The organism is Sporosarcina sp. P12(2017) (assembly GCF_002743035.1).
Classification (GTDB): Bacteria; Bacillota; Bacilli; order Bacillales_A; family Planococcaceae; genus Sporosarcina; species Sporosarcina ureae.
The window spans coordinates 1-57,671 of sequence record NZ_PDYL01000018.1; the positions used below are offsets into that span (position 1 = coordinate 1).

Below are 57,671 nucleotides of genomic sequence, written 5' to 3' on the forward strand. Positions count from 1 at the left end.
CCTTAATTTCTGCAAAGTACACAGAAATACGGCAAAGCGAACCCTTCGTTGTTCGCTTGGCTCAAGCCACGCCCCTCGGAAAGCGTGCCTTTCGGAGTGCAGGGAAACGAGGTGAGATAGTTATGTCCCAGCCTCCTTTTTTGTTGGATTTACTTGTAACAACCTACAGATTATATAGATGAAAATACCGGTAGAAGAATGTTTTTACTAAAATATTGATTATAATAATTTTAAAATATTAGAAAATATAGTAAAGTGGAAGCGTTTACTATACAATTGTAATAGAACAGAATGAGGAGGTATGCAGATGAATGTTCCATTAGTTTTGACGCAATTTCTAGATCGTGCTGTTACGTTGTATGGGGGGAAGGAAGCGATTTTTGGAGAAGAAGGTCGTTCTTTTACATACGAGCAGTTAAACGGTCGAGTGAATCAGTTGTCACGCGGGTTATGTGACTTGGGTATTGAAATGGGAAATCATGTAGCGTATTTATGTGGAAACTCTATTGAAATGCTTGAAGGATTTTATGGACTCTATCAAGTAGGCGGCGTCATGGTGCCGTTAAATACACGATTGAAGCCTGAGGATTATGTATTCATTTTAAATCATAGCGAGTCGAAGTTATTATTTGTTGATCAGGATTTATATCATCTCATCAAACCGATTGAGCACTCGCTCGATACGGTAGAGAAAATTATTGTTCATCATAAGCAGGATGACGAGGAAACAGTAGATTATGACGTGTGGCTTGAATCATTCTCTACGGAATCGTTTGACCGGGCAGATGTGCTAGAGGATGATGTGTGCAGTTTACTTTATACGAGTGGCACAACAGGTAATCCGAAAGGGGTTATGCTAACGCACCGGAACAACTATTTGCATGCTATGAGTGCCATGCATCATTTGCGTGTGACCGATGACGATGTGCTGCTGCATGTGCTACCGATGTTCCATGTGAACGGATGGGGATCACCATTTTATTATACGGCGAACGGAGCTTCTCAAGTTTGCTTACGCAAAACGTCACCGCAGACTATTATCGAAGCGATTCAAAAGTATAAAGTCACGATCTTGCATATGGCACCGGCTGTATTGAATTTGATTTTTCAGTATTGCGAAGAGCATAAGCCGACGTTCAATCATAAGATTCGAGTAATTGTTGCGGGCTCCGCACCGCCGCCGTCATTCATTTCACGGGTCGAAAAAGAACTTGGTTGGGAGTTTATTCAAGTATACGGTATGACGGAAACGTCACCATTAAGTTTGTTCTCTACGATTCGCTCAACTGTCCAACATTTAACAGATGAAGAGCAGCTTCAGTTAAAAGCCAAAGCAGGCTATTCGATGATTGGTGTAGATGTCCGTTTAGTTGACGACTATGGAGAAGAAGTAGCCAAGAATGGTCAGCAGACAGGTGAAATCACAGTCCGTAGTCATGGTGTCATGAAAGGCTACTGGAAGAATAAAGAGGCGACTGATGAAGTGTTGCGTGATGGTTATATGATGACGGGGGATATGGGGACGATTGATGAGCACGGCTACGTCAATATCGTCGACCGCAAGAAAGACATCGTCATCAGTGGCGGTGAAAACATTTCTTCTATTGAAATCGAAGGTGTGCTTTATGATCATCCTGCTGTTCTAGACGCTGCAGTCATTGCCGTGCCGCATGAGAAGTGGGGAGAAACACCGCATGCATATATCGTATTGCGGAGCGGTGCAGTAGCGACTAAGCAAGATATTATGGACTTCACGAGGTCGAATTTAGCGCATTTTAAAGCGGTGACAGGCGTGACGTTTGTGGAAGAACTTCCAAAAACAGCGTCAGGAAAGATCTTGAAAGTACAAATTCGCGACGATTACTGGGATAAGGTAGGGAAAACGGGTCGTAAAGTGAATTAATCAAGTGGTTAGCATTCTTTCGTTCTTCTACGAGCGAAGGAGTGCTTTTTATTGTAAAAAAGTAAAGGAATTCAAGAAAAGTTAATCGGGTTCTGACTAAGAACGATCATCTCCAAAAAACTTTTAAAAAACTTTTGAAACTTTTTCTGGAATCCTCCGTCTGTAGGGTGCGCAAATGACAATAGGGGGATTCACATGAAGAAAATATATAGCTGTGTGCTAGTACTTGCAAGCTTACTGTTATTTATAATGGGAAATGAAGCAAAGTGGAATTTAAATGAAGTACCATTGTTCCATGAGCAATCAGCTACAGCTTTTGCAGAAACTATACAAAGTAAACCGTTCATTACAGAGAAAGAATTTGAACAGGTATTGACGCTAACAAACGACCAACCCATTTATATGAAGCAAGAGAATCTCATCCGAATTGGTGAACTACAAGCCAATCAAGCGGTTGCGCTCATAGGAGAAGATGAGGAATATTACGAAATTCGAGTAGGCAAGATGCCAGCTTTCATTCGTAAAGGTCAGGCAAAGGTAGAAAAGAACGTGTTGAAAGTTCCTGTACATAGCGAACGACTGGGCGCTGTGAAAACTGCCCAACAAACACCTGTGTATACAGAAGCAAACCTTAAAAGTGATGTCTTGATCCAATTAAGAAAAGGCTATCGCTACCCCGTTATACAGGAAGAAAAGGACTGGTATCTCATCAAAGTGGGTGAGCGGGCAGGGTATATCCATAAGTCGACTGTAAAGATGGATGAAGGGGTACCGGTACTGCTCTATCATCAAGTATTACCGCGTAAACAAATGAAGACGGAGATGAGCACGATTTCACTCGAAAGCTTTAAAAAACAAATGGCGTATTTGGCAGATGAGCAATTTACGACATTGACCTCACAACAGTTGTATGATTACTTGGAGGGCCGACTCATTGTGCCGGAGAAAGCGTTGGTTATTACATTTGATGATGGATTATTGTCATCCAAAGAATATGCCTATCCCGTCTTGAAACAATATGGATTTACTTCGCCACAACATATTATTTCTGCCCGTATCGATAGAGAAAAAGACGGTCCGGCATTTGATGGTGGAGGACTATTAAAGTATTTGAATGTGGAAGACCTAAACGAAATGAAAGATGTATTTCAGTTCGAAGCCCACACATGTGCACTGCATGAACTAGGTACAGAAAGCGGAGCAGGATTAGTTTTCGAACATACGGAAGAAGAAATCATCGAAGACTTGCATACAAATTTGCAACACGTACCTTCAGCCGTTTCTATCGCCTACCCGTATGGACAATATAATGAAGAGTTCATTGCGGCGGCTAAAGAAGTAGGATTACTGATTGGCTATACAACAGTCGAAGGTTATGCCAATATGGGATTGTCTAATTATGAAGTGAACCGCTTTGGCATGACAGACAAAAGGTCATTTAAGGATTTTGCAACGTATGTTGACGGAGACATGATATGGCCATAGAAGAGAGTGATTAGCCCAAATGAATGAAATGGATCAAATCATGAATGAGCATTCGCGTTATTTAGTACGAATCGCTTATTTATACGTGAAAAACTGGTCAACCGCGGAAGACGTCGTGCAAGAAGTCTTCGTTACGTATTTCCAGAAAAGTGATCAGTTTCGTAATGAAGCTTCTATTAAAACGTATTTAACCAAAATGACGGCTAATCGTGCAAAAGATTATTTGCGCTCATGGAAGCATAAAAAAGACGTAGTGTTCGAAACGATTTTTGTATCGACCAAAAGCTCTGAAGAACAATTGCTCGAACAGGAACAACTAGCATCACTTGAAAAGCACTTATTCCAATTGCCGCTGAAATATCGCGAGCCATTACTTTTATATTATTATGATGAACAACCCATCGCAGATATCGCAGAATTTTTAGGGCTCAATGAAAACACCGTCAAGACTCGATTACGCAGAGCGAAGTTGCAATTGAAGGGATTTTTTGAAGATGAGGAGGTAGACGACTTTGAATGACTTTAAACGAAAGCTCGACCAAATGATGGGCGATACAACAGAACAAGAACGCCGAATCAAACAGCGTGTGCACGATAACCTTCAACCTTCGCGAAGGCGACAGTTTTCTTGGCAAGCGTTGCTAGTCACGGCTGCACTGCCGGTAGTCGCCTTGTTGCTAGTGTTTAATCTAGTTTCAGACAATCAGCTATCTTCTGATCAAGGTCCGGGTACGCCTTATGACCCACTTGACGATATGGCTTTAATTTCTGCCTTACAAAAGAAAGATCAGTTATCGAATATTGATTACGAAGAATTTTCTTCATTACCTGTAGTGAAGAAAGTGGACGGTCTATTGTACGTAGATGATGAATCCTTTTCACTCCAGTGGAGCCCAGATACGTATCACCCAGTTATAGAACGTAAGGCGGATCTGTACGATGCCTCCGTTTATAAACCAGGCGACATCGTACGGACATTTACGAATACGAATAGTCACTTACCGACGTATACAGGTGTCTATTATGAAGTTGTTGCAGTCCCTGGAGATCGTGTGGTATTAAAAGATGGCAAGTTGAATATCAACGGCAACCAGTTATCATCCGAATTGATGGATCAGTATAAGGAACAAAACGTCACAATTGCTGGAGGATATGATCAACTGTTGAACGCCCGGGAATATTTATTATTGAACCATTTCCCGGCAAAAGATACTGTACAAGGGGCGACTGTTACGCCTGTACACAAGATTTACGGCAAACTGATTGGCGTGGCAACCGAAGAAAAAACCGAATCGATCTATATAGATTATCTGACAGATCAACTCAAGAGCGACTATACACCTGAACAGTATTTTGACCTATATTTATATGATCAGCTTACGGGATTGGAGAAACTACCTGAGTCCTCAGTATTCGCACAATCGAGCCGAATTGGAGAGCTATTCCTTGAAGCAGCCTATCGTAAGGCTATTCCGATTGCCGATGACAAAGTGGAAATACGTTATCAATATGGACGTGAAGGTGTCGTGGAGCAAGTGTTCACTATGGGAAGGGATACAAGCTCTGGACAATGGATAGTGGAAAAATGATGGAGTATATGCTGTAAAGGAGGTGATGCCAAAACTATCACGCAAACCAGGATGGCACCTGTTCAGCACAAGCCGTCAACCAACCGCTCGCTTATAGAGCCAGCCTGGTTTGATTACGTAAGAACAATGGGAAGCATGATCGAAGTAAGAAATAGAAAGATACCAGACCGGCAGCTGTTTTGCATAAGCCGTCAACCAACCGCTCGCTATATAGGGTCGGTCTGGTGTTTATACATAGCCGTTTATGTAGAGTCTAACTGAAAGATAAAAAGACCGTTCTACTCTACGTCGCGCAGGAACTATATTTTGAATCCGAAGTCTGTTGTAGGGGTAGTGAGTGAAAACAGTTCATCTTCAAGAAGTAAGAGAAATTCTTCATACGCTCTTGCTTGCATTGGGAGTTACATGATGAAATACTAAATATGTATACTCATACAAGGAGATGATACGATGGCACTCAGCAGAAAAGAGTACTTACAGAAAATCATTGGATTACACGAACGCTTGATCATAGCGTCAGAAGAGTATGAAGGCATTTCCGAAGAATTCATTTCAAAACAAGAGCTGGATATACCAGCAATGAAAGAACAATGGTTGCAGAAAGTAGAAGAGTTCAAGCAGATTCTGGCCGATATGAATGCATTGGAAGTTCCGAATGCGTTTGAAACGGAAGGCAATGAACTCAAAGAAGCCTATACAGTATTCGTCAACTGTGTAGAAGAGAAGACGGAGAAGTTTAGCGTGGAAGCGATGGAGAGCGGTGAGCTGGATGCCCTTCAGTCGAAAGAACTGCATGCTGCAGAGGATATGGAAGATCTGATTGAGAGTATGTTTGAAAAATAAAGTGTAAAGTAATAAAAAAATAAAGAAAAATTTAAACAGTAGACAAATTTTTAATGCAATTTGTCTACTGTTTTTATTGATAAAATTATTAACTAGCAAAATAGGGTGTGTGACTGTTCATATTGGAACGACGAGTGGGTAAAAATAGTCGCCTCAATGGAGGGTTTTGTTCTACTCTATGGGATAGTTTTGTTACTAGCAATAACCTAAGAACTTAAACAAACTACAAAAAAATGAATACGTGTGGAAAAAATATTTCCACACCCTGTATTCTTTTTTCTTTTTGACTCTATATAGTGTGCAAAGGGGGAGACGTCTACGACACATGAGATAAGCTACAGTCTTGGTGGGGGTAATACTATAGGTAGAGAGGATATTGGTTAACGATCAAAACATCATGAGTTTAGGCACTGTACTTAACGCTGGAAATAGAAATGAATTTTCCCATGAGAAAAGTGTGTGGCAACGGAAATACACCTCTAATTAGCAAATAGACGTTGTACATGTATAATAGACACCATAAGAATAATCTGGAGGCATTGAAAATGAGTACTACAAAAATTATGAATGAAATGAAGAAATTGATAGAGCAAGATCCGTCACTCGCAATCAGTGAATGGCAGGGGACTTGCCAGTATGTAGTAGGGGAAATGATGTTTCTCGAAACGAAAGATCTGCAGGAGATTAATCTGGAAGGTATTGCAAAGCCAGGAGAAAAACAAGTCATGCCGATTGAATTATTAATCGCTGCGGCCACTACTAGTTTCGGGGTTACATTCCATTTAGAAGCGTATAATCAGGGAGTAACTGTAGACAGAGCGGAAATTGTATTTACTGGAGTATGCGATAAAGCGCCATTTTTAGGGATTAAAAGCGGCAATAGCGGTATTATGAAGCCGATGATCGTGTTATCTGCTGAGTCGACTACGAATAAAGGACAACTGGCAGAGATCGCGGCTATTGCAATTGAACGTTCACCAATTCTTTCTAGTTTAAAGGAAGACGTTACATTGCATATTAAGTGAAATAATTGAGCAAAGATTTATTCAGACATAAAGATATGCCATCGCCTTGTCCATTCAGATAAGGTGATGGCATATTTATTTATCCAAAATTAAGCGTTCTTTTCAAGTGGTGTAACCGCCACATTGCCGCCTTCTTTTAAGAACTTAATCATTCCTTCAGCTGCACGATATGCGAATGCGCCAATCGTAACGGTTGGGTTGTAGTTACCTGTATGAGGGAATGAAGATCCGCCTACAACGAATAGGTTTTCCATGTCCCACATTTGAGAGTAGGTGTTAACTGCGGAGTTTTCAGGAGAAGCTCCCATGATCGCACCACCGAAGAAGTGATCCGTATAGAATTTATGGTCGAATACAGTATCGTCTTTTACTACATCGACGTTCATTTTGTCTGCGCCCATTTCTTTCATAATCTCTTCACAACGTGCGACTCCTGCTTTCGCACGTTCGATGTCTTGTTTTGCATATTCCACCGTGACACGAAGAAGTGGATTGCCTAGTGCGTCTTTATATGTTGGATCCAAATCCATATACGAATTCTTGTTTGGCAAGAAGCCAGACTGTGCAGTGATAAATAGGTTGCGGTTATAATATTTTATCGAATTCTTTTTAAATTCTTTACCCCAACCAGGTGTATCATATGGCACTGCGTTATTGGCGATAGGTCGTGAGCCAAGCTGACTGTAGTGTACTTCATAGCCATGCAAGTAGTTGAGGTTTGTATGATCTTCATTGTCTCCACTGAAGTCGCCAATTGAAGAACCCATTCCGCCAGCACCCATGAAGTTGTTGAATTTTTTATCTTCAAAGAATCCACGTGCACCGATATACGTTGACAAGTTGTTGAAGTGACCTGTGAAGTTCTTGCCGATCATACCTTGTCCTGTTTTCGGGTCGTAAGGCTGTCCGATTTTAGAATGTAACAACAGCTTTGTGTTCGTAAAGACGAAACCTGCAAGTACTACGATATCTGCTGGTTGTTCGAATTCTTCACCAGTCGTTGTATCGGTATAGACTAACCCGTTCGCTTTCTTTCCGTTGTGGCTTACTCGATTAACGAACGCATCATTGCGAATCTCCATCTTTCCCGTTTTATGTGCCGTCTTGAGCACCGTACCGATCGGATCCGCTTTCGCTCCAAAGTCACAACCATATTCTTCACAAAAGGCACAGTATACGCAACCGTTGATCGTTTCACCGTCTGGATTGGTGTACGTTTGTGAAGCGTTAGCAGAAGGGATACGATATGGATGGTAACCGAGTGCTTTTGCTGCCTTGGTGAACAGACGGATATTCGGCGTTTCCTTCATTGGTGGATTCGGATACTTATCGGACCGTGGAGCACCAAGTGGGTTTTCTTCACCTGAGATGGCTGCTGTTTTTTCATATTGATCAAAATACGGCTCGAGCTCATCGTATGTAATGCCCCAATCTTGCATCGTCGATTCTTTCGGGATTTTATCTTTACCATAACGCTCTACAGTCTTACTATAAATTTCAAAATCATACGGCATCCAACGGAAAGACATTCCATTCCAGTGAACACCTGCTCCACCAGTATGGTTTCCGAGACGTGCGTTCATATTATTCCGAACCGGTATGGCTTCTTTGTTTATGGAGTTACGTGAAGTAATCGTGTCTTTATTCAATTCTTGCATGAGTTCATAGCGTTTAGAATAGCGTAATTCGTCTTTCGTACCGATAAAGTCTTCATGCTTTTTATTTTTACCTCGTTCTAATATGACCACATTATATCCTGCTTTTGTTAGTTCAGCCGCTGCAATTCCACCGACCCACCCTGACCCCACGATGACTGCATCTACTTTTTTAAGTTTTTTTACCATTGCATATCCTCCTCACCGTTTCTATTTTAGTGCCCTTGGTAATCTCTTAGACTGACGGGATCCAGTTTGGCAAATTCGTCTGATTCAATATAATTAGCGTAGGAAGCCACTGCGCCCGGAAACTCTTTCATTTTCCAGCCTTCCATATTGATATTGCCTCCGTACAATGGATCACAATAAGCGCCTTCTAATGTCGCTTGTTTTAATAAAATGAAAAACTCAGAAGCTTTTACACCTCTCATCTTCACGTTGTTTGCCTCGACGTCCGTCATGATTTCGATTTGTTGCTCTTCGGTTGCTTGGTCAAAAGTGACATCAAAACGCTTTTGACTTTCTTCGTCTATTTTACGTAGTCCTAGCAAGAAGATCATGCCGCGATCCAAAATCGATTGTTCACCGCCTGGTCCTGCCGTTTGATCGACTTCCTTCAAATCAATAGCGTATGGAGCGTGTCGATAATCGTATGCATTGACGCCCCAGCGTCCAGCTAGTTGTTTGTCAATATAATAGGGTACTCCTAACTTAATGGCACCAGGACCGAGATCGTCCTCGGGGAAGACTAGTTCTGTCGCTGCATTTAATACTTTGAAATCTTGATGACGCGTGAAGAATTGACGAGCTTGTGTTACTTCGATACCTTTAGTGCTATCATTTTGAGGTGTATTCTCATTTTTCTTATCCAAACCGCCAGAAATTAAACCTCCGAAAAGAGACCCACCGACGAGTCCACCCGCTACAAGTCCAGTGTTTTTCAGAAAATTTCTTCGACCCATATCTTGCTCGTGTTGCGACTTCCCATTTACGTCTTTGGGTGGTTGTTGATCTGCCACTCTAACCCCTCCTTATAAGTAAAAGCTTTTTTACTGAACATTGTGAGTTTCACATAAAGCGTCCTATTTATTCTTACCTATATTTATCATATTTAGACAACAACATATTCAATCGTCATTTTTTATTGAGTTTTTTGAAATAGTAAGTGAAGAAGTAGTAGACTGTTGTACAGTGTCGGTATGTAGTTGATTCGACTAAACAGGTCAAGTACGATAAGTTGGAATAAAAATGATACAATCATTTAAGACATGAGATCAATTAATGAAAAAATGAGCAATAATAGACAGAAGTTAGTTGTAGAACATCACTTTATTTATTGCGACATACTAAAAAAGGGAGGATCTTAATGAAAGTGAAAATTGCGGTTATTTTATTTACGACAATTCTTATTCTAAGCGGCTGCAATAAGAAGATTGAAACGAATATGTCTGAAACAATCCCAGACTTTGAATTCACTACACAGGATAATGAACCGCTTGGCTTGAAGGATTTAAAGGGCGATTGGTGGATTGCCTACTTCTCCTATACAAACTGCATTACAGTATGCCCAAGAACGACCGCTAATATGGTCGATGTTCAAGAAAGATTAAAAGAAGAAGGTTTGGAACCCCGTATTGTCTCGTTCGGTATAGATCCTGAAAATGATACACCAGATGTATTAAGGAATTATGCTGCAGATTTTGGAGCGGATCTTAGTACGATGAGTTTTTTGACAGGCTATGATTTTGAAACCATTCAAGAAATATCTAGAAACACATTCCTTTCTATATTGGAAAGTGGAGCTTTAGATCAACGTGCGCATAGCTATTATTTTTATTTAGTTAATCCTGATGGTGAAATTGTGAAAAGATACGATGGTCTAACAGCGACCGAAAATGAATTGTTGATAGAAGATGTTAAGACAGTGTTAGGTAAATAATAAGATGTTTTTCAATAAAAACATAACGCCTTTCTAATCAAGTGATTAGAAAGGCGTTATTTTGCTTTATCTAGTTACCATTTCGGTACACCGACATGGTTTTCTACCCATTCTTCATTGTAATAAATGGTTGAATTGGCTTCATGAAGAGGGACGACTTTAAATCGTTTCTCTTGATCTTTAATGACGCCAGTCGGTAAGAAGCGTGGATCTTCGATAGTTACAGTCTTTTGATTACCTGTTTGTTCTTTCGTTACAGATAGTCTTGCTATTCCGCCGAAGTTCGTATAGTCGAACGGTTGGGCAGAATAGAAATTACCAAGTGAGAAGAACACTTTGGTATTACCCACTTCTCCGTAGCGTTGTAAGACATGTGGGTGATGCCCGAACAGTACATCAGCACCCGCATCCGAAACGAATTGCGCAAGTTCTGCTTGATCATCCGACGTATCCAATTGATACTCAGGACCCCAGTGCAGAGATACGATTGTAACGTCTACCATAGGTTTCATTTGCTGAATTTCATTTTCCATCCGTTCACGATCGATGTAGTTGACTAAGTATTCTTTATCACGCAAGTCTAGTTCTACATTTGTGCCGTACGTATAGGCGAGCACTCCGATTTTGATACCGTTGACTTCGACAATCCGTTGAGTCTTGCGGTCTTTAAATGATTCATACGCGCCTACATACTGCATGCCGTATTCTTGCGCATGTTCAATCGCCTTGCGTACGCCTATTTCACCTTTATCAAATGTATGATTGTTGGCGTATGTAACCATGTCGACTCCAACATTTTGTAAAGCGGGTAGTATGTGTTTTGGACTGTTGAACTTTGGATAGGTAGATAATCCAAGTTCGGCACCGCCAGGCATAGATTCCTGGTTTGCCAAGAGAAAATCAATACTTGCCATTTTCTCTTTTACTGCTTCGAATGCAAAATCAAAGTTAGGATACGTGTAAATTGGATTATGCAATAATACATCGCCAACCATACCGATTGTCGCCGTATTGATAATCGTTTCTTCTAGTTTTTGATCTGGTTCGACTTCAGTCACTTTTTTAGACGGATCCTGTGCAGTAACTTTCGGAGCTTTTCTATCCGCATTGGCTGATAATGCACGTTCTCTATCATTCCAGTCGTTCCATAAAATTACGCCACCTATAATCCAAACAAAGGCCAAAGATACAACGAGCCATTTCTTCTTCACGCTAATCTCTCCATATCTACAATTACTATTCTTTGTAAATCTCCAAAACTAACGATAGCACACTAAAAGAATAGTAAACAATTAAATTTGCAAATAATAATAAGAAAATAATTTAATCTACTTTTTTATATATAAAACGCCAAACTTCGACAACGATATCGAGGCCTGACGTTTTCTTCTTATTATAAATTTGCTTTTGCTTGAATCAGGACTTTCTGTTCTTCGACATTCGTAGTCGGCTTCTTCGACCAGATCGTCGCAAGTATTGGACCAGAGATATTATGCCAGATCGCACCCCATACGCTTGGCAGTGCGGCAAGTGGACCGAAGTGAGCAGTAGCGAGTGCTACACCAAGACCTGAGTTTTGCATGCCGACTTCGAGTGAAATGGCCCGTCTGTCGTTTTCGTTCAATCCAAGTCCAAGTGCAATCAAATAACCGAGAAGTAATCCGATACCGTTATGCAAGAACACAGCGATAAATACGATGAAACCTGAGCTCACGACGTTGCCTGCATTTGCAGAAGTGACCGCAGCAACAATAATAAGGATCGCGACAACCGAAATGATCGGGACGATGGATACACTTTTGGCAACCGCCCTAGGGAAGAATCGTTGAATGAGTAAACCTAGTGCAATCGGAATAATGATGACTTGTACAATCGATTTGAACATCGATAACGCATCGACTGGCAACCATTGGCCAGCTAACCATAGTAATAATAGTGGCGTGACAAGTGGTGCCAATAAAGTAGAAAGGGATGTCATCGCCACTGATAATGCGAGATTCCCTTTTGCTAGATAGACCATAACGTTTGAAGCAGTACCCCCCGGAACGGATCCAAGCAATACCAGACCGGCTGCTAGTTCAGGTGGCAGCTTCAATAAATAGGCAAGACCGAATGCAACCAACGGCATAACGACAAACTGTGCCGCTACACCAATGATCACGGGTAGCGGATTTGTCAAAATGATTTTGAAGTCCACTGCTCGTAACGTCAATCCCATTCCAAACATAACAACGCCGAGTAAAATCGTGATGTATGCACCCAATCCGAGAAAAGGAGTAGGGAACATGAACGCGATCACGGCGACTAGGATGACCCAAAAGGCAAAGTACTTTCCTGCGATAGAGCCGATTGCTTCAAGTGCTTTCATAGTTCGTTCACCTCGGATTCAACGTGAAAAATTTTATTTGGATTGAGCAAGTTATCAGGATCAAGAGCCTGTTTAATTTTCTGCATAACGAGAAGTGCGGGACCATGTTCTTGCTGCTGGTATTTCTGTTTGCCAATTCCGACGCCGTGCTCTCCTGTGCAAGTCCCGCCACGTTCAAGTGCGTAGTGAACGATCTTTTCATTTAATTCGTCGGCTTTCGCTAGTTCTGCTGGATCATTCATATCCATCATCAGCAAGACGTGGAAGTTGCCATCGCCTACATGGCCGACAATTCCTCCAGGCATTTCAAGCGACTCGACTACCTCGCGCGCATGATTGACAGCTTCAGCTAGTTCTGAAATCGGCAGACAGACGTCTGTAACCATTAATTTTTTACCAGGATTCCCGTGGATATAAGCGTATGCCAGATTGTGGCGTGCTTCCCACAGTCGATTTCGTTCCGCATTGTCTGTTTCGAATTCGATATGTTCACAGTGGTGATCCGCCACGATTTCTTTCGTAAATTCGACGTCTTGTTGAAGTCCCGCTTCATTGCCATGAAATTCAAGGAATAGTGTCGGCTGTTCTTGATAATTCGTTTCGCTGAAGATATTTACTTGACGCATCGAGGATTCATCGACTAATTCAACACGCGCGATTGGAACGCCTGCTTGTAAGATCGAAACAACTGCTTCTACTGCATCCTTGACAGTCGGGAAAGAAGCACGAGCTGCAGTTGTAAATTCAGGAATACCATAGACGCGTAATGTCAGCTCGGTGAAGCACCCGAGAGTACCTTCCGAACCAACGAATAATCCGTTCAAATGAAGGCCAGATGCAGACTTAGCCGCTTTATTTCCTGTATGTATGACTGTTCCGTCTGCTGTTACTACTTCAAGGTCACGTACTTGATCACGCATCACGCCGTATTTGACGGATGTCGTGCCACTAGCATTCGTTGCTGCCATGCCCCCAAGTGTCGCGTCTGCCCCTGGATCAACAGAGAAGAACAAACCATGTTTCTTCAATTCTTTATTTAATTGAGTACGCGTGACACCTGGCTGTACAGTCACGAGGAAATCTTCCGCACGTACGTCTAGAATGGCGTTCATGTTTGAAAAGTCTATGGTGATTCCACCATTATCTGGAATGACACTACCTTCTAGGCTCGAGCCCAGTCCGAATGGAATGACAGCTACATTTAGCTCCTTGGATACGCGCATAATCTTGCTTACATCTTCAGTACAAGAAGGGAATACGACGATATCAGGTAATTTCATTGTATGGTAGGACTCATCTTTGCCGTGAAGTTCGCGCACGGTTTCATTAATGGTCACTTGTTCTTTGGCTAAAACTTCTTGTAAAGACTGGACGATTTTTTCAGTAGTCGCTGTCATAGTTGATCTCCCCTTAATGGTGAATTAGTTTTGTTGAAAGTAGTTCTACTGATTAGAATTTTTAAACTATTATACAGGACATTATACTATTATACTTACTAATCTGAACAATTCAATGATCATTTGCTTAATTTACTTTTTTTATTCAAAGTTTAACAGGCATAAAAACTATACTTACGCATGTTCGAGGCCTATCTGACTAGCTGTAACCTTTCATATGAATAGAAGAACGCCAGATTAAGTGACTGTTTTGTTTGTATTTTCATTAACCTATACAAATGATCAACAGGCTTTAGCTAAGGAGAGTGTGAAATGGATACTATTTTGTTTGTGGAAACCACGAAGAGTGGTTCGAGCAGGGAGGCCATAAAGGCTGCAGAAAGGATAGGCTATGCCACGGTGTTGTTAACCCAGAATAAGAAGTATCTCGAACAAAGAAAGGAATTTCCGGAAGTTACACAAATGATTCACGTTGACGGCATAACAGAAGAGATAATTCGACAACAGATTCATGAATTACAAAAGTCGGGAATGAAGTTGAGAGGAATTTTCAGTTTCGTAGATCCATTTGTATCGATGGCTGCCCATCTTGCGAATGAATTTTGTTATTCAAAAATTTCCGTTGATGCTTATCTGAAAATGGAGGATAAAGTGTTAACTAGAACCGCATTAGCTAAAAACGAAGCGACACCAAAATTCAGCATTTTTGAACCGTCGACAGATTTGAAACAATTCATCAGCGAGCAAGAGATATTCCCTCTCATTATCAAGTCGCCACTTTCAAAGGCATCAAGAGATGTGTATCTAGTTGATAATCAAGAGGAAATGACGCGTGTTATGAAGAGTATGTTGAAAGTCCATCCTGCCCAGCAAATTGTGATCGAAGAGTATTTGGATGGCCCGCAGTATTTAGTAGAATTAGTAGTGGTGAACGGGAAGCTTCATTTAATTGCGGTGATAAAACAGGATATTCAAAAAGATCTGAAGTTCATCATTACAGGTTATGATATTCAACTATCATTAGAGAAAAGCTTATATGCCAAGCTTTTTAAAACAGTGGAATCCATTTGCAAGGATCTTGGAGCGAAAAATGTAGCTTGTCACCTTGAACTACGATATGTCAGGGATACCTGGAAGTTGATTGAGTTGAATCCGAGAATATCGGGTGGTGCCATGAATCGCATGATAGAAGAGGCGTATGGAATTAATTTGATGGAAGAGACATTGAAGCTATTTATAGGTGAAGAAGTAAATTTAAAAAGAAGGCACGAAAATCATATTTATACGCACTATATTACCGTGAATGCTTATGGCACGTTATTGAAAGTAACAGGAAAAAATAATGCAATGAAGAATGAAGGAGTGCGGGAAGTCTACGTGAAGCCGCGAAAAGGCACATTCATGACACCACCTATTTCGATGGGAAATCGATATGGCTATGTCATAGCTTCCGGTGATTCAGCATCAAAAGCGAAACGAAACGCCTTGCAAGCAGCGAAGAATATTAAGTTTTATATAGAAACTGATGAGGAGTGAGCGCAGATGATTACAGTGGGGATGTTGCATTCAAAGAAACACCCGAGCAAAGTAAAGAAAGCTTTCGCTTGGGCAGCTGTTGCTAAAATGGAAGGAGTAAATTTTTACTATTTTTCACCACGTAACGTGAATTTTAAGAAAAAAGTAATTTCAGGTTATGTATATGAACAGGGCGAGTGGATTCAAAAAGACTTATTGTTTCCAGACGTCATTTACAATGCATGTGCGATGAAAACCGATGAGGAAATCGACGTATACACAAAATTAAGTGATATGATCCCTTTTACTTCACACTCTGTCGGCAATAAAATGAGTGTTTATAGAAGGATTAGTAAAATGCCAGAATTTGAGGATTATTTAATTCCATCCGTACGGGTCGAACAACCTGACGTTGTGTTAAAAGCATTGACGAAATATAAAAAAGTGATGATTAAACCAGTATCCGGCAGTCAGGGAAGGGGGATTTGGTTTATCGAGCAAGATGGCGAGCAGTTTCATAAGATAGTTGATACAGAGAAGACAACCACAAATCGAAAACAACTTATTTCCGATCTTCAAGACGTAATCAGTGAGCAAGCCTATTTAGTCCAGCCATATATATCCTGTCGAACAAAAGATGGAAATCCGTATGATTTTAGACTACATGTTCAAAAGGACGCGGAGGGTAAATGGTTGATTTCGCTTATTTATCCTCGTATCGGCACAATGGATCGAGTGACTAGTAATATTTCGCGTGGTGGTAGTATGGGGGTATTGAGGTCATTTCTAGAAAGAGAATTCGGCGATGAACGAAGGAATATGAGACAGACTTTAGAAAAGTTTGCTGACCGATTCACTAATGAATTTGAGAGTACATTCGATGTGGAATTTGATGAGCTCGGGATTGATATTGGTGTCGATGAAAATAATAAGCTCTGGATATTCGAAGTGAATTGGAGACCGGGAAATGACGAAATTGTTTTTGATGTAGCAAAGAACCTACTTCCTTATGCAGTGTATGTTGCGAAACAGAATAAAACTACCTGATGTGTATTCCAACAATTACTAATTTATGCTTGACCGCACCTAACCCATCTTTCAGCGTTGTCATATATATAGTAGATAGGTATATAGGAAGGGAAGGGTATAAATGAATAAACCAAGTGTGATGTGTGTGGAGATGAAAAAATTGCTGGAAGAGCAAGAACTGATGGGGAAATTTTGTCATGGATTTCAATATGTCTGTTCGTTTCCTCTCTACGATACGATCCCCTTTACACTTCATGATTGTGAATTACACAAACCATTCAGCGCCCATTATCATTGTATAAAGACCCCATATTTTAGATTGGAAAAGCTCGATATAGATACATGCTGTGCAACTTTAACCTTACTAGAGCCAGTCGATTTGGAAGGAAATCCAGTGGACTCCTGCGAAGAATTGTACTCCCTCAAGAAGACCAAAAGCTGTATCATAGTTAATGTCAATTGTTTTTGCACAATCACACCATTTTCCCCTAAGCTAGTTGATAAAAAACTACCTACTATTGAGCCGAAAAAATAAATATAAATTTAAAGGTGATACGATATGCACAAGATCATTAGAAAACAACTAGTTGAACGAATGGATTCCGACTATCAGAAGTTTTCATCAGCACTCATTCCGAATGTCAATCATATACTTGGAGTGCGTATGCCAGAGCTCCGTAAACTCGCAAAAGAGATCGCGAAAGATGATTGGCGGTTGTATCTACAGACGGCGAATGATGAGTATTTTGAAGAAGTGATGTTACAAGGCTTGGTCATAGGTTACGTGAAAGCGGACTTGGAAGAGCTTTTGATGTACGTAGCGAAATTTGTCCAGAAAATAGATAATTGGTCCGTTTGCGATAGTTTTTGTTCGGGGTTAAAAGTGACCAAGCACAATAAAGAACGTGTTTGGTCATTCCTCCAACCATATATGGATTCTGAGAAAGAGTATGAACTGCGCTTCGGAATTGTCATGTTGCTTATTTATTATAGTGAGCCCGACTATATCGATAGAGTACTCGGTTTGCTAGATCGTGTGGAACATGAAGGATACTACGTCAAAATGGCGGTTGCTTGGGCGTTGTCTATTTGTTTTGTAAAGCTGCCTGACAAAACAATGGATTATTTGGCAGAGGAGAATTCATTGGATTTGTTTACGTATAATAAAGCGTTACAGAAAATCACAGAGTCGACACGTGTGGAGCAAGATATGAAAAAAGTGATTCGGAGTATGAAAAGGCGTTAACAAAAGCCTAGTCTTATGACTAGGCTTTTTGGTTATGTGTATAACGTTTTACCATATAGTAAACTTGCTTGTTTTTACTATATTTTCAAAGTGCCATTGTGCAGATAGTGAAGTAGTAAAAACAAGAGAAACCTGACAAAAGATCAGGTTTCTCTTAGAATGTCTTCATCTATCCTATCTCACTTCACGTACATCTGAATGAATCGATTTTCTGTAAGTCCAATCCATAATACTCCCAGCGGTAATGACGTGGATCCCATCGATACCCAGCAATAGAGGTTCTGCCAACGAATGTTGGGTAATACCAGAACCCTTTGTTTCGCGAAGTCCATACATACGTATAACGGTACAAGCATCCTGCTATGCCGCCGGGATCAACTGCGCGTAGTTGAGCGTCGGGATAGCTCGGTATTTGGCTTGGAGGAGCAGAAGTCGGTGCACTTTGCTGCGGTTGACCGCCTGGCTGCCCGTGGTGATGGTGTTCTTGGTGATGACCGTGTTGTCCATGCTGACCAGGATGTCCGGGATACCCCGAATGCCCTGGATAAGTGGGTTGTTGAGGGTAACCGGGATAACCTGGCTGACTTGGATAACCGGGTTGATGTTGCGGTGGATATCCCTGTTGGTGCCCCGGATAACTAGGTGGCCATTGCGGATTTTGTTGATTGGGTGGCGGATATCCTGGATATCCACCTGGCCATCCTTGGTGTTGTTGACCGTGCTGCGGGTGACTCTGTTGATGATGTGCATCATACTGCTGCCCTGGATAACCGTCAGGCAGCTTCGGATACCACATGCCTTCATCCTGCTGACTCAAACTATCACTCCTTCATTTCTACTGATTTCACACACAACGAAACTGATCAATACGTTGTAAATCAATGCCTATATACTCCCAGCGGAATCTGCGTGGATTCCACTGAAACCCTGCGACGGATTGTCGACCGACAAATGTCGGATAAAACCAAAAGCCATTACGTCGTGAAGTCCATACATACGTAAAGCGATACAAACAACCTGCGATGGCACCTGGGTCTACCGCGAACGCCTGAAATTCTGGATAGCTTGGGATTTGATTCGGTGGCGGGGAATTTGGAGCAGCCGCCTGACCGCCTTGATTTGGTGCGCTTGGATTCCCAGGTCGACCTGGCTGCTGTCCAGGGAAATTAGGTTGCTGTGGAAAGCCGGGTGATGAAGGAAAGCCCGGTAAACTCGGAAACCACTGCATACCTGGGAACCCTTGAGATCCCTGCATACCTGGAAACCAAGGTTGCCAAGGAGAAAACGATTGTGCTGTGGAGAAGCCTTGTGGATCGGTACCTTGCCAATACTGATCTGAATATTGCGGGTACCTCATAAATTCATCTTGTGGATTCAACTCATTACGCCTCCTTTTATTGTTCGTTTTATCATATGCAGTCTGTTGGTTATTTGACCTTATTGTCTCTTCATGCGATAGCTGTGCTAAACTAAAGATAAAGGAAGTGGAATATAATGAATGAAAATAAACCTCATATTTTAGTAGTGGATGGAATGGCGTTGTTGTTCCGTTCATTTTTTGCGACCGCACATAGTGGGCAGTTTTTCCGCAATGCATTGGATGTACCGACGAATGGCGTACAAGGATTCGCGCGACATACGATGAGTGCCATCTCGATTTTCCAACCGACACATTTAGCGGTGTGCTGGGATATGGGATCGAAAACATTCCGTAATGAATTATTCGCAGACTATAAAGCGCATCGCCCAGCACCTGCACCGGAATTAATTCCGCAGTTCGATATGGCTCGTGAAGTATCGGAAACACTAGGGTGGAAGAGTTATGGAATCAAAAACATGGAAGCGGATGATCTAATTGGTTCGCTAATTGAAACGTGGAAAGACGAAGCAAAATTGACAGTGGTGTCGGGCGATAAAGATTTACTTCAGCTATTGAAGCCGGATGTGTCGATTGCGCTAACGAAAAAAGGCTTCACGCAGTATGATGAATACACGGAAGCACGTTTTATAGAAGAGTATGGGATTACTCCTAAGCAATTCATTGATATGAAAGCATTCACAGGAGATTCGAGCGACGGATACCCTGGAGTGAAGGGGATTGGTCCGAAGACGGCATTGAAGTTAATACAAGAGTATGGCTCGGTCGATGGCGTGCTCGCAGCGAGAGAAAAACTAACGGCAGGTGTGCAGAAGAAGCTGAATGCGGAAGAGGAGATGCTGATGATTTCAAGGGATCTCGCAACGATTCATTGTGATATCAAACTCGATGATCCGCTAGAAGATTTACTCATTCCGGAGTTCACTGAAGAAACTGCTAAAGTAATGGAAGAGCAAGGCTATTCCATGATTGCTAAACAAGGATTACCTGTTTCACCGTTTTAACGGCTCGATCTTAACAAACGTCAAAATCTTTTTATTCGATTCATAGGGAATGGAGCGTACACGGCTCGCGCAATTTCTGCCACCGTGGTCATGAACGAGTATATGCAGTTGATTCTCTATATACTCATACCCAACCATCACGACCCAGTGATAATCGAATGAAAAACGACTACGCCATTTGAACTTGAACCATTTATCAAACTTCACAGCCACAGGGCGGTCTTCATCGATTTGCTCGATAGCCTGCTGTAAGTTACAAACTTTCACATTCCATTGCGAGCCGAGCATTTTGTTGAGCCTACGAATAAAGCGCCAAGTAGGCAAACCAATCTTCGTACTACCTAATATTCGATACAGCTCATTAATGGAAGGAGTTTGTTCGGTAGGGAAGAAATGGCGCAGCAACACATACGCTGTAACAGGCCCGCAAGCCGACGGACGGTAGCTTGGTTCAATGTCGTTATCATATTGCGATTTACCTTGTACTTCTATGTATTTGGACATGCAGAACTCCTCCTTTATGGAACATATTGTGGTTTGGTAGGGGGGCGCGTTGTGTGACGCTCATACTTGTTGCTTAAGCGCTCAATGAAACCCGCTATCCGCTCAAAGTAGCTTACTGAGTGCTCTATCCAGCTACTCATATACGCTCTATGTAGCGGTTCAATCGCTCATACTTTCCGTTCAACCGCTCAACCCATCCCAAAAACCGCTCAATAAAGCAAATGCTGAGAACCTTTAGGCTCTCAGCATTTTCACATTTCATCTTTAGATCTTCACTTCGTCTAAAAACTCCTCAACTTGTTCAGGTGACTTTGCAAACGCACTATGCAGATGTGCATGCTTCTCACCATTTTGGAAGACTAACAGACTTGGGATTCCCATCACTTCATATTTCTCAGCAATTTCTGGAATAACGTCGCGATCCGCTTCATACCATGTGTATGTATCGTATTTTTCAACGATTGGATCAATAAACATATCCATACGCTTACAGTCTGGGCACCAGTCTGCTTCGAATTTCACAAGTACTGGCTGGTCACCCGCAATGATTTCTTCAAACTCAGTTGCTGTTTTAATTTCCTTCATTTCTATCGCCTCCATTCAGTAAGTAGTGTACAATGAATCACGAATGTTTGGTATTAAATTGCTTATTTTAAAAAGTCTGATTAAATATGAAATAAATATTGCGAAATAGTTTCAAATGATTTATACTAGCAATTATAGGCAACGCATATTTTTTTACTCTATAAATGAATGAGCGTTCATTCAAAGAACATAAGGGGAGGATTGCACGTGACTTATCAAATTAGAAAAGCGGCAGTTTTAGGATCTGGAGTTATGGGTTCTGGTATAGCAGCGCACTTAGCGAATATTGGTATTCCCGTACTTTTACTAGATATCGTACCACCGAAATTAGGTGCAGATGACGAGGCAAAAGGATTAACGTATGACAATCCAATGTTCCGCAATAAGTTTGCGGCTACAGCATTGGAGAAATTACAAAAACAAAAACCGGCTCCTCTGACAACGAAGAAAAGCTTATCATTACTTACACCAGGAAACTTTGAGGACCATTTGGATCAATTGAAAGACGTAGATTGGATCATTGAAGTCGTCGTAGAAAACCTTGATATTAAAAAGAGTTTATATGAAAAGATTGAAAATGTGCGAAAGCCAGGCACCATCATTTCATCCAATACATCGGGGATCAGTATTGAAGCGATGACTGAAGGACGTTCGGAAGATTTCCAGAAGCACTTCCTTGGCACACATTTCTTCAATCCTCCAAGATACTTGAAATTGCTGGAGATTATTCCTACAGAAACGACATCACCTGAAGTTGTAGAGTTCATGACAGTGTTCGGTGAGGATCGTTTAGGTAAGGGAGTCGTGATTGCGAAGGATACTCCAAACTTCATTGGTAACCGAATCGGAACGTATGGTTTACAAGTGACATTACATGAAATGCTGGAACGCGGTTATACAATCGGAGAAATCGACTCGATTACCGGTACATTAATCGGCCGTCCGACGTCTGCAACATTCCGTACATTAGATGTCGTGGGACTAGATACGTATATGCACGTGGCGAAAAACGTCTACGATCAGACTACGGGTGAAGAGCAGAAAATATTTGAACTACCTGATGTCGTCACTAAAATGATCGATAATGGCTGGATCGGCGCGAAAGCAAAGCAAGGCTTCTATGTGAAAAAAGGCCGAGACATTATGGAATTGGATATGAAGACATTTGAATATGTTCCTATGCAGAAAATGAAAGCGCCTTCAATAGAAATGGCAAAGCAGCAAAAAGGACTAGGTAATAAAGTGAAGACGTTACTGTATGCAAAAGATCGTGCAGGCGAGATTTTGTGGAATACGTTAACACCGACGATGCTATATGCTGCACAACTTCACGGTGAAATTGCAGACGATATCGTTTCAATCGATAACGCAATGAAATGGGGCTTCGGCTGGACACAAGGACCGTTTGAAATATGGGACGCAATCGGCGTGAAGAAGTCTGTGGACATGCTGAAAGAAGAAGGCAAGGAAATCCCTAAACTTGTTCAGTCATTACTCGATAAAGGCTATGAAACTTTCTATAAAGAAGAGAATGGCGATACGTACTTCTTCGATGGCTCGGACTATCAAGCAGTGCAAGTAAATGAGAAAGCGATCAACTTGAAACAGTATAAGAAAAAGCACGGTGTCATCAAGAAGAACTCTGGCGCAAGCTTGATTGACCTTGGAGATGGCATAGCTTTACTGGAATTCCATTCACAGTCAAATGCAATCGGTTTGGACATCATTCAGATGATCAACTTCGCAGTAGATGAAGTGGAGCAGAACTTCAAAGGACTTGTAATCGGGAATCAGGGCAAAAACTTCTGTGTCGGTGCGAACCTTGGCATGATTTTAATGGAAGCACAAGATGATAATATCTTTGAACTCGACTTTGTCATCCGCTCTTTCCAGAACGCGATGTTGAAGATTAAATATAGTGGCAAGCCGGTTGTTGCGGCACCATTTCAGATGACGCTAGGTGGCGGAGCAGAAGTTTGTCTTCCAGCTGCACATATTCAGGCATCTATGGAAACGTATATGGGACTCGTTGAAGTAGGGGTAGGCTTGATTCCAGGTGGTGGCGGAAACGTCAACTTGTATCAGAAGCATCTAAAAGGTTTGCCAAATGGTGTACCTACTGATTATCAACATATTGCGAATAAAGTATTCGAATCGATCGCCATGGCGAAAACGTCGACATCTGCTGAAGAAGCAAGAGAGAACAACTTCCTCGACTTTGCAGACGGCGTTAGTGTCAATCCGGATCATCTAATCTACGACGCGAAGCAAGCTGCTTTGTCATTATTCGAAGCGGGCTATGTAGCACCGAAGAGAGCGAAAGTGCCTGTAACTGGCGACTCAGGTTATGCGACGTTATTACTTGCAGCTGAAGGGATGTTCAGTTCTGGATTCATTAGCGAACATGATTTAAAAATTGCGAAGAAACTCGCATACGTACTGTCTGGCGGAAAGATTCCATATGGTACACGTGTCGATGAGCAATACTTACTTGATTTAGAACGCGAAGCATTTTTAAGTTTAGTGGCAGAACCGAAATCACAACAGCGTATGCAGCATATGCTAGTCAAGGGTAAGCCGTTACGTAACTGATGAAAGATAGCTAAAGGAGGAAACAGAATGCGCGAAGCAGTCATTGTAGCCGGTGCTCGAACACCGATTGGAAAAGCAGGAAAAGGTTCTTTGGCAACTGTCCGTCCGGATGATCTTGGGGCGTTGACTATAAAGGAAACATTAAAACGTGCGGGGAATTATGATGGGCCGATCGATGACTTGATCATCGGTTGTGCCATGCCTGAAGCGGAACAAGGAATGAACGTCGCACGTAACATCGGGGCATTGGCAGGGTTACCGGATACGACACCTGCCGTAACGGTCAACCGCTTTTGTTCATCCGGTTTGCAGTCGATCGCTTATGCGGCAGAACGCATCATGCTGGGTCACTCCGAAGCAGTTTTAGCGGGTGGTGTTGAATCGATGAGCATGGTTCCGATGATGGGGAATACGATTCGTCCGAACTATAAACTGGCGGAAGACGCACCGGAATACTATATGGGAATGGGGCATACAGCGGAGCAAGTGGCGCAGAAATACGGTATCTCCCGTGAAGATCAGGATGCGTTCGCAGTGGAATCACATAAACGTACCGAAGCGGCGATTAAAGAAGATAAATTTGTCGATGAGATTGTACCAGTTGAAGTAACGAGACGTTTTGTCAATGAGGACGGCAAGTATCAAGAAAAAACGGTTTTATTCGAAATGGATGAAGGCGTACGTCCTGGTACGACGTCTGAAATACTCGGGAAATTACGTCCAGCATTCGCAGCGCAAGGTTCCGTAACAGCCGGTAACGCGTCACAAACATCCGACGGTGCAGGAATGGTTTTATTAATGGATAGAGAAGTAGCTGAAGAGCGTGGATTACAGCCAATGGCAAAATTCCTTTCTTTCGCAGTAGGCGGCGTGCCACCGGAAGTGATGGGGGTTGGACCGATTGTGGCTGTGCCTAAAGCGTTGAAACTTGCAGGTCTATCTATTGAAGACATCGATCTTTTCGAGCTCAATGAAGCATTTGCCTCTCAGTCACTCGCAGTTATTCGCGAACTTGGATTGGATCCGGAGAAAGTGAACGTCAATGGGGGAGCTATTTCATCAGGTCATCCACTAGGTGCGACAGGAACTATTTTGACTTTGAAATTGATTAATGAATTGAAACGCCAAGGCAAAAAGTACGGTGTCGTCACGATGTGTATCGGTGGCGGAATGGGAGCAGCCGGAGTGTTCGAAGTTCTATAAAAATAAAACAGACAAACAATTGGGGGAAGTTATATGACTAAAGCTATGGAGGGAACTACTATGACAGATTTCGTAAAAGGTGGAGCATTTTTAACTGAGGACATGGACGCTAGTCGCGTATTCACGCCAGAGGATTTCACAGATGAGCAAAAGATGATCGCCAAAACAACGGAAGAGTATGTGAAAAATGACGTAACACCGTTGATTGAAAAGCTGGAGAACCATGAATTTGAAAACTCTGTCACATTGCTGAAGAAAGCTGGAGATCTAGGTCTTCTAGCGGCAGATATTCCAGAAGAGTATGAAGGTCTTGCACTGGATAAAATTTCATCCGCATTGATTGCTGAAAAATTATCCGTAGCAGGAGGCTTCTCGATTACACACGGTGCGCACGTAGGGATTGGTACATTGCCGATTGTATTATTCGGTAACCATGAGCAAAAAATGAAGTATTTGCCGAACTCTGCAAGTGGAGCGAAAATCTCCGCTTATGCATTGACAGAGCCAAGCTCAGGGTCAGACGCATTAGGCGCGAAGACCACTGCTAAATTAAATGCTGCAGGTACACACTATGTACTAAACGGTGAAAAACAGTGGATCACGAACTCTGCATTTGCTGATGTATTCGTAGTATACGCAAAAGTAGATGGCGACAAATTCACGGCATTTATCGTAGAAAAAGAATATCCAGGCGTTTCAGTAGGACCGGAAGAGAAGAAAATGGGTATCAAATCATCTTCTACACGTACGTTGATTCTAGAAGACGCACAAGTACCTGTTGAAAACTTATTAGGTGAAATTGGCCGCGGACACGTGATCGCGTTCAACATCTTAAACATCGGTCGTTACAAACTTGGAGTAGGTACGATTGGCGGATCAAAGCGTGCACTTGAATTGGCTATCAAATACGCGAATCAGCGTAAGCAGTTTGACACACCGATTTCTTCATTCAACTTAACGAAAGAAAAGTTTGGTACGATGGCTTCTAAGTTGTACGCAACAGAAAGCTTGATCTATCGTACGGTTGGGTACTTCGAAGAGCGTAACGCGGCGATGAGCCCTGAAGAGCAAAAAGACGGCGCGAAAGTGGCGGCTTCCATTGCTGAATACGCAATTGAATGTTCGATCAATAAAGTAGTAGGTTCAGAAGTGTTGGATTATATTTCGGACGAAGCCGTTCAAATTCACGGCGGTTACGGCTTCATGGCTGAGTACGAAGTAGAGCGTATCTACCGTGACTCCCGTATTAACCGTATCTTTGAAGGAACGAATGAAATCAACCGTATGATCGTTCCAGGCACGTTCTTGAAGAAAGCAATGAAAGGCGAATTGCCATTGCTTCAACAAGCACAAGCATTGCAGGAAGAGTTGTTAATGCTTATGCCAGAAGAAGTGGGCGACGAAGCATTGGCTCAAGAGAAGGCGCTTGTGAAGAACGCGAAGAAGATCGGTATCTTGGTTGCGGGACTTGCAGCACAGCGTTACGGCACGAAATTGGATCAGGAGCAGGAAATTCTTGTGAACATCGCGGATATTGCGAATGATCTATTCGGTATGGAGTCTGCATTACTTCGTACGGAGAAGGCGATCAATAAGAATGGTGAAGAGAAAGAGAACCAAAAGCTTCTCTATACACAAATCTTCTGTCAAGAAGCGTTCGGACGTATCGAAGCGGCAGCAAAAGAGACATTGCTTGCAGCGGTCGACGGTGACAACCAACGCATGATGATTTCTGCGTTGCGTAAGTTGACTCGTAATAATCCATATAACTTGATTGCGAAGAAGCGTGAAGCGGCTGAGAAGCTGATCGAAGCAGAGAAGTATATTGTTTAATCATAACTTAGACAAAACGCCTCCTATGTGGGGCGTTTTTGTTTTGGGAGAATTGGAGAGGTAGTTCAAGAACAAATGCGTTAGAGTGGTGAATATAGATAGAGAGTGCGAGGGGATTGAAGCTCCAGCTGGGGACGCTTTCCTGAGGGCGTGGCTTACTCAAGGCAGTCTATGAAAGCACATGCTCCTAACGCTGCGCTTTTACTCGCAAAAGCCGTCCTTCGCTACGGCTCTCGCTGATCCTCCAGGAAATGCGTCCCCTCCGAAGCGCCAATCCCCAATCCCAACAGATTGACAGCCTCTAAAAGCACAAACACAACAGCAATCAAACGCCGCTAAGTTAGCACCGCCCCCCTTAATTTGCTATACTGAAAAAAAGGAGGGATTGACAATTATGACTATGACATACTACGGCTATCCAAAATGTACCACGTGCCGCAAAGCGAAGAAATGGCTTACGGACGAAGGGATTTCATTCGAAGACAAGAACATCGCCGAACAACCTCCAAGCGAAGACGAACTACGCAACATGATCGCGAACTCCGGACTCGAAATGAAAAAGTTTTTCAACACAAGCGGTAAGAAATATCGTGAGCTTAACTTAAAAGACAAACTACCAACCATGACGGACGATGAAAAGATCGCGCTCCTCGCTTCAGACGGAATGCTCATCAAACGCCCAATCGTTTCTGATAACCAAAAAGTGACCGTTGGATTTAATGAAACAACGTTCACAGAAACGTGGAAGAAGTGATCTAGAATCTTGTCTTTATGCGGGAACTATGGCAAACTAAGGGTAGATAAACTATTATATTTTTGGAGGTAACGACATGAGCACACCAAAAGATTTACGTTATTCAGAAGAGCACGAATGGGTAAAAGAAGAAGACGGTAAATACCGTATCGGAATCACACATTTCGCACAGTCTGAACTAGGGGATATCGTATTCGTTGAACTGCCACAAGTGGGCGATCAATTGAAATCAGATGAGCCTTTCGGAAGCGTTGAATCAGTGAAAACGGTTTCTGAATTGTACGCTCCACTAACTGGTAAAGTTGTAGAAGTGAACGAAAACCTTGAAGATAGCCCGGAATTGGTTAACGAATCTCCATACGAAGGTGCATGGATGGTAGTAGTTGAAATCGATAACAAAGCTGAATTGGATGAGTTAATGACAGCTGAGCAGTACGAAGAAATGACAGCTGAATAATATTCTAAAAGAAAAAGCGCTGGCACGTCCCAGCGCTTTTTTACACGCTAGGAGGAAACAGGATGGACCCGAAAGTTCTCATTGTAGAAGGCGGTTCGGATCGTAAGCGGCTAGTGCCAATCCTTGCAGAGCCTGTAGAGATTCTTTGTACGAATGGCACCATCAGTGCGTATCATATTGAGGAACTGCTTGAACCATACGAGCAGCAAGACCTGTTCGTCTTTATGGATGCGGACGCGTCAGGTGAGTCCATTCGTAAGCTGTTCAAACAACTGTATCCAGAAGCGAGACATTTATATACCGATCGTCTCTACCGCGAAGTAGAAACGACGCCCATTAAACTATTGGCTAGCATTTTAGCTGCCGCCAATTTTAAAGTACATTCCAAATACTTGGCAGGTGGACCACATGAATAATTGGACAATTGAAGACTGGCAACGCGCACAGGCGGCAGAGCAAGTAGCCGCTTTTTATTTATATACACCGATGTGCGGAACGTGTGCAGTCGCTTCAAAAATGCTCACGGTGATCGAGACAATGTGTCCGAAATTACCGATTGGAAAGGCAGACTTGAATTACGTGCAGGAAATCGCAATAGAATATGAGGTGGAAAGTGTCCCTTGTTTACTCATTCAGCGCAAAGGACAGCCTTTAGAAAAGATTTACGCCTTTCAATCCGTCCCGTACTTGCTAGAGAAGCTCAGTTGACAATAGATATAAAAGTATGGTATAAGTAGTTAATCAATTGAATACGTAACTCTTATAAAGAGCGGTGGAGGGAAGTGCCCTATGAAGCCCGGCAACCGTCACGTTTGTGAAATGGTGCCAATTCACTCAAAGCCTAACGCTTTGATAGATGAGAGAAATGGTAACGTACATAACTACATACGTTCGGCCTTTCTGCTTGTCTGCAGGAAGGCTTTTTTTATTCTAAAGCGGAAAGCGCCGTGTAGGCTCGACAGGCGTTGGAAGACTTCCCACAAAGGCGCACTTTGCCTTTTTGGAAAGTCTGAAACGACCCGAGGAGCTGGCATCTGCAGCTGGATGAAACAAAAGCGGAGAGCGCCGTGTAGCTTTCTAAAACACATAATGAAAAGACTTAATAAAGGTGGTGCGGAAAATGATTCAACTAACAAACGTTCATAAAAGATTCCAATTGAACCGTTCAGAAATTGTCGCAGTAGATGATGTGACATTAGCCATCGAAGAGGGAGAAATTTTCGGCGTCATCGGATATAGTGGGGCAGGGAAAAGTACATTAATTCGACTATTGAACGGTCTTGAAACACCTACGTCCGGTAGTATTATGATTCACGGACAAGAAATGACGACATTGAAAGGTGCTGGCCTTCGCAATGCGCGTCAGAAAATCAGTATGATTTTCCAGCACTTTAACTTACTGTGGTCAAGAACAGTAGAAGAGAATATTATGTTTCCTCTTGAAATTGCTGGCGTGAAGAAATCGGCACGTAAGCAAAAAGTGAAAGAATTGATTGATCTCGTTGGACTGACAGGCCGTGAGCAGGCGTATCCATCACAGTTATCAGGTGGTCAGAAGCAACGTGTTGGCATTGCGCGTGCGCTTGCAAATGATCCCGAAGTATTACTTTGTGATGAAGCAACTTCCGCACTCGATCCCGAGACGACGAATGCGATTCTGGATTTATTGACGGATATTAATGAACGTCTTGGATTAACAATCGTTTTGATTACGCATGAAATGCACGTAATCCGAAAAATCTGTCATCGCGTGGCGGTCATGGAAGCCGGACAAGTCGTGGAAGCGGGCAATGTACTGGATGTCTTCCAATCCCCTCAAGCGGATATTACGAAGCGTTTCATTTCGCAGGTGACCGATACAGGCGATACGGATGCCGCGATGGCCCATCTGCAAGAAGAAGTACCGCAGGGAAAGCTAGTGAAATTGGCTTTCATCGGAGAGCGTACGGAGCAGCCGGTGCTTGCTGAGTTGATTCGTAAATTCCCGATTGATGTCAACATCGTGCAAGGAAATATTTCGACTACGCGTGACGGTGCATATGGCACACTGGTACTTCAATTGGTAGGGGACACGGCGGTAATTGATGAAGCCCTCAACTTCTTGGATGCTAATGAAGTAAAGACGGAGGTGCTGGTACATGATTGAGCAATGGTTCCCGAATGTTGATTGGGATAAAATGTGGCAAGCAACGGGCGAGACGCTTTATATGTCTGCCTACTCAACGTTCTTTACATTTGTCTTCGGTATCGCACTTGGTCTGTTGTTGTTTTTAACAAGTCCTGGTCAGTTATGGGCGAATAAAATCACCAATGTCATTACAGGAGCATTCGTGAATATATTCCGATCGATTCCATTTATCATTTTGATTATTTTATTGATTCCTTTTACGAAGTTATTATTCGACAGTATGCGTGGACCGAATGCCGCATTGCCCGCATTAATTATCGGCGCCGCCCCATTTTATGGCCGTATGGTGTTGATTGCATTGCAGGAAATCGATAAAGGGGTTATCGAAGCAGCGCGCTCAATGGGGGCTAAAACGTCAACGATCATTTTTAAAGTATTGTTACCTGAATCCATGCCGGCACTAGTCTCTGGAATTACGGTAACCTCGATTGCGCTTGTCGGATATACGGCAATGGCAGGAGTGATCGGTGCAGGTGGTCTAGGTACGCTAGCGTATTTGGAAGGGTTCCAACGCAGTCGCGAAGATGTAACCATAATGGCAACGATTTTGGTATTGATTATCGTGTTTATCATTCAATTCATTGGTGATTTCATTGCAAAACGTTTGGACAAGCGATAATAGGATTTTCAGGGAGACCTGTTAACCATAGAAATATTCCATAATGGAGAGGGAGAAATGTGGATATGAAGAAGTTTTTATTCGGTCTATTCGCAGCAGTACTAGTGCTTGCACTGGCAGCTTGCGGATCGAAAGACGAAGGTACTAAAGATAATGCAGCACCTGATGTAGATGGAGCAGAAAAAGGCGAGAAGACATCGTTAGTAGTCGGTGCATCTAACACACCACACGCTGTGATTTTGGAAGAAGCTAAGCCATTATTAGCTGAAAAAGGCTATGATTTAACAATCGAGAGTTACACAGATTATGTACTACCAAACAAAGATTTGGACGAAGGTACACTGGATGCGAACTATTTCCAACACATTCCTTATCTAGAGAGCCAAATTGCCGATTTCGGTTATGACTTCGTCAATGCAGGCGCCATCCACATCGAGCCAATCGGTGTGTACTCTAAGAAATATGACTCATTGGAAGAATTACCCGACGGCGCGACGATCTTAATCAGTAACTCTGTTGCAGATCACGGTCGTGTACTTGCTATGCTTGAAGAAAAAGGATTGATCAAGCTGGCGGATGACGTGGAAAAAGTGAAAGCTGAAGTAGGCGATATCGTAGAAAATCCAAAGAACTTGGAGTTTGATGCGAACTACGAAGCAGCGTTAATGCCACAGTTGTATAATAACGATGAAGGCGACGCATTATTAATTAACTCCAACTTCGCTATCGATGCAGGGTTGAACCCAATGGAAGATTCAATCGCATTGGAAGATAAAGAGTCTCCATATGTTAACGTAATTGCTGTAAAGGGCGGTAACGAAGACAGCGATGCAACCAAAGCATTGGTAGAAGTATTGAGTTCAGAGCAAATTCAAGAATTCATCTTGAATGAATGGTCTGGATCAGTCGTTCCCGTACAATAATAAGGTGAGGGTCGGTAGCTAATGTAGCTGCCGGCTTTTTTATTTGGATGAATGGTGGGTGGAGTGGTTTGGTTGCTCAATGTTTGGAGTTATCCGCTCAATGTTGTGGGCAATCCGCTCTATGGGGTGGGCGGAGTGCTCAATGTGCTGTGCAATCCGCTCAATACGCTGAGCTATCCGCTCAACACGCTGTTTGGAGCGCTCAAAGTGTTGGGGCGTCCGCTCCTATGCAGTGCGCGGCTCGCCCAATGATTTGCGCTATCCGCTCAACACCCCGCGTGAACCGCTCAATCCGCTGCGCTATCCGCTCAACCCCGCGCGTGAACCGCTCAATCCGCTGCGCTATCCGCTCAACACCCCGCGTGAACCGCTCAATCCGCTGCGCTATCCGCTCAACACCCCGCGTGAACCGCTCAATCCGCTGCGCTATCCACTCAACACCATACGCAAACCGCTCAACACGCAAAGCTATCCTCTCCATCCCCCAGACAATCCACCCCACCCCCCAACACACAAGAAAAATATTAAGAAAATCCAAACAAAATCTTCTTTATTCTTTCGACTTGTGATAAAGTTAGTTTTGTTTGAGTAATACATATGTGTATTTGAGGAGGACGTATTGTGAAGTTTAAATTAGGACTCATTTGGCGAATTTTGATCGCCATTGGGTTAGCGATCGGGCTTGGCTTACTATTGCCGATGATCCACGAAGGGTTCGCACTCTGGTTCGTTCGTTTAGCGGCCACTTTTAATATGTTGTTCGGTGGATTCTTGAACTTTATTGTTCCGCTGATCATCATCGCATTTATCGCACCGAGTATTGCAAAGCTTGGGGCAGGTTCAGGGAAATTACTTGGAATGTCTGCTGCTTTTGCGTATGGCTCTACGGTTATTGCAGGATTGCTTGCGTATTTTGCAGCAACAAATATTTTACCGAACTTCATTCATCCAACGACGAAGGCGGATATTGCAGAAGGTGCGCGTGAAGCGGGAGTGGCGTTCTTCGAAATGGAAATGGATCCGATGATGGGAATCATGACCGCGTTGCTAATGGCATTTCTACTTGGAATCGGGATGGCAGCGATTAAAGGGAAGACGATGATGTCGTTCTTCGATGAGTTTAATTTAATTATCGATAAAGTTATTTCTGTTGTAATTATTCCGTTATTACCATTTCATATTTTCGGGATCTTCCTGAATATGACGTATACAGGCGAAGTGGCGAATGTACTTTCTGTCTTTGTATTTGTTTTCGTCATGATCATTATTCTTCACTTGATTATGCTGACATTCCAGTACACTGTGGCAGGTTCATTGAACAAACGTAATCCTTTCGTGCTAATGAAAACAATGTTACCTGCGTATTTGACAGCAATCGGAACGCAGTCTTCAGCGGCATCGATTCCGGTTACGCTTCGTCAGGCGAAAAAGACGGGTGCTTCAGAACGCGTAACGAACTTTGCGGTGCCGTTATTTGCAACGATCCACTTGTCAGGCAGTACGATTACCATCGTCTCTTGTTCAATCGGAGTTATGCTGATGAACGGTTTAGATGTTAGTTTTGCTGCATACCTGCAATTCATCTTCATGCTAGGTGTCACGATGATTGCGGCTCCTGGTGTACCGGGTGGGGCAGTTGTCGCGGCAACGGGACTCCTTACGACTATGCTAGGATTCACTGACGGCATGGTAGCATTGATGATTGCGCTCTATTTAGCACAAGATAGTTTCGGAACAGCAACGAACGTAACGGGTGACGGTGCGCTTGCGATGATCGTCGACCGTTTCACTAAAAAAATATAGAGTAGTAGTAAAGTCGGTTACTTGACCGGCTTTTTTGCTGTCTAATTCTTATGTACTAAGCTCTGGTTGATTCTCACTCGCTAGTTGTCAAATGAAAAACAAATATCTTGAAAAATATACCTAGCCTTGTAGTAGCAATGGAATTAGCCAATATGTGTAATGATTCTTAAAGATTTGCAACCAACTCGAATATGGGTTAAGATTAGAATGATACTAAATAGAGAATGGATCATAACCATTCAACGCGATTATACTGGAGGTATTGGAATGGCAATTTTGGAAATTAAAGATCTTCATGTCCGAATTGAGGACAAAGAAATCTTAAAGGGTGTTACCTTAACAATAAATACAAATGAGATCCATGCAATTATGGGTCCCAATGGTACGGGGAAATCTACGCTTGCAGCAGCAATCATGGGTCACCCGAAATATGAAGTAACTTCTGGATCGATCTTACTCGATGGAGAAGACGTATTAGCAATGGAAGTAGATGAGCGTGCGAGAGCTGGTCTATTCCTAGCGATGCAATATCCAAGTGAAATTACTGGCGTAACGAATGCGGATTTCCTACGTTCTGGAGTAAACGCACGTCGTGAAGAAGGCGATGAAATTTCTTTGATGAAATTCATTCGTGAAATGGATAACAAGATGGAAGTTCTTGAAATGGAAGAAGATATGGCAACTCGTTATTTGAACGAAGGTTTCTCAGGTGGAGAGAAAAAGCGTAATGAAATTCTCCAGTTAATGATGTTGAAGCCAAAATTTGCAGTACTTGACGAGATTGACTCGGGTCTAGATATCGACGCATTGAAAATTGTTTCTAACGGAATCAACCAAATGCGCGGCGAAGGCTTCGGTTGCTTAATTATCACTCACTACCAGCGCTTGTTGGATTACATCGAGCCAGATAAAGTGCATATCATCATGCAAGGTAAGATCGTTAAAACGGGTGGTTCTGAATTAGCTAAGAAACTTGAAGTTGAAGGATACGACTGGATTAAAGAAGAACTAGGTATTGAAGACGAAACTGTTGGACAAGAAGCATAAGAAAGGGGACGACTCAAAATGACGGTTGAAACAACATTGGCATTGACCGAACAAGACGTCCGCTCTTATTCCGCAAAAGTGGAGGAAGCTGCTTGGATGGCAGATTTTCGTTCGAATGCTCTAGCGAAAGCTGAAGTGCTCGAAATGCCAAAACCAGATAAAACTAAAATTACAAAGTGGAATTTCACGGAATTCCCTTCACATACAGTTGAAAGCTCGATCTTCGCTGGGTTGGAAGAATTACCGACTGAAGCGAAAGCATTGATCGATGACGAACAACAACAAAATATTTACGTGCAGCACAATAACACACCTGCATACCTTTCGTTGTCGGAAGATTTGAAGTCACAAGGCGTTATTATGACGGATATCTTTACGGCATCACGCGAGCACAGTGAATTGCTGCAGAAATACTTGATGACTGACGGTGTCAAAGTGGATGAGCATAAATTAACAGCTCTTCACGCTGCCCTGATCAACGGTGGAGTATTTGTCTACGTACCTAAAAACGTAGTAATCGAAGATCCACTACAAGTACTTTTCATTCATTCTAACGAAGAAGCATCATTATTTAACCACGTAGTACTTGTCGCAGAAGAAAACAGTCAAGTAACATACGTTGAAAGCTATCTTTCGACAGTAGAGCATGCAGAAACTCAAGCGAACATTGTATCTGAAGTATTTGCTATGGCGAATGCGAAAATTGTCTACGGATCAGTCGACGTATTAGCAGAAGGTATGACAACTTATGTCAACCGTCGCGGTGTTACTGGACCTCACGCACGCATTGAGTGGGCGCTTGGTCTAATGAACGACAGCAATACGATTTCTGAAAACATCACGCATTTAGTCGGAGACGGCTCATCTAGTGATATGAAATCCGTAGTGGTTGGACGCGGTAGCCAGAAACAAAACTTTACTTCTGAAATCGTGCACTGGGGACTTGATACAGACGGTTTCATCTTGAAGCACGGTGTAATGAAAGAAAACTCTACTGCTATCTTTAACGGAATTGGACGTATTGCTAAAGGTGCAACTCGTTCAAACGCAGTGCAAGAGTCCCGTATTCTCATGCTAGGCGAAAGAGGACGTGGAGACGCGAACCCGATTTTGCTTATCGATGAAAATGATGTAACAGCAGGTCACGCAGCTTCAGTAGGACGTGTAGATCCACTTCAAATGTTCTATCTAATGAGCCGTGGTATTTCACAAGAAGAAGCAGAACGCCTCATCATTCATGGTTTCTTAGCTCCAGTTGTTAGCAAATTGCCAATCGCAGGAGTTAGAAAACAATTGACGGAGGTTATTGAAAGGAAAGTGCGCTAATGCTCAGCAAAGACATCCGCAATCATTTCCCTATATTAGACCAAGAAATCAATGGACATCCTCTAGTTTACTTGGATAGCGCTGCCACTTCACAAAAGCCTGTTCAAGTAATTGAGGCACTAGATCGCTATTATCGCTTTGATAACTCCAACGTTCACCGTGGTGTGCATACGCTTGGAAATCGTGCGACTGATGGTTATGAAGGTGCTCGTGAGAAAGTTCGTAAATTCATTAATGCCAAATCCACGCAAGAAGTGATCTTCATGCGTGGTACAACAACAGCTATTAACACCGTTGCGCAAAGTTATGGCCGTGCCAATGTCTCGGAAGGTGACGAGATCGTCATTACTCATATGGAGCACCACTCCAATATTATTCCGTGGCAGCAGCTCGCTAAAGAAACTGGCGCAGTGTTAAAGTATATCGATTTAGAAGAAGACGGTACGTTATCACTTGATAAAGTACGGGAAACCATTACAGACAAAACGAAAATCGTTTCCATCATGTATGTTTCCAACGTTCTCGGCACGATGAATCCGATTGAAGAAATCACAAAAATTGCCCATCAACATGGGGCAGTAATGTGTGTAGATGCTGCACAAGCAGCTCCACATTTGAAAATTGATGTACAGAATATAGATTGCGACTTCCTTGCATTTTCCGGACACAAAATGTGTGGACCTACCGGTATCGGAGTCCTCTACGGTAAAAAGGATTTACTCAATAATATGGAACCCATTGAATTCGGCGGCGAGATGATTGATTTTGTCGGACTATATGAATCCACATGGAAAGAGTTGCCTTGGAAATTTGAAGGCGGCACACCTATTATTGCAGGAGCTATTGGACTCGGTGCAGCCATCGACTTCTTGGAAGAAATCGGTTTGGACGCAATCGAACAGCATGAACACGAACTAGCTGGTTATGCTATGGATAAAATGTCTGAAATCGACGGCTTGACCATTTATGGTCCAAGAGATCCCGACAAGCGCGCAGGGTTGGTCACATTTAACTTGGATGACGTCCATCCTCACGATGTTGCAACTGTACTTGATATGAATGGTATAGCTGTTCGTGCCGGTCACCATTGTGCACAACCATTGATGAAATGGCTACAAGTTTCTTCAACAGCGCGTGCTAGCTTCTATCTTTACAACACCACTGATGACGTAGATCGCCTCGTGGAAGGACTTCGCACAACAAAGGAGTATTTTAACGATGTCTACTAATAAACTAGATCAACTTTATCGTTCTGTAATCATGGAGCATTATAAACATCCGAAAAACAAAGGTGTCTTGGAAAATGGAAATGTCACGATCGACATGAACAATCCAACTTGTGGTGATGTCATCCGATTAACGATGAACGTAGAAGATGACATCGTAAAAGACGTCAATTTTGAAGGAGAAGGATGTTCTATTTCTATGGCATCCGCTTCCATGATGACACAGATGATCAAAGGTATGACAACAGAAGAGGCAGTGAAGTTAGCTCATTCATTTTCAGATATGATGTTAGGCAAAGATTTGGACGAGTCGATTGAGCTCGATGACCTTGAAGCACTTTCGGGTGTCGCGCAATTCCCTGCCCGAATTAAATGTGCAACATTGAGCTGGAAGGCGATGGAAAAGGGAGTCTCTGGCGAGTCGCAATGACCTTGGCCATAGTACGAGCAAGTATGGAACGGAGGAATAATAATGGCAAAACAAATGCCGGAAATCGGCGATTACAAATATGGTTTCCATGATAAAGACGTTTCCGTGTTCCGTTCAGAACGTGGATTAACACGTGAAATTGTTGAAGAAATTTCTAGTATGAAGGAAGAACCACAGTGGATGTTGGATTATCGTTTGAAATCCTTGGAGATTTTCTACAGTAAGCCTATGCCGCAGTGGGGTGGCGACTTGAATTCATTGAACTTTGATGAAATCACGTACTACGTTAAACCTTCTGAAGCAACGGAAACTTCATGGGATGAAGTGCCAGAAGAAATCAAGCGTACGTTTGATAAACTCGGTATTCCTGAAGCAGAACAAAAATACTTGGCGGGTGTATCTGCACAGTATGAATCTGAAGTGGTTTACCACAATATGAAAGAAGAACTAACAGATCTAGGTATTGTCTTTAAAGACACAGATTCTGCACTTCGTGAAAACGAAGAATTGTTCAAAAAATATTGGGGTACGGTCATTCCGAACTCAGACAATAAGTTCTCAGCATTAAACTCTGCTGTATGGTCTGGTGGATCATTTATCTATGTACCACCTGGTGTAACAGTAGAAACACCGCTACAAGCATATTTCCGTATTAACTCAGAAAATATGGGACAGTTTGAGCGTACGTTAATCATCGTAGACGAAGGCGCAAGCGTTCACTACGTAGAAGGTTGTACAGCACCTGTTTACACAACAAACTCACTACACAGTGCGGTTGTTGAAATTATCATTAAAAAAGATGCATATTGCCGTTACACGACGATCCAAAACTGGGCGAACAACGTCTACAACTTGGTAACGAAGCGTGCAGTATGTGAAGAAAATGCGACAATGGAATGGATTGATGGCAACATTGGTTCGAAATTGACGATGAAGTACCCTGCAGTTCTTCTAAAAGGCGAAGGCTCACGTGGTCTGACTCTATCCATCGCATTAGCAGGTAAAGGACAGCACCAGGATGCCGGAGCGAAAATGATGCACTTGGCACCTAACACGTCTTCTACTATTGTTTCAAAATCAATCTCTCAACACGGCGGAAAAGTAACGTATCGCGGAGTTGTTCACTTCGGACGTAACGCGGACGGAGCTCGTGCCAACATTGAGTGTGACACGTTGATCATGGATAAGTTATCTACTTCTGATACAATTCCGTACAATGAAATCTTGAATAACAATATTTCATTGGAACACGAAGCAAAAGTATCAAAAGTTTCCGAGGAGCAGCTCTTCTATTTGATGAGCCGCGGTATTCCTGAATTGGAAGCGACAGAAATGATCGTTATGGGCTTCATCGAGCCATTCACAAAAGAACTACCGATGGAATATGCGGTAGAGATGAACCGTTTGATCAAGTTCGAGATGGAAGGTTCAATCGGATAAAACAACAAAACCCTGTTCGTATCTACATGATGCGGCAGGGTTTTTTCTTGTGTATAAATAGTCTATTGCGGTTTACATGTTTTGTGGTGTACCTTATCTTTTCTCCACAACAGCAATCGTGCATCTAGAAATACTGATTAATTTCCCTTCTTCATCTGTGATCTGGATATCCCAAACCATCGATGTGCGTCCTTTGTGGAAAGGAACAGCGGTAGCGGTAACAACGCCATCTTTTTTACCTCGTATATGATTCGCATTGATTTCCAGTCCTACTGGATAGTGCGTCTTGGGATTTAGGTTTAGAGCAGCCGCAATGCTGGCAGCTGTTTCAGCAAGTGCTACGGAAGCACCTCCATGCAGTAATCCCATAGGTTGAACTGTTTTTGGTCCTACTGGCATTTCACAGACAACTTTGTCAGGATCCAATTCTATAAAGGTAATTCCCAATGCACCGATCAGTGTCTGTTCCAAGTCAATACTGTCCAATAAATTAAGTTCTTTCATCATCTTTTCAACCTCCATTTCCATGATATACTTCTACTACATGTATATACATATATTTGAAGCATACTTCTAAGTACATCTAGAAATCCAACTTTAAAATTAATACGCGTACATGTACACTAGTATAGAATAGGATAAACTGTCAAGGATCGTTAAAAAATTAGCTATTTTCATTTCAATGGAAGGGTGGACATCATGAAAAAAGATTTAGATCAGGAGCAAGCCAATTATATTATTGACGTGTGTGCCAGTGCTAATCTTCGTACGGTATCAGGTTCACTTACGCAGTTATACAATCATCTGTTGAAACCTACTGGATTGAAGATCACCCAATATTATATGCTCGGCAATATTTATACATCGCCCGATATTTCGATTAGTAAATTAGGCGAGATGATGTTGCTGGATCAAACGACCGTTACGCGTAATTTGAATATATTAAACGAAGCCGGATATGTACAAATCAATAGAGCAGAACAGGATACGAGAACAAAAGTGGTCACGATAACAAAATTAGGCTACGAAAAATTAAATGATGCTACGCCTATTTGGATACAAGTACAGGAACAAATTGAAGGATCTATCGGTAAAGCAGAGTATATGGATTTACTGGATAAATTGGGCGCATTACAGAGAGTGATAGACGAAGTTAAACGTTCATCGACATAAAAATGAATCTTCATTCATAAATTGATTGACAACTCAAAAAAATCAAGTAAAATACATGTATATACATGTGTTGGTGATTTGGTAGTTTTGAAGAGTAGAGTCTGTACGTTCTTCACAGAAATACACTGAACACATTTTGAAAGCGCTTACGATAAAAGGAGAGTGTGTATGATGAATGTAGTAGAATTAAAAAAGAGTATGAGTCTTCCAGTGATTGCCTCCCCGATGTTCATTATTAGTAATCCTAAGACAGTGATTGAGCAGTGTAAAGCAGGAGTAATCGGTTCTATGCCATCTCTAAACGCAAGACCGATTGCACAATTTGAAGAGTGGTTGATCGAGATTACAGAAGCGTTAGCAGACTATAATGCGAAAAATCCTGCTAAACCAGCTGCACCATTTGCGATCAACCAAATCGTTCATCGGTCCAATGAAAGATTGCAAGAAGATATGGCGCTGTGTGTGAAGTATAAAGTTCCCATCATTATTACATCTCTAGGTGCGAGAGAAGACGTATATGAGGCTGCGCATAGTTATGGTGGAATCGTTTTGCATGATGTCATCAATAATACGTTCGCCAAGAAAGCTATTGAAAAAGGGGCAGATGGTTTAATCGCGATAGCGGCAGGAGCAGGAGGGCACGCGGGCCCGAAAAGTCCATTTGCGCTCATTCAAGAAATTCGTGAATGGTTTGATGGACCACTAGCACTTGGAGGTTCTATAGCAACAGGCGGAAGCGTGTTGGCAGCTGAAGCAATGGGTGCAGACTTTGCGTACATCGGGTCGCCATTCATTGCCACTGAAGAAGCGAGAGCAGTTGAAGAATATAAACAGGCAATCTTAGACGCAACTTCGGATGATATTGTGTACAGTAATTATTTCACAGGAATACACGGGAATTATTTAGCTACGTCCATCCGAGCTTCGGGTTTAGATCCGGATAACTTGCCGGAAAGTGATCCAAGTAAAATGAATTTCGGTGGAGATACAGGTCAAAAAGCTTGGAAAGATATTTGGGGCTGTGGTCAAGGAATCGGTATCATTGATAAAGTACAACCTACAAAAGATTATGTCGCACAATTAGCGCAGCAGTATAATGAGGCAAAGGATAAGTTGGTAGGAGATAGAGTCAACACAGCGAGCAGATAATGTAGATGAAAAAACGAACCGAATCACGATAAAAAACAAGTATGTCTATTCAGACACGCTTGTTTTTTATTTGCCCATAAAGTGTTTGCTAATGGAATATGTTTCTATGCGATTGGTTTTTAAATCATTCATCGTGGTCTTTTGAAAGGTGAATTCTACATCTGATTGGAGTTGTTCGAGTAAGGAGAGGGTTTTGGTTTGTGTTTTCGATAAGGAACTAGTTTGCTGGTACATAATGTCCTGGGTACTTCAATAGAAGACAAGCGCATATTAGTCAGTTACTATTCCTTTTTCACATCTGACATTTCTGTATGTAGGACATCGACATGAGACTTGAGCGCACGAATATCCGACTTACGCTTAGAGACTTCTGTTTTAATGCATTTCATGAAAGAAAAATGCCATCCTAATGCTAAATCAATTTGTTGATTTTATACCTGTAGGGGTATATAATACATATACAAACGAACGGAAAGGAGTTTTTTACATGTCTGAAAAAGCAACCGTATATGTATCATCTACTTGTCCTTATTGCACGATGATGACGAATTATCTAGATGAAATCCATGTACCTTATGAAACAATCAATGTTTCTACAAATCCCGCAGAGGGAGAGCGACTGATGGAAATAACAGGACAGATGGGCGTTCCACAAACACAGTTGAATGGTAAATGGATTATTGGCTTTGATCCAGCAAGTATTCACGCTGCACTGGACGCATGAATAAATTCAAACAGATGTTATTCAACCGAAGCTGCACAATCCAATCAGCAGAAGATATGGAAAAGAAATTATTTCCGCGCTTTTGTATAGGCAACATAGCATTTGCGGTGATGGGTATCATTCTCGTCATCATAGAATGGACTCACTAATAGGAGGCGCCACATATGGGATGGATCATCATAACACTTCTCGTCGGCTTAGTAGTTTGGCGATTGAAGCCTGCAAAAGGTGTGCAAACAATTTCGACTGAACAATTAAAAGATAGACTTAAAGATCAGAACGTCCAGTTGATCGATGTACGTTCACCGGCTGAATATAAAGGACGCCATATAAAGCAATTTAAGAATATCCCATTGAATGTGCTTTCGAATAAAATGGGAACGTTGAAGAAAGATCAAGAAGTTATTGTGATCTGTCAAAGCGGCATGCGCAGTTCGAATGCGGCAGGCCAGTTGAAAAAAGCAGGATTCGTGAAGGTAACGAATGTACGCGGTGGAATGAGCGCGTGGCAAGGTTAATTATAGACGTAGCGTTTCGGGAATCATTTCTCGAGACGTTTTTTTATTTGGGAATGATATCAATATGATTAAGCTCAATATTGAAAATATTAAAACCGAGTTAGAGAGTACGATTTTTCCGAAAATACATAAGATATGATACACTAAGCTAAAGATAAAAGGAGGAGGGCTTTTCATGATCCATGTTGGCCTGACAGGGTGGGGAGACCATCCAAGCCTATATAATGAGAATACAGTTGCGAATAAAAAACTTATAGATTATAGTAAACACTTTCCAATCGTTGAGTTGGATTCGACGTTTTATGCGATACAATCTAAGAAAGTAATGGATAAGTGGACCGAGGAAACGCCTGCAAATTTCCAATTTGTTGTGAAAGCGTTTCAGGGCATCACGGGTCATCAGCGTGGGAAGATCCCGTATGATTCTGAAGAAGAGATGTTCTCGCTGTTTAAGCTATCACTGACGTCGTTTGTTGAGGCGGGAAAGCTTGCGATGGTACTTGTGCAGTTTCCACCTTGGTTTGATTGCAAGAAGGAAAACGTGGATCGCATTCGCTATGTCCATGAGCAATTACAGCCGTTGCCAATTGCAGTAGAATTTCGTAATCAAACATGGTATTCTCCAGCTTATCGAGAGAAAACACTCAATTTTCTGAAGAGTTTACATGTCATCCATGTGGTCTGTGATGAGCCACAAGTAGGGGATGGAAGTGTGCCGCTAGTTCCGATTGCGACTGACCAGAAAGTTTTATTACGTCTCCACGGGCGCAATGATAAAGGTTGGGTCAATACGATGGGGGATAGTAAAGCATGGCGTAAAGTTCGCTATCTCTATGATTATAATGAAAAAGAGTTAGAGAGTATGAGTGAAATCGTTAAACATCTGGAGAAACAGGCTGAAGAAGTGTTTGTCATCTTTAATAATAACTCCGGTCAGCATGCAGCGAAGAACGCCAAACAATTTGCAGGACTACTCAACATAGAATACGGTCAGCCTCTCACCAAGCAGATGGATTTATTTGAGGGGGAACAGTAATGGAATTTGTAGCACTCGCCTTGATTGGTTTGGCCTCCGGCATTATCGGTTCGATTGCCGGTCTTGGCGGCGGAACAATTCTGGTCCCTGTCACGTTATTTGTCGGATTAAATCTTGGAATGATTCCAGATATTACTCCGCAAAGTGTAGTTGGCTTGTCGGTCATTATGATGATTGCGAATGGACTTGGATCGACACTATCCTATATGAAAGTGAGGACGATTGATTATCGCAGTGCATTTCTATTTTTCACTGCAAGTATACCAGGTATCGTACTCGGTGCGTTGGTTAATAAAAACGTAAGTTTGCAATCATTTAATTTATATTTTGGCATATTGCTCATAGTTTTATCTACACTGTTACTAACGAGAAAATATTTAAAGCCGATTAGATGGTTTGTAGACAATGGGAAAAAGATTAAATTTACGGACCCTCAAGGTCAAACGCATATTTATGGATACCCGATTTGGTTCGCCATCCTATTAGCATTATTCATCGGATTTACGTCGGGGTTATTCGGAATCGGTGGCGGTACGATGATCGTGCCAGCTATGATTTTATTATTCTTGTTCCCACCGCACGTAGCGGTCGCGACATCGATGCTTATGGTGTTTTTATCCGCACTCGTCAACTCGATTTCGCATATTTCACTCGGTCATGTGCCGTGGCTTTATACGATTCCTGTCGTGCCAGGAGCCTATTTCGGTGGCATGCTTGGAGCCCATTTAAACAGCAAAATGAAATCCGATACATTAGTTTTAGTCATACGCATCATTTTACTCGTCTTTGGACTACGTTCCATCTATGAGGGGATTTGGGGTTGACGAATATGGAAGAAACGGTAGAGACGATTCACATTTATCATACGAATGACATCCATAGTCATTTCGAAAATTGGCCGCAAATCCATCACTTTCTTCAGCAGCGCAAGCAACAAGCTGAAGCCGATGGAGAGTGTTGTTTTTTATTTGATATTGGAGACCATATTGACCGATCTCATCCGTTTACCGAAGGAACAGAAGGTAAGGGAAATATCGAATTATTAAATAAAGCAGGATACGACGCAGTGACAATTGGAAATAATGAAGGAATCACCATGTCTAAGGAAGCGCTGAATATAGTATATGAAGATGCAAAATTTGATGTAGTGCTCTGCAATTTGACAGAATTAGATGGTAAGCTGCCATACTGGGCGAAGATGTCTAAAGTATTTGAGACCACAGATGGTGTGCGTATCGGTGTCATAGGTGCCACAGCGCCATACTACGCCTTTTATGACCAACTCGGCTGGAGCGTAGCTGAACCGCACGCAGCGTTGCAGGAGGTGGCACGAAACTTGCGTCCCCAATGCGATGTCATCGTTTGTCTCTCTCACTTAGGAATCAATGAAGATCGTCTATTGGCTGCGCAATGCCTAGAGATCGATGTTATTTTAGGCGCACATACGCATCATTTGTTACCAAATGGCGAGTGGATTGACGACACGCTACTTGCGGCAGCAGAAAAGTTCGGTCATTATGTCGGCCATGTCCAAATAGATGTAGACCGTATAACAGGTCAAGTAGTTCATATGAAAGCAGAAGTTTTTCCAACACAGCTAATGGAAATGACAGAAGAAGATATGGAAGAAGTGAATTCCTTATTTGTTAAAGGAGAGGAAACGTTACAAGCGCCAGTATTTTACAATCCTTCACCTTTACCACAGCGTCTTACAGGAGACAGTCCATTATCCTCGCTCTTTGGCCGTGCGTTACTGACGTATCTGGATGCCGATTGCGCGTTATTCAACGCAGGAATTTTCCTTGGTAGTTTAGATAAAGGTTGGGTGACAAAAGGGGATTTACACTCCTTATTACCTCATCCGATCAATCCGTGCCTTATTCATTTGGATGGTACTGATTTATTGACGGTCTACGAGCAGTCACTTGATCCAAAGTGGACAAAACTTCCTATAAAAGGCCTAGGTTTTCGTGGCACACTGATGGGTAGCATGATACATGAGCACTTATACCGTAACAATGACGGACAATTATTCGCGGGAAACCGTTTGGTGGAGCCAGGTGAGACGTATACGTTGGCAACACTTGATATGTTCACGTTTGGCTTTTTCTATCCAATACTAAAAGAAGCGAAGAAGGAATATATCATGCCAGAAATGCTTCGCGATATTCTCGGTTGGTATGGAAGAAAATATTTCAATGAACGCTAGTTATGTACGCCTCCTATTTCGCATAATGTGAAGTAGGAGGCGTTTTTATGCGTTTTTATACTAATCAAAAACGGCCAAAGAGAAATAATTATGGCAAAATCATACTGCGCTTTGTCCTCCCGAGCATTTTGGTGGGTGTGGCGATATTTTTCTATACGGTCAACAAACAGCTAACGCCAATCTACACACAATATGCTGAAGTACAAACGCAAAAAATAGCCAGCCACGTCATCAGTCAAGCCATTAATAATCGGTCTACCAGTGTGTACGATGTCAATGAAATTATTGAAAACGTCCCCGATGATACGACAGATACGGTGACGACCAAGTTTAACGCAGAAATCATTAGCCAGGTCATGTCAGAAATTCATCAGCTCGTAGAAAATCATTTAGAGCGTGCAGAGGGCGGAGATTTGGATATGTTACCGCCACTCGGAGATCTCGAGTATAATCCCGATCGGATGGAAAAAGAACAAGGTATTGTATTTTTCGTTCCGATTGGGCAAGCGGCGAATATCCCGTTGCTCGGTAACTTGGGACCGAAAATTCCTATTCGCTTCCATGTCGTTGGAGATGTGCACGCGACAGTAGAAACGGATATTCGTGAATTTGGCATTAATAATGCTTATGTAGAAGTGTATTTAATGTTACAAGTCAATGTGCAGATAATTGTTCCGCTAGCAACAAGTAGAAGTGTAGTAGAGCAGAAAATACCGATTGCGATTGGTTTGATTAGAGGGAAGGTACCGCAAATTTATTCGAAAGGAGAGCAAACGCCAGCACAAATCGAAGTTCCGCTTGAGAAGAAGGAGTAAAAGGTATTGTGAACGCTGTCGATTATTGCTACACTGAGAACAGAAGAATATCGAGACTTACGTAGAGGTTGCATTGTTTATGAGTACCTAGCGAGAGAGTGACATCTATGACCGCGAGCGAAAGGAGGCAATGCCGAAGTTTGAGAAGAGTCCGCTTCTCAAGTTGGGGTCATTTCGAAAAGGAATGACACTGTCATACACTGATAAATGTATGGAGAGCTACAGTAGCCAATTGTACTGCGATTTATTCATGTATTGCTTGATGAATTGTTTGGCCGACCCCTACACAAATGGTAGTGCCTGTGGGGGCGGCTTTTTTATCGGGAAATTAAGGAATTACAGGATATTATGGGCTTTCCACTCTTCGAAAGATCTTCTGCATTTCGATATCATCTAGCAACTAGAAAGAGGAGGAATTACAATGATCGGATCGTGGGTCTCTATTTTGCCTCCTATTATCGCCATCGTGATGGTGTTAGCGACGAGGAGAGTATTATTATCATTAGGAGCAGGAATTGTTACAGCCGCTTTACTTTTAGCGAACTTTGCTCCGTTAGAGACATTAAAAGGTGTATGGAGGGCCATGACAGTTTCATTTTATGATGGAGGACTCAATACATACAATATATTTATTATGTTATTTCTATTATTATTAGGTGTCATTACGGCATTCGTCAGTCTATCTGGAGGAAGCGCCGCATTTGCACGTTGGGCAGTCACTCGTATCCGTACAAAACGCGGAGCGAAGCTGTTGACGATGGGGCTTGGAATTGCAATTTTTGTGGATGACTATTTCAATTCCTTGGCAGTTGGACAGATTGCAAGACCGATTACGGATCAGCACAAGATCTCTCGTGCGAAATTAGCGTATTTCATTGACTCTACATCAGCACCCATCTGTGTCGTATCACCCATCTCTAGTTGGGGCGCGTTCTTGATTGGACAACTTGCACTTATTCTAGGTACGACAGCAGCGGTCAGCTATTCACCATTAACTGCGTTCGTCATGATGGCGCCGATGAACTTCTATGTCATTGCCACATTGTCCATGGTCTTCTTCTTCGCTTGGACGAATAACGACTTCTTTGAAATGAAGAAGCATGAAGATCGTGCTATGATTGAAGGCGAACTTTATGACCAAAATAAAGAAATCCCAGGTCAGCTGAAAGAAGAATTCCCTGAGCATACGTACGGAAAAGTTCGCGATTTGGTTGCACCGATCGTAACGTTGATTGCGGTAACGCTTGGTATGATGATTTATACAGGCTATAAAGAAGCGGGCGTTTTCGATATTTGGGCTATTTTTGAAAATACCGATGTACCGTTATCGTTGGTAATTGGTGGTGTAACGGCTACATTGCTAGCTATGTTGTTATATATTCTACAAATGAAAAAGAACGAAACAGCAAGTGTTTCATGGATGGGACGCGCGTTTATTAGCGGAGTCAAGGCGATGATGCCTGCGATTCTTATCTTAATCTTCGCTTGGGGATTGACTGACTTAATAGCTTCCCTAGATACAGGTCTATTCCTTTCTACGATGGTAGAACGATTGAATATTCCCGTCACTTTCCTTCCAGTACTGATCTTCGTATTAGCAGGATTAATGGCGTTCTCGACGGGTACTTCGTGGGGGTCTTTCGGTATCTTAATGCCGATAGCAGGTACGATCATGGTCAATGCGGCTCCAGAGTTACTATTACCAGCATTGGCGGCGGTACTTGCAGGTGCGGTATTCGGAGATCACTGTTCACCGATATCTGACACGACGATCCTGTCTTCTACTGGAGCGGGCTGTAACCATATGGATCACGTATCCACACAGTTGCCTTATGCGCTTGTCGCAGCTAGTGTAGCAGTAATAGGGTACATCGTTCTCGGGCTGACTGGGTCTGTCTGGATCGGCTTAGTAGCTGTTATTATTACCTTAATAGTTTTATTTACGTACTTGAGCGCAAAAGGAAAGCAACGAGCAGGACAAATAGCATAGTTTACCATTTAGACTAAGAGTGATAATTACTTCATTCTTAGTCTAAATTTGTTTTGACATCTCTAATTGGGCTGTTTATACTAAATATACGGAACTATAATTATCAGAATAAATCGAATGGTGAAAGTTTTGTAAAATAACAAAAAAAGAGGTGAGTTGTATGGAAAATCGTTCGCAGTGGGGAACGAGAGCAGGTTTTATACTGGCTGCAGTCGGATCAGCTATTGGACTTGGGAACATTTGGCGCTTTCCTTATGTAGCGTATGAAAATGGCGGCGGTGCATTTTTTATCCCGTACTTATTTGCACTTTTAACGGCGGGTATTCCGATTCTTATCATGGAATTCACGATTGGTCATAAATATCGTGGATCAGCTCCGCTTTCATTTTTCCGTCTGAATGGGAAAAAGACGGAGTTTCTAGGCTGGTGGGGAATCTTTGTATCCTTCGTCATTTCTACCTACTATGCTGTCATCATTGCATGGGCCATGAAATATACGGTCTATTCATTCGGCTTATCATGGGGGAAAGATCCAGAAGCATTCTTCTTCGGGGACGTCCTGAACTTAGCGGATAATCCTGGGGAAGTTGGAGGACTCGTAGGAGGCGTGGCATTGCCATTACTGCTCGTCTGGGTCATTTGTTACATCATACTACTTGGCGGAGTCAAGAAAGGGATTGAGTTGGCGAACCGGATATTTATACCCGTACTTTTCTTACTCTTCTTATTCGTCGTCATCCGTGCAATCACACTGGATGGAGCCATGGTAGGACTAGATGCATTCTTTAAACCTGAAGTCGATAAGTTACTCAACCCGCGTGTATGGGTTGCAGCGTACGGACATATCTTCTTCAGTTTATCGATCGCGTTTGCCATCATGATCACTTATTCTAGTTACTTACCGAAGAAATCAGATATTACGAATAACGCCTTTATTACAGGCTTCGCTAACTCTTCTGTTGAGTTATTGGCAGGTATCGGAGTCTTCGCAGTATTAGGATTCATGGCAACTAATCAAGGAGTAGATGTAGCAGACGTAGCTACTGCAGGTGTAGGGCTTGCGTTCGTCGTATTCCCTGAAATTATTAATCAAATGCCAGGGTTAAATGGACTGTTCGGTGCATTCTTCTTCCTTTCACTGACGCTTGCCGGAATTACATCACTCATCTCGATTTGTGAAACGTACATCGCGGGTATGTCAGATAAGTTTAACATGTCAAGACGTCGTTCAGTTACGATCGGAGTCGGACTGTCAGCGGTCATCTCCATGCTGTATGCAACGAACGGTGGTTTATACTTCTTGGACGTGGCGGATTACTTCATCAACCAATTCGGTATCGCAGTCATCGGTCTGGTCGAGGTCATCTTACTAGCTTGGGTGTTCAGAAAACTCGGACTGTTCGAGCAACATGCCAATGCAGTATCAGATATTCGTCTTGGCTGGTGGTGGAAAGTATCGTTATCATTCATCACACCGCTAGTATTGGGAACTATGTTATTCTTCCTAATTAAAGACAATATTGCTGAAAACTATGAAGGATATCCAACATCGTTCTTATGGACAATTGGATGGCCGGTTGCAATTGGTGCGTTTGTCATGTCGATCGTTTTCACATCATTAAAATGGAAAGACAACACAAGAATTACAACAGATTATGATGAAAATAAAGGGGGGCTATAAATGGATACAGGAATGAGCGGTTCTGCAATCCTCATGATGCTACTCGGCGTGACGATCATCTGGGGCGGTCTATTTATTAGCATCTTTTATGCTACGATCCTCAGTAAGTTCAAAAAGAAATTCAAAACCGAACAGTAAACGATGTACACCTGCAACCGGAAGCTTGGTTGCAGGTGTTTTTTTGTGAATTAATATTCGGGAAAGGGGAGTGCACCGTTGATCGGCACTGCAGGAGGGTGCTAAAGCAATGGGAGGGGTCAATGCTACACGTACAAAAAATCATCCACCACTGCAACGGAAATCCAAAATCAGTCATCCTATTCCAAATTTCTACTCGCTTACCTAATTGCTTGCAATGTGTGTCAACTATAATTGAAGGTTATCTGAATTTATGTTACATTGACATGAGTAGAATCTATCAACAGAATGGAGTCGGTAGCGTTGTCATGCAAACCTGAGACAGGAAGAAAATCTGAGCATATTAGAAAGCCGGATTGGCTGAAAATTAAGCTAAATACCAACGAGAACTATACAGGTTTAAAGAAATTAATGCGCGAGAAAAACTTGAATACAGTATGTGAAGAAGCACGTTGCCCGAACATTCATGAGTGCTGGGGCGAGCGACGTACAGCTACCTTTATGATCCTAGGGGCTGTGTGTACGCGTGCATGTCGTTTCTGTGCAGTAAAAACAGGTTTACCTAATGAACTTGACACCGCTGAACCGGAACGCGTAGCGGAATCAGTTGAATTGATGAATTTGAAACATGCTGTGGTCACTGCCGTAGCACGCGATGATTTAAAAGACGGAGGATCTGCTATTTTCGCGGAAACCATTCGTGCGATACGCAGAAAAAACCCATTTACTACTATTGAAGTACTACCTTCGGATATGGGTGGAGATAAAGAAAACTTGCAACGTTTGATGGATGCAAAACCAGATATTTTAAATCATAATATCGAAACCGTACGCCGTCTAACGCCAAGAATTCGTGCACGTGCAACATATGATCGTTCACTTGAATTACTCCAACGTGCAAAAGAAATGTATCCTGAAATCCCGACGAAGTCTTCATTAATGGTTGGACTTGGAGAAACAGTAGAAGAAATTATTGAGACCATGGATGATCTGCGTGCACACGACGTAGATATCATGACAATTGGTCAATACTTGCAACCAACAAAAAAACACGCTAAAGTAGTAAAATATTATTCGCCCGATGAGTTTGGTGAATTGCGTAAAATTGCAATGACTAAAGGATTCTCTCATTGTGAGGCGGGGCCGCTTGTGCGTTCAAGCTACCATGCAGACGAGCAAGTTAATGCTTCGGCTAAAGAGAGACAGCGCCAAGGTGACGAACTGCTGAAACTTGAAGGACAAGCGAGCAGTTAAATGGAAGTGAAGCAGAGAATGGTTATTTTAGAAAATATGCAGTATGAAATCGCAGAAGAGTTTCGCGATGGTTTCGATGAAGAAGCCTTGAATGAACGCTTTAGCGAAGTACTGTTAAAGTATGACTTTATTTTGGGTGACTGGGGGTATGGTCAATTACGATTAAAAGGCTTTTTTGAAGATCGTAATTCCAAATCCACATATGAGACAAAAATCAGTACTGTCCAAGATTATATTTATGAATACTGTAATTTCGGTTGTGCGTATTTCATCTTGAAAAAGATTGGAAAAGTGCTACCGGAGCCAACAGAAGTGGAAGTTGTAGAGGAAGTAAAACCTGAAATAACATCTACTCCAAAAGAGGAACAATAAAAATGAAAGCTTCGAGCAAAATTGCTCGGAGCTTTCATTCGTTTTGCAATAAATATGGTAAGATAGAAGTATGAAGTATATGAGGAGGAAGAACATTATGTATTTTGTAGATCAAAATCAAATTAATAAAACGTTAGTGTATATGGAGCAGTTACTCGATATTTTTGAAAAGGAAACGAACTGGCTACAAAACGATGTAAATAAGCTAGCTGTAGAGCGAATTGCGCATGGCTTGATTGAAGGAATCATTGATGTAGGGAATTCGATGATCGACGGATTCATCATGCGTGATCCTGGAAGTTACGACGATATTATCGACATTCTTGAAGATGAAAAAGTCATTCAACCTGAGCAAGCTCTTCCTTTAAAAGCATTCATTTCACTACGTCCTATGATTGTCCGCCAATTCGTGGAAGTCGATTCAGATAAAGTAGTACTATCAATTCGCGAGACACGTAACGAACTACAACAATTCCCGGGGCAAGTTCGAGATTACTTAACCAATGAATTAGGCCCAGTCTCAGCGTTTCTTCCGACTGAATGATGAGACACTATAAAGCTTATTGCTTCGATTTGGACGGCACGATGTATCGCGGTAGTGAACCCATTCAAGAAGCTGTAGATTTCGTTGCAGCGTGTCAAGCTGAAGGTAAAGGAACGTATTTTATTACGAATAACGCGGCTCTGACACGTACTGCTCAACAGAAGAAACTAGCGGATTTTGGTGTGAATACAGAAGTAGATTTCATCATGAATTCTGCTACGACATTGGCCCGTTATTGCAAACAGCATTTTGAAGGTGCGCATGTCATGATGATTGGTGAAGAAGGATTGCGTGAAGCGCTAGAACTTGAGAATATCCATATCACCACGACGAATCCTGATGTCGTTTTAATGGGACTTGATCGTCAGGTTACATACAATAAACTCGCGGATGCTTGTTTAGCGATACGTAACGGTGCTCATTTCTTAGGTACCAATTCAGACATCAAATTCCCAACCGAAAAAGGATTGGTACCAGCCAACGGTTCTTTCCTTAAATTGATGGAAGTGGCGACTGATACAAAGCCGCTCATCGTAGGAAAACCAGAGCCGCATATGTTGGAGTTTATCCGACAGCAAGGGATGTACGAGAAAGAAGACATGATTTTGATTGGCGATAATTATGATACGGATATTATGGCGGGTATTCGCTATGGTATTGACACGGCGTATGTCGCAACGGGCGTCACGCCTATGGAAGATGTGTTGAAGAAGGTGCAGCAACCTACTTATTTGCTAAATTCGCTTGCAGATTGGTTGAAGTAATGAAGAGCTATCTAAGAAGTCGTAATGCTACGGCTTCTTGAGATGGCTTTTTTGTTTAGGATAGTTGTAAGAGAATAGGCTGGCAGGCTGTTGGAGTCGGGATTGGCGCTTCGGAGGGGACGCTTTCCTGAGGGCTCGCGGTGAGCCAACCAGGTCGCGAGCTGATCCTCAGGAAGTAGCCCCTTCTAGTACAAAGATGTGCTCTCAAGGCTTCGCTCTCGCCCCAATCCCTTGCAATATGAGTGGGTGATACTTTCTGTTGTGCATTGAATATGGGATTGTGATCAGCTTTGTAAAGGACTTGAACAAGTATAAAGACCAAAACCACTTACACTCTATCTACAATAATGGGTACAAGTCCCATGACTATCAAAATAGGATTGAAGCGACTCCTGAAGGAATAGCGAGCAGTCGTAGCGTAGACGTTTTTTGCGAGTAAAAGCGAAGCGTTAGGAGCATGCACTTTCGTAGACGGTATCAGATGAGCCACGCCGTTCAGAAAGCGTCACCAGCTGAAGCTTCAGTTCCTTCGTACTCAGCGATTACCTTACTCCTGCTAATATAAACAGATTTCGCCTTAATTCCATTCAAAAAAGGATGCCCTAAAAGCGTAATAGCTTCTAAGACATCGCATAGGTTTATTTTTATTAGAAAAGGGGATTATCTTCAATGAACTGATAAATTTCCTTTGTCAATTCATCTGCAGTATCCGCTTCTACAAGTTCACCGTTCACAATTGCATACAACGTATCACTACATTTCGTACAATAGCTCAAGCAGCCGTATTCTAGTACGTCGATGTTTGGATCACGCTCCAACGTTTCGAAAACGGGGTAGGATCCATTTGCCAAATTACTCATACAAAACTCTACGATGGGATTCATCTTTCTCACCTCGCCTACTAGAAATGGTACTCTTTTTTTACAGAAGCGTCAATGAACATGACATATTGTGAAAGTTATCACAAACTGCTATAATAACAAATGAGATGCACGAGAAAATAGACATAGAAGGAGAACGTTATGAGAAAATTACTATTACTAGGTGCCGGCTATGGTAACATGAGAATTTTATTGCGTTTGCTAAATAAAGAATTACCAAGCGATATTGAAATTACACTTGTCGATAGAACTTTATTTCATAGTTTAAAAACAGAGTTTTATGCGCTTGCAGCCGGAACAGTTTCTGACTCGGAAGTACGCGTAGCAATCCCTGTTCATGATCAATTAAAAGTGGTCGAAGGCGAGATTCAAGAAATTAAGCTTGACGAAAAAGAAGTATTGTTGGCAGATGGTCAAGCACTTGCATATGACGAATTAGTCATCGGACTAGGTAGTGAAGATAACTACCACAACGTACCTGGAGCTGCTGAACATACGCTAAGTATCCAAACAATCGGCAAATCCCGCAGGACGTATCAGACGTTACTAGGATTAGGCGATGGCGCAACCGTAGGAATTGTTGGTGCGGGACTTAGCGGTATCGAATTAGCAAGTGAGTTACGTGAGAGTCGTCCAGACTTGAAAATCAAATTATTCGATCGTAGCCCGCGTATTTTGCGTGACTTCCCTGAACGATTGAGTAACTTCGTAAAAGATTGGTTTGTTCAGAACGAAGTAGAAGTCGTTGCGAATTCCAATATAACTAAAGTAGGCGAACATATTCTGTATAACCATGAAGATACAATTGATGTAGATGCAGTAGTTTGGACAGCTGGTATTAAGCCAGGCAAGGTCGTGGACGATTTAGTCATTCAGAAAGACCGTTCAGGCCGTATCGTACTCAATCAATATCATCAAGTCCCAAGTTACCGAAACGTTTACGTGGTCGGGGACATTGCTGCGCTTACACACGCACCAAGCGCTCAATTGGCAGAAGTACAAGGAGAACAAATCGTTCAAGTATTGCGCTCTACTTGGAAAGGTGAACCGCTAATGCTCGAAATGCCGGAGCTGAAACTAAAAGGCTTCATGGGTTCATTAGGAAAAAAACAAGGATTTGCGTATTTGGCGGATCGTACCGTTACAGGAAGAATCGCCCGTTTAATGAAATCTGGCTTGCTGTGGATGTACAAGTGGCATAACGGTTAAATATAAATATCTATAGGTCACTTCCATGAAGTGGCTTTTTCTTTAGCGATAATTTTGCTTTTCATTAATTGAATACAAAATAGCGGTCAGTTCAACGTAGAACGACCGCTTCAAGGAATGTATTGTTCTCAATTAATCCAGTAAATTATCAATTTATCCTGCTTGATAACCATGTGTTTCTAATGCGTTAAATACAGGTTTCAGTTGAATATGACCTTCACCGATCATTTCGTCATTAATCATGACAAGTGGATAAAAATACTCGTCTTCACGAATTTTCTCGACGATATCCTGCTGCCGTGATTCTGTTACTTCTTGATCGATATCAATATACGTAATAGTAAATGGTTGTGCAGGGTACTTTCTTGATATTGCCGCTTGGAGCCATTCATACGTATCTTTAGAAGAAGGTGCATTTACACAACTGGCACAAATGACTTCTGCTCCATATACTTCAATTGTTACTGGTGTTTGCGACATATTAATCAAACCTCCGATTCATTATTGGATTTTTTCTGCTTGGCAGTTTATAATAAGTATAAGGAAAGGAGAGTGTGATTACAATGACAACAGATACTAAATTATACGAACCGGTAAAAGAAGTGCTAGATAAATTGCGCCCATTCCTCTTGCGAGACGGAGGGGACTGTGAACTAGTGGATATTGACGAAGGAATTGTGAAGCTGCGCCTTTTAGGAGCATGCGGAACTTGTCCTAGTTCGACGATTACATTAAAAGCTGGTATTGAACGCGCATTACTTGAAGAAGTACCAGGCGTAGTAGAAGTCGAACAGGTTTTTTAATTTAAATAAATAAAAGCCGTGCAAATGAAGAAGGATCTTCTTTGCACGGTTTTCATTTTATAGCTAGTTTAATGAACGGTTTCTTCATCACGAATCTCTTGCCATCGATCTTTGGCCATTTGGATGACTGTAGGCTCGGTCGATCTTTTTTGCGTTTCAATTACACGTGAGAAGTTTCGGATGGCTTCTGCACGATCATGAATGCGCCAAGATAATTCTGCAATGATATATTGCACACGCGTTTCAGACATTTGTGTTCCGATATAATCACCTTCAGAAAATGCTTTGATGTACAGATCACGAGATATTTCCAGATAACGCATTTCTTTTGGTAGGTTTTCATCATTGCGATAAATCCAAGCTATACGCAACATCATCCCTGCCATCGTTAAATGCTTTTCTTTTTTAAAGTTGGCACTTAAATACGCTAATTTATAGGCTTCAACTGCTTGCTCTTTCGTCCGTTCACCTCCAAAGGAGCGACTACGCCATTTGGCAGTGATGTTTTTAGCGATCATCTCTTTTGTGCCCGGCGCGAAGTACGGAGCGAAATCATCAGTGAATGCAAAACCGCAAGACGGGCAAACAGCTACATTATAAAAAATAGGATTAATTTCCTCATCTATATAAATAGGTCTAAAATCGCTATCATGATCAACTACTCTTACTTGGCGAGAACGAATTTTAGTAGTAGGGAAATGCTCTTTACACAGTAAGCATTGCATCTTCTTCTCGTAAAACGGGCTGATTTCCACTAGTATCATTCCTTTCTATCCTAAGTCTTATTATACATTAAAATAGACCTAGTAGGGGGACTATTTGGTTGCATTGTGATGAAAAAGATTGATATGATAAAAAGAAAACGTGGAAAGTGAGTGGTATTGATGACGAACACAGTAGAGATTACAGAAGCAGCAGCATTTCACGTGAAGAAAATGATGACTCATAACGAAGAAGAAGGATCTTTCTTGCGCGTTTCCGTCAATGGCGGAGGTTGCAGCGGATTAACATACGGTCTTGGTTTTGCCCAAGAAAAAGAAGACGATGACATTTCTTATATAGCACATGGAATTCCTGTAGTGGTAAAAGAAGAGGATGCAGCTAT

61 protein-coding genes and 2 riboswitches (1 of these 63 running past the window's edge) are annotated in these 57,671 nt (G+C 42.2%); of the genes, 48 read left to right on the forward strand and 13 right to left on the reverse strand.

Annotated elements, in window-relative coordinates:
• Positions 1 to 307: 307 nt before the first annotated feature.
• From CSV80_RS13810 to CSV80_RS13835, 6 genes are all read left to right on the forward strand, one after another.
• On the forward strand, positions 308 to 1,903 hold the full coding sequence (locus CSV80_RS13810) for a long-chain-fatty-acid--CoA ligase (protein WP_099671860.1): 1,596 nt from the start codon (positions 308 to 310) through the stop codon (positions 1,901 to 1,903).
• 195 nt (positions 1,904 to 2,098) lie between these two features.
• Positions 2,099 to 3,388, forward strand: coding sequence for a polysaccharide deacetylase family protein (locus CSV80_RS13815; protein ID WP_099671212.1), 1,290 nt, complete (start codon positions 2,099 to 2,101; stop codon positions 3,386 to 3,388).
• Positions 3,389 to 3,407: 19 nt separating this feature from the next.
• Positions 3,408 to 3,908 carry a sigma-70 family RNA polymerase sigma factor gene (locus CSV80_RS13820; RefSeq protein WP_099671213.1) on the forward strand — a complete coding sequence of 167 codons (501 nt, stop codon included), beginning with the start codon at positions 3,408 to 3,410 and terminating at the stop codon, positions 3,906 to 3,908.
• Positions 3,901 to 4,977, forward strand: a complete 1,077-nt coding sequence (locus CSV80_RS13825; protein ID WP_099671214.1) for a S26 family signal peptidase — start codon at positions 3,901 to 3,903, stop codon at positions 4,975 to 4,977. The genes CSV80_RS13820 and CSV80_RS13825 overlap by 8 nt, the downstream gene beginning before the upstream one ends.
• A gap of 450 nt (positions 4,978 to 5,427) precedes the next feature.
• Positions 5,428 to 5,820 carry a hypothetical protein gene (locus tag CSV80_RS13830; protein ID WP_099671215.1) on the forward strand — a complete coding sequence of 131 codons (393 nt, stop codon included), beginning with the start codon at positions 5,428 to 5,430 and terminating at the stop codon, positions 5,818 to 5,820.
• 545 nt (positions 5,821 to 6,365) lie between these two features.
• Complete coding sequence (locus CSV80_RS13835) at positions 6,366 to 6,845, forward strand: OsmC family protein (RefSeq protein ID WP_158231912.1); 480 nt, start codon at positions 6,366 to 6,368, stop codon at positions 6,843 to 6,845.
• An 89-nt stretch (positions 6,846 to 6,934) separates the two neighbouring features.
• On the opposite strand, the gene CSV80_RS13840 is transcribed toward CSV80_RS13835, so the two are convergent.
• Complete coding sequence (locus CSV80_RS13840; RefSeq protein WP_099671217.1) at positions 6,935 to 8,689, reverse strand: GMC family oxidoreductase; 1,755 nt, start codon at positions 8,687 to 8,689, stop codon at positions 6,935 to 6,937.
• 26 nt (positions 8,690 to 8,715) lie between these two features.
• A complete protein-coding gene (locus CSV80_RS13845) occupies positions 8,716 to 9,519 on the reverse strand; it encodes a gluconate 2-dehydrogenase subunit 3 family protein (protein ID WP_233201598.1) in 804 nt (267 codons plus the stop codon).
• Positions 9,520 to 9,866: 347 nt separating this feature from the next.
• Here CSV80_RS13845 and CSV80_RS13850 point away from each other — a divergent pair, with 347 nt between their 5' ends.
• A complete protein-coding gene (locus CSV80_RS13850; RefSeq protein WP_099671218.1) occupies positions 9,867 to 10,439 on the forward strand; it encodes an SCO family protein in 573 nt (190 codons plus the stop codon).
• 74 nt (positions 10,440 to 10,513) lie between these two features.
• Here CSV80_RS13850 and CSV80_RS13855 read toward each other — a convergent pair whose 3' ends face one another.
• The 3 genes from CSV80_RS13855 to CSV80_RS13865 all read right to left on the reverse strand — a co-directional run bounded on the left by CSV80_RS13855 (position 10,514) and on the right by CSV80_RS13865 (position 14,204).
• Complete coding sequence (locus CSV80_RS13855; protein ID WP_099671219.1) at positions 10,514 to 11,650, reverse strand: CapA family protein; 1,137 nt, start codon at positions 11,648 to 11,650, stop codon at positions 10,514 to 10,516.
• Positions 11,651 to 11,832: 182 nt separating this feature from the next.
• A complete protein-coding gene (locus CSV80_RS13860) occupies positions 11,833 to 12,807 on the reverse strand; it encodes a bile acid:sodium symporter family protein (protein ID WP_099671220.1) in 975 nt (324 codons plus the stop codon).
• Positions 12,804 to 14,204 carry an FAD-binding oxidoreductase gene (locus tag CSV80_RS13865; protein ID WP_099671221.1) on the reverse strand — a complete coding sequence of 467 codons (1,401 nt, stop codon included), beginning with the start codon at positions 14,202 to 14,204 and terminating at the stop codon, positions 12,804 to 12,806. Before CSV80_RS13865 ends, CSV80_RS13860 begins: the two co-directional genes overlap by 4 nt.
• 312 nt (positions 14,205 to 14,516) lie before the next feature.
• On the opposite strand from CSV80_RS13865, the gene CSV80_RS13870 reads away from it, so the two are divergent.
• The 4 genes from CSV80_RS13870 (at position 14,517) to CSV80_RS13885 (ending at position 17,994) form a co-directional block, all read left to right on the forward strand.
• Positions 14,517 to 15,740, forward strand: a complete 1,224-nt coding sequence (locus CSV80_RS13870; RefSeq protein ID WP_099671222.1) for an ATP-grasp domain-containing protein — start codon at positions 14,517 to 14,519, stop codon at positions 15,738 to 15,740.
• A gap of 6 nt (positions 15,741 to 15,746) precedes the next feature.
• A complete protein-coding gene (locus tag CSV80_RS13875) occupies positions 15,747 to 16,766 on the forward strand; it encodes a YheC/YheD family endospore coat-associated protein (RefSeq protein ID WP_099671223.1) in 1,020 nt (339 codons plus the stop codon).
• A 103-nt stretch (positions 16,767 to 16,869) separates the two neighbouring features.
• Entirely contained in the window at positions 16,870 to 17,283 is a 414-nt protein-coding gene (locus CSV80_RS13880) for a CotY/CotZ family spore coat protein (RefSeq protein ID WP_099671224.1), read from the forward strand.
• Between the two features lie 24 nt (positions 17,284 to 17,307).
• Positions 17,308 to 17,994, forward strand: a complete 687-nt coding sequence (locus CSV80_RS13885; protein ID WP_099671225.1) for a DNA alkylation repair protein — start codon at positions 17,308 to 17,310, stop codon at positions 17,992 to 17,994.
• Positions 17,995 to 18,178: 184 nt separating this feature from the next.
• Here CSV80_RS13885 and CSV80_RS13890 read toward each other — a convergent pair whose 3' ends face one another.
• Both CSV80_RS13890 and CSV80_RS13895 read right to left on the reverse strand, forming a co-directional pair.
• The gene (locus tag CSV80_RS13890; protein WP_099671226.1) at positions 18,179 to 18,811 is read right to left on the reverse strand and encodes a hypothetical protein; all 633 of its coding nucleotides are present in this window, start codon (positions 18,809 to 18,811) and stop codon (positions 18,179 to 18,181) included.
• A 27-nt stretch (positions 18,812 to 18,838) separates the two neighbouring features.
• A complete protein-coding gene (locus CSV80_RS13895; protein WP_199083979.1) occupies positions 18,839 to 19,372 on the reverse strand; it encodes a hypothetical protein in 534 nt (177 codons plus the stop codon).
• Positions 19,373 to 19,488: 116 nt separating this feature from the next.
• Here CSV80_RS13895 and CSV80_RS13900 point away from each other — a divergent pair, with 116 nt between their 5' ends.
• Positions 19,489 to 20,376: a 5'-3' exonuclease gene (locus CSV80_RS13900; RefSeq protein ID WP_029054464.1), complete on the forward strand. Its 888-nt coding sequence runs from the start codon at positions 19,489 to 19,491 to the stop codon at positions 20,374 to 20,376.
• Here CSV80_RS13900 and CSV80_RS13905 read toward each other — a convergent pair.
• A complete protein-coding gene (locus CSV80_RS13905; RefSeq protein ID WP_099671227.1) occupies positions 20,365 to 20,880 on the reverse strand; it encodes a C39 family peptidase in 516 nt (171 codons plus the stop codon). The two genes, CSV80_RS13900 and CSV80_RS13905, sit on opposite strands and share 12 nt — an antisense overlap.
• Before the next feature lie 264 nt (positions 20,881 to 21,144).
• A complete protein-coding gene (locus tag CSV80_RS13910; protein WP_099671228.1) occupies positions 21,145 to 21,465 on the reverse strand; it encodes a thioredoxin family protein in 321 nt (106 codons plus the stop codon).
• A 168-nt stretch (positions 21,466 to 21,633) separates the two neighbouring features.
• Between CSV80_RS13910 and CSV80_RS13915 the strand changes: the two genes are divergently transcribed.
• The 18 genes from CSV80_RS13915 to sufB all read left to right on the forward strand — a co-directional run bounded on the left by CSV80_RS13915 (position 21,634) and on the right by sufB (position 39,306).
• Entirely contained in the window at positions 21,634 to 24,057 is a 2,424-nt protein-coding gene (locus CSV80_RS13915; RefSeq protein WP_483315623.1) for a 3-hydroxyacyl-CoA dehydrogenase/enoyl-CoA hydratase family protein, read from the forward strand.
• 27 nt (positions 24,058 to 24,084) lie between these two features.
• Positions 24,085 to 25,260, forward strand: coding sequence for an acetyl-CoA C-acetyltransferase (locus tag CSV80_RS13920; RefSeq protein ID WP_099671230.1), 1,176 nt, complete (start codon positions 24,085 to 24,087; stop codon positions 25,258 to 25,260).
• 60 nt (positions 25,261 to 25,320) lie between these two features.
• Complete coding sequence (locus CSV80_RS13925; RefSeq protein ID WP_369802834.1) at positions 25,321 to 27,093, forward strand: acyl-CoA dehydrogenase family protein; 1,773 nt, start codon at positions 25,321 to 25,323, stop codon at positions 27,091 to 27,093.
• 394 nt (positions 27,094 to 27,487) lie between these two features.
• Entirely contained in the window at positions 27,488 to 27,847 is a 360-nt protein-coding gene (locus CSV80_RS13930) for an arsenate reductase family protein (protein ID WP_099671231.1), read from the forward strand.
• Positions 27,848 to 27,923: 76 nt separating this feature from the next.
• The gene (gene gcvH, locus CSV80_RS13935; protein ID WP_029054457.1) at positions 27,924 to 28,304 is read left to right on the forward strand and encodes a glycine cleavage system protein GcvH; all 381 of its coding nucleotides are present in this window, start codon (positions 27,924 to 27,926) and stop codon (positions 28,302 to 28,304) included.
• Positions 28,305 to 28,366: 62 nt separating this feature from the next.
• On the forward strand, positions 28,367 to 28,720 hold the full coding sequence (locus CSV80_RS13940) for a toprim domain-containing protein (RefSeq protein WP_099634533.1): 354 nt from the start codon (positions 28,367 to 28,369) through the stop codon (positions 28,718 to 28,720).
• Complete coding sequence (locus CSV80_RS13945) at positions 28,713 to 29,012, forward strand: thioredoxin family protein (protein WP_099671232.1); 300 nt, start codon at positions 28,713 to 28,715, stop codon at positions 29,010 to 29,012. Before CSV80_RS13940 ends, CSV80_RS13945 begins: the two co-directional genes overlap by 8 nt.
• Before the next feature lie 49 nt (positions 29,013 to 29,061).
• A riboswitch (SAM riboswitch) is annotated at positions 29,062 to 29,167 on the forward strand.
• A gap of 257 nt (positions 29,168 to 29,424) precedes the next feature.
• Complete coding sequence (locus tag CSV80_RS13950) at positions 29,425 to 30,450, forward strand: methionine ABC transporter ATP-binding protein (RefSeq protein WP_099671233.1); 1,026 nt, start codon at positions 29,425 to 29,427, stop codon at positions 30,448 to 30,450.
• A complete protein-coding gene (locus tag CSV80_RS13955; RefSeq protein ID WP_099671234.1) occupies positions 30,443 to 31,111 on the forward strand; it encodes a methionine ABC transporter permease in 669 nt (222 codons plus the stop codon). The genes CSV80_RS13950 and CSV80_RS13955 overlap by 8 nt, the downstream gene beginning before the upstream one ends.
• 65 nt (positions 31,112 to 31,176) lie before the next feature.
• Positions 31,177 to 32,034 (forward strand): MetQ/NlpA family ABC transporter substrate-binding protein, encoded by an 858-nt coding sequence (locus CSV80_RS13960; RefSeq protein ID WP_099671235.1) that lies wholly within the window; start codon positions 31,177 to 31,179, stop codon positions 32,032 to 32,034.
• 72 nt (positions 32,035 to 32,106) lie between these two features.
• Positions 32,107 to 32,286, forward strand: coding sequence for a hypothetical protein (locus tag CSV80_RS17690; protein ID WP_144034642.1), 180 nt, complete (start codon positions 32,107 to 32,109; stop codon positions 32,284 to 32,286).
• Between the two features lies 1 nt (position 32,287).
• Positions 32,288 to 32,626, forward strand: coding sequence for a hypothetical protein (locus CSV80_RS13965; RefSeq protein WP_199084008.1), 339 nt, complete (start codon positions 32,288 to 32,290; stop codon positions 32,624 to 32,626).
• A gap of 29 nt (positions 32,627 to 32,655) precedes the next feature.
• Positions 32,656 to 33,837: a dicarboxylate/amino acid:cation symporter gene (locus CSV80_RS13970; RefSeq protein WP_099671236.1), complete on the forward strand. Its 1,182-nt coding sequence runs from the start codon at positions 32,656 to 32,658 to the stop codon at positions 33,835 to 33,837.
• A gap of 267 nt (positions 33,838 to 34,104) precedes the next feature.
• Positions 34,105 to 34,884 (forward strand): Fe-S cluster assembly ATPase SufC, encoded by a 780-nt coding sequence (gene sufC, locus CSV80_RS13975; protein ID WP_099671237.1) that lies wholly within the window; start codon positions 34,105 to 34,107, stop codon positions 34,882 to 34,884.
• Between the two features lie 18 nt (positions 34,885 to 34,902).
• Positions 34,903 to 36,210 carry a Fe-S cluster assembly protein SufD gene (sufD, locus tag CSV80_RS13980; RefSeq protein ID WP_099671238.1) on the forward strand — a complete coding sequence of 436 codons (1,308 nt, stop codon included), beginning with the start codon at positions 34,903 to 34,905 and terminating at the stop codon, positions 36,208 to 36,210.
• Positions 36,210 to 37,439: a cysteine desulfurase gene (locus tag CSV80_RS13985; RefSeq protein WP_099671239.1), complete on the forward strand. Its 1,230-nt coding sequence runs from the start codon at positions 36,210 to 36,212 to the stop codon at positions 37,437 to 37,439. The genes sufD and CSV80_RS13985 overlap by 1 nt, the downstream gene beginning before the upstream one ends.
• Positions 37,429 to 37,866, forward strand: a complete 438-nt coding sequence (gene sufU, locus CSV80_RS13990) for a Fe-S cluster assembly sulfur transfer protein SufU (protein ID WP_029054445.1) — start codon at positions 37,429 to 37,431, stop codon at positions 37,864 to 37,866. Before CSV80_RS13985 ends, sufU begins: the two co-directional genes overlap by 11 nt.
• A 42-nt stretch (positions 37,867 to 37,908) precedes the next feature.
• The gene (sufB, locus tag CSV80_RS13995; protein WP_099671240.1) at positions 37,909 to 39,306 is read left to right on the forward strand and encodes a Fe-S cluster assembly protein SufB; all 1,398 of its coding nucleotides are present in this window, start codon (positions 37,909 to 37,911) and stop codon (positions 39,304 to 39,306) included.
• 93 nt (positions 39,307 to 39,399) lie between these two features.
• Here the strand turns inward: sufB and CSV80_RS14000 are convergent, their stop codons facing one another.
• Positions 39,400 to 39,813: a PaaI family thioesterase gene (locus CSV80_RS14000; protein ID WP_304442298.1), complete on the reverse strand. Its 414-nt coding sequence runs from the start codon at positions 39,811 to 39,813 to the stop codon at positions 39,400 to 39,402.
• A 192-nt stretch (positions 39,814 to 40,005) separates the two neighbouring features.
• On the opposite strand from CSV80_RS14000, the gene CSV80_RS14005 reads away from it, so the two are divergent.
• The 15 genes from CSV80_RS14005 (at position 40,006) to CSV80_RS14070 (ending at position 53,673) form a co-directional block, all read left to right on the forward strand.
• Positions 40,006 to 40,479, forward strand: a complete 474-nt coding sequence (locus tag CSV80_RS14005) for a MarR family winged helix-turn-helix transcriptional regulator (RefSeq protein ID WP_099671241.1) — start codon at positions 40,006 to 40,008, stop codon at positions 40,477 to 40,479.
• 168 nt (positions 40,480 to 40,647) lie between these two features.
• Positions 40,648 to 41,628 (forward strand): NAD(P)H-dependent flavin oxidoreductase, encoded by a 981-nt coding sequence (locus CSV80_RS14010; RefSeq protein ID WP_099671242.1) that lies wholly within the window; start codon positions 40,648 to 40,650, stop codon positions 41,626 to 41,628.
• 487 nt (positions 41,629 to 42,115) lie between these two features.
• Entirely contained in the window at positions 42,116 to 42,352 is a 237-nt protein-coding gene (locus tag CSV80_RS14015; RefSeq protein ID WP_029054440.1) for a glutaredoxin family protein, read from the forward strand.
• 164 nt (positions 42,353 to 42,516) lie between these two features.
• Complete coding sequence (locus CSV80_RS14020) at positions 42,517 to 42,870, forward strand: rhodanese-like domain-containing protein (RefSeq protein WP_099671243.1); 354 nt, start codon at positions 42,517 to 42,519, stop codon at positions 42,868 to 42,870.
• Between the two features lie 175 nt (positions 42,871 to 43,045).
• Entirely contained in the window at positions 43,046 to 43,906 is an 861-nt protein-coding gene (locus CSV80_RS14025; RefSeq protein WP_099671244.1) for a DUF72 domain-containing protein, read from the forward strand.
• Positions 43,906 to 44,730 carry a sulfite exporter TauE/SafE family protein gene (locus CSV80_RS14030; protein ID WP_099671245.1) on the forward strand — a complete coding sequence of 275 codons (825 nt, stop codon included), beginning with the start codon at positions 43,906 to 43,908 and terminating at the stop codon, positions 44,728 to 44,730. The genes CSV80_RS14025 and CSV80_RS14030 overlap by 1 nt, the downstream gene beginning before the upstream one ends.
• Positions 44,731 to 44,735: 5 nt before the next feature.
• On the forward strand, positions 44,736 to 46,115 hold the full coding sequence (locus tag CSV80_RS14035; protein WP_233201600.1) for a bifunctional metallophosphatase/5'-nucleotidase: 1,380 nt from the start codon (positions 44,736 to 44,738) through the stop codon (positions 46,113 to 46,115).
• Positions 46,116 to 46,162: 47 nt separating this feature from the next.
• Positions 46,163 to 46,930 (forward strand): sporulation protein YunB, encoded by a 768-nt coding sequence (gene yunB, locus CSV80_RS14040; protein ID WP_099671247.1) that lies wholly within the window; start codon positions 46,163 to 46,165, stop codon positions 46,928 to 46,930.
• Between the two features lie 54 nt (positions 46,931 to 46,984).
• A riboswitch (Lysine riboswitch) is annotated at positions 46,985 to 47,160 on the forward strand.
• 191 nt (positions 47,161 to 47,351) lie between these two features.
• Entirely contained in the window at positions 47,352 to 48,920 is a 1,569-nt protein-coding gene (locus CSV80_RS14045; RefSeq protein ID WP_099671248.1) for a Na+/H+ antiporter NhaC family protein, read from the forward strand.
• 160 nt (positions 48,921 to 49,080) lie between these two features.
• Entirely contained in the window at positions 49,081 to 50,601 is a 1,521-nt protein-coding gene (locus CSV80_RS14050; protein ID WP_099671249.1) for a sodium-dependent transporter, read from the forward strand.
• Positions 50,602 to 50,739, forward strand: coding sequence for a methionine/alanine import family NSS transporter small subunit (locus tag CSV80_RS17385; RefSeq protein WP_232321250.1), 138 nt, complete (start codon positions 50,602 to 50,604; stop codon positions 50,737 to 50,739).
• 288 nt (positions 50,740 to 51,027) lie between these two features.
• Positions 51,028 to 51,993, forward strand: coding sequence for a lipoyl synthase (gene lipA, locus CSV80_RS14055; protein ID WP_083032970.1), 966 nt, complete (start codon positions 51,028 to 51,030; stop codon positions 51,991 to 51,993).
• Positions 51,994 to 52,011: 18 nt separating this feature from the next.
• A complete protein-coding gene (locus tag CSV80_RS14060) occupies positions 52,012 to 52,365 on the forward strand; it encodes a YutD family protein (RefSeq protein ID WP_099671276.1) in 354 nt (117 codons plus the stop codon).
• Between the two features lie 97 nt (positions 52,366 to 52,462).
• Positions 52,463 to 52,909 carry a DUF86 domain-containing protein gene (locus CSV80_RS14065; RefSeq protein ID WP_099671250.1) on the forward strand — a complete coding sequence of 149 codons (447 nt, stop codon included), beginning with the start codon at positions 52,463 to 52,465 and terminating at the stop codon, positions 52,907 to 52,909.
• Positions 52,906 to 53,673, forward strand: coding sequence for a TIGR01457 family HAD-type hydrolase (locus CSV80_RS14070; RefSeq protein ID WP_233201599.1), 768 nt, complete (start codon positions 52,906 to 52,908; stop codon positions 53,671 to 53,673). The genes CSV80_RS14065 and CSV80_RS14070 overlap by 4 nt, the downstream gene beginning before the upstream one ends.
• Positions 53,674 to 54,320: 647 nt before the next feature.
• Here the strand turns inward: CSV80_RS14070 and CSV80_RS14075 are convergent.
• Positions 54,321 to 54,557 carry a YuzB family protein gene (locus CSV80_RS14075; RefSeq protein ID WP_029054427.1) on the reverse strand — a complete coding sequence of 79 codons (237 nt, stop codon included), beginning with the start codon at positions 54,555 to 54,557 and terminating at the stop codon, positions 54,321 to 54,323.
• A gap of 138 nt (positions 54,558 to 54,695) precedes the next feature.
• Between CSV80_RS14075 and CSV80_RS14080 the strand changes: the two genes are divergently transcribed.
• Positions 54,696 to 55,763, forward strand: coding sequence for an NAD(P)/FAD-dependent oxidoreductase (locus CSV80_RS14080; protein ID WP_099671251.1), 1,068 nt, complete (start codon positions 54,696 to 54,698; stop codon positions 55,761 to 55,763).
• Between the two features lie 153 nt (positions 55,764 to 55,916).
• Here CSV80_RS14080 and CSV80_RS14085 read toward each other — a convergent pair whose 3' ends face one another.
• A complete protein-coding gene (locus CSV80_RS14085; RefSeq protein WP_099671252.1) occupies positions 55,917 to 56,243 on the reverse strand; it encodes a YuzD family protein in 327 nt (108 codons plus the stop codon).
• An 83-nt stretch (positions 56,244 to 56,326) separates the two neighbouring features.
• Between CSV80_RS14085 and CSV80_RS14090 the strand changes: the two genes are divergently transcribed.
• On the forward strand, positions 56,327 to 56,566 hold the full coding sequence (locus tag CSV80_RS14090; RefSeq protein ID WP_029054424.1) for a NifU family protein: 240 nt from the start codon (positions 56,327 to 56,329) through the stop codon (positions 56,564 to 56,566).
• A gap of 68 nt (positions 56,567 to 56,634) precedes the next feature.
• Here the strand turns inward: CSV80_RS14090 and CSV80_RS14095 are convergent, their stop codons facing one another.
• Entirely contained in the window at positions 56,635 to 57,330 is a 696-nt protein-coding gene (locus CSV80_RS14095) for a DUF2225 domain-containing protein (RefSeq protein ID WP_099671253.1), read from the reverse strand.
• A 120-nt stretch (positions 57,331 to 57,450) separates the two neighbouring features.
• Between CSV80_RS14095 and CSV80_RS14100 the strand changes: the two genes are divergently transcribed.
• A protein-coding gene (locus tag CSV80_RS14100) for a HesB/IscA family protein (protein WP_029054422.1) crosses the window boundary here: on the forward strand, positions 57,451 to 57,671 show its 5' portion. Its footprint extends 145 nt past the window's final position; the window shows 221 of its 366 coding nt (coding positions 1-221); the start codon lies at positions 57,451 to 57,453; its stop codon lies beyond the right edge, outside the window.

Excerpts from the sequence above, each read along its gene's own strand:
- CSV80_RS13810 (WP_099671860.1), top strand. The coding sequence starts at position 308 with ATGAATGTTCCATTAGTTTTGACGCAATTTCTAGATCGTGCTGTTACG.
- CSV80_RS13815 (WP_099671212.1), top strand. The coding sequence starts at position 2,099 with ATGAAGAAAATATATAGCTGTGTGCTAGTACTTGCAAGCTTACTGTTA.
- CSV80_RS13820 (WP_099671213.1), top strand. The coding sequence starts at position 3,408 with ATGAATGAAATGGATCAAATCATGAATGAGCATTCGCGTTATTTAGTA.
- CSV80_RS13830 (WP_099671215.1), top strand. The coding sequence starts at position 5,428 with ATGGCACTCAGCAGAAAAGAGTACTTACAGAAAATCATTGGATTACAC.
- CSV80_RS13835 (WP_158231912.1), top strand. The coding sequence starts at position 6,366 with ATGAGTACTACAAAAATTATGAATGAAATGAAGAAATTGATAGAGCAA.
- CSV80_RS13840 (WP_099671217.1), bottom strand. The coding sequence starts at position 8,689 with ATGGTAAAAAAACTTAAAAAAGTAGATGCAGTCATCGTGGGGTCAGGG.
- CSV80_RS13850 (WP_099671218.1), top strand. The coding sequence starts at position 9,867 with ATGAAAGTGAAAATTGCGGTTATTTTATTTACGACAATTCTTATTCTA.
- CSV80_RS13860 (WP_099671220.1), bottom strand. The coding sequence starts at position 12,807 with ATGAAAGCACTTGAAGCAATCGGCTCTATCGCAGGAAAGTACTTTGCC.
- CSV80_RS13865 (WP_099671221.1), bottom strand. The coding sequence starts at position 14,204 with ATGACAGCGACTACTGAAAAAATCGTCCAGTCTTTACAAGAAGTTTTA.
- CSV80_RS13870 (WP_099671222.1), top strand. The coding sequence starts at position 14,517 with ATGGATACTATTTTGTTTGTGGAAACCACGAAGAGTGGTTCGAGCAGG.
- CSV80_RS13875 (WP_099671223.1), top strand. The coding sequence starts at position 15,747 with ATGATTACAGTGGGGATGTTGCATTCAAAGAAACACCCGAGCAAAGTA.
- CSV80_RS13880 (WP_099671224.1), top strand. The coding sequence starts at position 16,870 with ATGAATAAACCAAGTGTGATGTGTGTGGAGATGAAAAAATTGCTGGAA.
- CSV80_RS13885 (WP_099671225.1), top strand. The coding sequence starts at position 17,308 with ATGCACAAGATCATTAGAAAACAACTAGTTGAACGAATGGATTCCGAC.
- CSV80_RS13900 (WP_029054464.1), top strand. The coding sequence starts at position 19,489 with ATGAATGAAAATAAACCTCATATTTTAGTAGTGGATGGAATGGCGTTG.
- CSV80_RS13905 (WP_099671227.1), bottom strand. The coding sequence starts at position 20,880 with ATGTCCAAATACATAGAAGTACAAGGTAAATCGCAATATGATAACGAC.
- CSV80_RS13910 (WP_099671228.1), bottom strand. The coding sequence starts at position 21,465 with ATGAAGGAAATTAAAACAGCAACTGAGTTTGAAGAAATCATTGCGGGT.
- CSV80_RS13915 (WP_483315623.1), top strand. The coding sequence starts at position 21,634 with ATGAGCGTTCATTCAAAGAACATAAGGGGAGGATTGCACGTGACTTAT.
- CSV80_RS13920 (WP_099671230.1), top strand. The coding sequence starts at position 24,085 with ATGCGCGAAGCAGTCATTGTAGCCGGTGCTCGAACACCGATTGGAAAA.
- CSV80_RS13925 (WP_369802834.1), top strand. The coding sequence starts at position 25,321 with ATGACAGATTTCGTAAAAGGTGGAGCATTTTTAACTGAGGACATGGAC.
- CSV80_RS13930 (WP_099671231.1), top strand. The coding sequence starts at position 27,488 with ATGACTATGACATACTACGGCTATCCAAAATGTACCACGTGCCGCAAA.
- gcvH (WP_029054457.1), top strand. The coding sequence starts at position 27,924 with ATGAGCACACCAAAAGATTTACGTTATTCAGAAGAGCACGAATGGGTA.
- CSV80_RS13940 (WP_099634533.1), top strand. The coding sequence starts at position 28,367 with ATGGACCCGAAAGTTCTCATTGTAGAAGGCGGTTCGGATCGTAAGCGG.
- CSV80_RS13945 (WP_099671232.1), top strand. The coding sequence starts at position 28,713 with ATGAATAATTGGACAATTGAAGACTGGCAACGCGCACAGGCGGCAGAG.
- CSV80_RS13950 (WP_099671233.1), top strand. The coding sequence starts at position 29,425 with ATGATTCAACTAACAAACGTTCATAAAAGATTCCAATTGAACCGTTCA.
- CSV80_RS13955 (WP_099671234.1), top strand. The coding sequence starts at position 30,443 with ATGATTGAGCAATGGTTCCCGAATGTTGATTGGGATAAAATGTGGCAA.
- CSV80_RS13960 (WP_099671235.1), top strand. The coding sequence starts at position 31,177 with ATGAAGAAGTTTTTATTCGGTCTATTCGCAGCAGTACTAGTGCTTGCA.
- sufC (WP_099671237.1), top strand. The coding sequence starts at position 34,105 with ATGGCAATTTTGGAAATTAAAGATCTTCATGTCCGAATTGAGGACAAA.
- sufD (WP_099671238.1), top strand. The coding sequence starts at position 34,903 with ATGACGGTTGAAACAACATTGGCATTGACCGAACAAGACGTCCGCTCT.
- CSV80_RS13985 (WP_099671239.1), top strand. The coding sequence starts at position 36,210 with ATGCTCAGCAAAGACATCCGCAATCATTTCCCTATATTAGACCAAGAA.
- sufU (WP_029054445.1), top strand. The coding sequence starts at position 37,429 with ATGTCTACTAATAAACTAGATCAACTTTATCGTTCTGTAATCATGGAG.
- sufB (WP_099671240.1), top strand. The coding sequence starts at position 37,909 with ATGGCAAAACAAATGCCGGAAATCGGCGATTACAAATATGGTTTCCAT.
- CSV80_RS14000 (WP_304442298.1), bottom strand. The coding sequence starts at position 39,813 with ATGATGAAAGAACTTAATTTATTGGACAGTATTGACTTGGAACAGACA.
- CSV80_RS14005 (WP_099671241.1), top strand. The coding sequence starts at position 40,006 with ATGAAAAAAGATTTAGATCAGGAGCAAGCCAATTATATTATTGACGTG.
- CSV80_RS14010 (WP_099671242.1), top strand. The coding sequence starts at position 40,648 with ATGATGAATGTAGTAGAATTAAAAAAGAGTATGAGTCTTCCAGTGATT.
- CSV80_RS14015 (WP_029054440.1), top strand. The coding sequence starts at position 42,116 with ATGTCTGAAAAAGCAACCGTATATGTATCATCTACTTGTCCTTATTGC.
- CSV80_RS14020 (WP_099671243.1), top strand. The coding sequence starts at position 42,517 with ATGGGATGGATCATCATAACACTTCTCGTCGGCTTAGTAGTTTGGCGA.
- CSV80_RS14025 (WP_099671244.1), top strand. The coding sequence starts at position 43,046 with ATGATCCATGTTGGCCTGACAGGGTGGGGAGACCATCCAAGCCTATAT.
- CSV80_RS14030 (WP_099671245.1), top strand. The coding sequence starts at position 43,906 with ATGGAATTTGTAGCACTCGCCTTGATTGGTTTGGCCTCCGGCATTATC.
- CSV80_RS14035 (WP_233201600.1), top strand. The coding sequence starts at position 44,736 with ATGGAAGAAACGGTAGAGACGATTCACATTTATCATACGAATGACATC.
- yunB (WP_099671247.1), top strand. The coding sequence starts at position 46,163 with ATGCGTTTTTATACTAATCAAAAACGGCCAAAGAGAAATAATTATGGC.
- CSV80_RS14045 (WP_099671248.1), top strand. The coding sequence starts at position 47,352 with ATGATCGGATCGTGGGTCTCTATTTTGCCTCCTATTATCGCCATCGTG.
- CSV80_RS14050 (WP_099671249.1), top strand. The coding sequence starts at position 49,081 with ATGGAAAATCGTTCGCAGTGGGGAACGAGAGCAGGTTTTATACTGGCT.
- CSV80_RS17385 (WP_232321250.1), top strand. The coding sequence starts at position 50,602 with ATGGATACAGGAATGAGCGGTTCTGCAATCCTCATGATGCTACTCGGC.
- lipA (WP_083032970.1), top strand. The coding sequence starts at position 51,028 with ATGGAGTCGGTAGCGTTGTCATGCAAACCTGAGACAGGAAGAAAATCT.
- CSV80_RS14060 (WP_099671276.1), top strand. The coding sequence starts at position 52,012 with ATGGTTATTTTAGAAAATATGCAGTATGAAATCGCAGAAGAGTTTCGC.
- CSV80_RS14065 (WP_099671250.1), top strand. The coding sequence starts at position 52,463 with ATGTATTTTGTAGATCAAAATCAAATTAATAAAACGTTAGTGTATATG.
- CSV80_RS14070 (WP_233201599.1), top strand. The coding sequence starts at position 52,906 with ATGATGAGACACTATAAAGCTTATTGCTTCGATTTGGACGGCACGATG.
- CSV80_RS14075 (WP_029054427.1), bottom strand. The coding sequence starts at position 54,557 with ATGAATCCCATCGTAGAGTTTTGTATGAGTAATTTGGCAAATGGATCC.
- CSV80_RS14080 (WP_099671251.1), top strand. The coding sequence starts at position 54,696 with ATGAGAAAATTACTATTACTAGGTGCCGGCTATGGTAACATGAGAATT.
- CSV80_RS14085 (WP_099671252.1), bottom strand. The coding sequence starts at position 56,243 with ATGTCGCAAACACCAGTAACAATTGAAGTATATGGAGCAGAAGTCATT.
- CSV80_RS14090 (WP_029054424.1), top strand. The coding sequence starts at position 56,327 with ATGACAACAGATACTAAATTATACGAACCGGTAAAAGAAGTGCTAGAT.
- CSV80_RS14095 (WP_099671253.1), bottom strand. The coding sequence starts at position 57,330 with ATGATACTAGTGGAAATCAGCCCGTTTTACGAGAAGAAGATGCAATGC.